The organism is Methylobacterium sp. 13MFTsu3.1M2, assembly GCF_900112625.1.
Classification (GTDB): Bacteria; Pseudomonadota; Alphaproteobacteria; order Rhizobiales; family Beijerinckiaceae; genus Methylobacterium.
This window is the reverse complement of the sequence record NZ_FOMM01000005.1, coordinates 225790-268014: the sequence shown is the minus strand read 5'-3', so window position 1 is coordinate 268014 and position 42225 is coordinate 225790. Positions and strand designations below refer to the sequence as shown.

Annotated in this window: 43 protein-coding genes and 1 pseudogene (1 of these 44 only partly in view); 30 read left to right on the top strand and 14 right to left on the bottom strand. The window is 72.8% G+C overall.

The window, feature by feature from the left end:
- Nucleotides 1–13: 13 nt before the first annotated feature.
- Genes BM314_RS05880 through BM314_RS05865 form a run of 4 tightly spaced genes read right to left on the bottom strand, consistent with a single transcriptional unit; the run spans nt 14 to nt 4330 of the window.
- A complete protein-coding gene (locus tag BM314_RS05880) occupies nt 14–1687 on the bottom strand; it encodes a methyl-accepting chemotaxis protein (protein ID WP_091977363.1) in 1674 nt (557 codons plus the stop codon).
- A gap of 36 nt (nt 1688–1723) precedes the next feature.
- A complete protein-coding gene (locus BM314_RS05875) occupies nt 1724–2296 on the bottom strand; it encodes a chemotaxis protein CheW (RefSeq protein ID WP_091977361.1) in 573 nt (190 codons plus the stop codon).
- The gene (locus BM314_RS05870; protein ID WP_091977359.1) at nt 2296–3828 is read right to left on the bottom strand and encodes a CheR family methyltransferase; all 1533 of its coding nucleotides are present in this window, start codon (nt 3826–3828) and stop codon (nt 2296–2298) included. Before BM314_RS05870 ends, BM314_RS05875 begins: the two co-directional genes overlap by 1 nt.
- Before the next feature lie 7 nt (nt 3829–3835).
- Nucleotides 3836–4330 (bottom strand): chemotaxis protein CheW, encoded by a 495-nt coding sequence (locus BM314_RS05865; RefSeq protein ID WP_091977373.1) that lies wholly within the window; start codon nt 4328–4330, stop codon nt 3836–3838.
- Between the two features lie 206 nt (nt 4331–4536).
- Between BM314_RS05865 and BM314_RS05860 the strand changes: the two genes are divergently transcribed.
- The 7 genes from BM314_RS05860 to BM314_RS05830 all read left to right on the top strand — a co-directional run bounded on the left by BM314_RS05860 (nt 4537) and on the right by BM314_RS05830 (nt 11639).
- Complete coding sequence (locus BM314_RS05860; protein WP_043343441.1) at nt 4537–4779, top strand: hypothetical protein; 243 nt, start codon at nt 4537–4539, stop codon at nt 4777–4779.
- 278 nt (nt 4780–5057) lie between these two features.
- Nucleotides 5058–5879, top strand: a complete 822-nt coding sequence (locus BM314_RS05855; protein WP_020095420.1) for a DeoR/GlpR family DNA-binding transcription regulator — start codon at nt 5058–5060, stop codon at nt 5877–5879.
- Nucleotides 5880–5962: 83 nt separating this feature from the next.
- Complete coding sequence (gene glpD, locus BM314_RS05850; protein WP_091977358.1) at nt 5963–7495, top strand: glycerol-3-phosphate dehydrogenase; 1533 nt, start codon at nt 5963–5965, stop codon at nt 7493–7495.
- Between the two features lie 55 nt (nt 7496–7550).
- Nucleotides 7551–9056 (top strand): glycerol kinase GlpK, encoded by a 1506-nt coding sequence (gene glpK, locus BM314_RS05845; RefSeq protein WP_091684008.1) that lies wholly within the window; start codon nt 7551–7553, stop codon nt 9054–9056.
- Nucleotides 9057–9315: 259 nt separating this feature from the next.
- Complete coding sequence (locus tag BM314_RS05840) at nt 9316–10047, top strand: MIP/aquaporin family protein (RefSeq protein ID WP_020095417.1); 732 nt, start codon at nt 9316–9318, stop codon at nt 10045–10047.
- A 134-nt stretch (nt 10048–10181) separates the two neighbouring features.
- The gene (gene lipA, locus BM314_RS05835) at nt 10182–11165 is read left to right on the top strand and encodes a lipoyl synthase (RefSeq protein ID WP_091977356.1); all 984 of its coding nucleotides are present in this window, start codon (nt 10182–10184) and stop codon (nt 11163–11165) included.
- A gap of 15 nt (nt 11166–11180) precedes the next feature.
- Nucleotides 11181–11639, top strand: coding sequence for a type II toxin-antitoxin system RatA family toxin (locus tag BM314_RS05830; protein WP_020095415.1), 459 nt, complete (start codon nt 11181–11183; stop codon nt 11637–11639).
- Nucleotides 11640–11917: 278 nt separating this feature from the next.
- Here BM314_RS05830 and BM314_RS29920 read toward each other — a convergent pair.
- Nucleotides 11918–12066 (bottom strand): annotated as a pseudogene (locus BM314_RS29920) (FAD-dependent oxidoreductase); the annotation flags it as partial.
- A 77-nt stretch (nt 12067–12143) separates the two neighbouring features.
- Nucleotides 12144–12641 carry a CinA family protein gene (locus BM314_RS05825; protein WP_091977354.1) on the bottom strand — a complete coding sequence of 166 codons (498 nt, stop codon included), beginning with the start codon at nt 12639–12641 and terminating at the stop codon, nt 12144–12146.
- A gap of 103 nt (nt 12642–12744) precedes the next feature.
- On the opposite strand from BM314_RS05825, the gene BM314_RS05820 reads away from it, so the two are divergent.
- A complete protein-coding gene (locus tag BM314_RS05820; protein WP_020095413.1) occupies nt 12745–13143 on the top strand; it encodes an MAPEG family protein in 399 nt (132 codons plus the stop codon).
- Between the two features lie 45 nt (nt 13144–13188).
- Here the strand turns inward: BM314_RS05820 and BM314_RS05815 are convergent, their stop codons facing one another.
- Nucleotides 13189–14520: a bifunctional 2-C-methyl-D-erythritol 4-phosphate cytidylyltransferase/2-C-methyl-D-erythritol 2,4-cyclodiphosphate synthase gene (locus BM314_RS05815; protein WP_056532362.1), complete on the bottom strand. Its 1332-nt coding sequence runs from the start codon at nt 14518–14520 to the stop codon at nt 13189–13191.
- 171 nt (nt 14521–14691) lie between these two features.
- On the opposite strand from BM314_RS05815, the gene dusB reads away from it, so the two are divergent.
- Genes dusB through ntrC form a run of 3 tightly spaced genes read left to right on the top strand, consistent with a single transcriptional unit; the run spans nt 14692 to nt 18380 of the window.
- Nucleotides 14692–15726: a tRNA dihydrouridine synthase DusB gene (gene dusB / locus BM314_RS05810; RefSeq protein ID WP_091977353.1), complete on the top strand. Its 1035-nt coding sequence runs from the start codon at nt 14692–14694 to the stop codon at nt 15724–15726.
- Entirely contained in the window at nt 15723–16865 is a 1143-nt protein-coding gene (locus BM314_RS05805) for a two-component system sensor histidine kinase NtrB (protein ID WP_020095410.1), read from the top strand. Before dusB ends, BM314_RS05805 begins: the two co-directional genes overlap by 4 nt.
- 48 nt (nt 16866–16913) lie before the next feature.
- The gene (ntrC, locus tag BM314_RS05800; RefSeq protein ID WP_012319142.1) at nt 16914–18380 is read left to right on the top strand and encodes a nitrogen regulation protein NR(I); all 1467 of its coding nucleotides are present in this window, start codon (nt 16914–16916) and stop codon (nt 18378–18380) included.
- A gap of 88 nt (nt 18381–18468) precedes the next feature.
- On the opposite strand, the gene BM314_RS05795 is transcribed toward ntrC, so the two are convergent.
- Nucleotides 18469–18738 carry a hypothetical protein gene (locus tag BM314_RS05795; RefSeq protein WP_056532366.1) on the bottom strand — a complete coding sequence of 90 codons (270 nt, stop codon included), beginning with the start codon at nt 18736–18738 and terminating at the stop codon, nt 18469–18471.
- 88 nt (nt 18739–18826) lie between these two features.
- Here BM314_RS05795 and BM314_RS30480 point away from each other — a divergent pair, with 88 nt between their 5' ends.
- The 10 genes from BM314_RS30480 to BM314_RS05750 all read left to right on the top strand — a co-directional run bounded on the left by BM314_RS30480 (nt 18827) and on the right by BM314_RS05750 (nt 28383).
- Nucleotides 18827–19000 (top strand): ribosome modulation factor, encoded by a 174-nt coding sequence (locus BM314_RS30480; RefSeq protein ID WP_020095408.1) that lies wholly within the window; start codon nt 18827–18829, stop codon nt 18998–19000.
- Between the two features lie 107 nt (nt 19001–19107).
- On the top strand, nt 19108–20298 hold the full coding sequence (metC, locus tag BM314_RS05790; RefSeq protein WP_091977351.1) for a cystathionine beta-lyase: 1191 nt from the start codon (nt 19108–19110) through the stop codon (nt 20296–20298).
- A gap of 165 nt (nt 20299–20463) precedes the next feature.
- The gene (locus tag BM314_RS05785; RefSeq protein WP_091977350.1) at nt 20464–22185 is read left to right on the top strand and encodes a glycosyl transferase; all 1722 of its coding nucleotides are present in this window, start codon (nt 20464–20466) and stop codon (nt 22183–22185) included.
- Complete coding sequence (locus tag BM314_RS05780) at nt 22182–22973, top strand: glycosyltransferase (protein WP_091680414.1); 792 nt, start codon at nt 22182–22184, stop codon at nt 22971–22973. The genes BM314_RS05785 and BM314_RS05780 overlap by 4 nt, the downstream gene beginning before the upstream one ends.
- Nucleotides 22967–23299 (top strand): lipid-A-disaccharide synthase N-terminal domain-containing protein, encoded by a 333-nt coding sequence (locus tag BM314_RS05775; RefSeq protein ID WP_020095404.1) that lies wholly within the window; start codon nt 22967–22969, stop codon nt 23297–23299. Before BM314_RS05780 ends, BM314_RS05775 begins: the two co-directional genes overlap by 7 nt.
- Nucleotides 23296–23898, top strand: a complete 603-nt coding sequence (locus BM314_RS05770) for a pyridoxamine 5'-phosphate oxidase family protein (protein ID WP_020095403.1) — start codon at nt 23296–23298, stop codon at nt 23896–23898. The genes BM314_RS05775 and BM314_RS05770 overlap by 4 nt, the downstream gene beginning before the upstream one ends.
- 146 nt (nt 23899–24044) lie before the next feature.
- On the top strand, nt 24045–24941 hold the full coding sequence (gene rarD, locus BM314_RS05765; RefSeq protein ID WP_091977348.1) for an EamA family transporter RarD: 897 nt from the start codon (nt 24045–24047) through the stop codon (nt 24939–24941).
- A 52-nt stretch (nt 24942–24993) separates the two neighbouring features.
- Entirely contained in the window at nt 24994–27384 is a 2391-nt protein-coding gene (locus tag BM314_RS05760; protein WP_091977347.1) for a response regulator, read from the top strand.
- Nucleotides 27381–27662, top strand: a complete 282-nt coding sequence (locus tag BM314_RS05755) for a hypothetical protein (protein ID WP_056532380.1) — start codon at nt 27381–27383, stop codon at nt 27660–27662. The genes BM314_RS05760 and BM314_RS05755 overlap by 4 nt, the downstream gene beginning before the upstream one ends.
- Nucleotides 27663–27768: 106 nt before the next feature.
- The gene (locus tag BM314_RS05750) at nt 27769–28383 is read left to right on the top strand and encodes an NIPSNAP family protein (RefSeq protein WP_091977345.1); all 615 of its coding nucleotides are present in this window, start codon (nt 27769–27771) and stop codon (nt 28381–28383) included.
- A 66-nt stretch (nt 28384–28449) separates the two neighbouring features.
- Here the strand turns inward: BM314_RS05750 and BM314_RS05745 are convergent, their stop codons facing one another.
- Together BM314_RS05745 and BM314_RS05740 are read right to left on the bottom strand one after the other, a co-directional pair.
- The gene (locus BM314_RS05745) at nt 28450–28716 is read right to left on the bottom strand and encodes a GCG_CRPN prefix-to-repeats domain-containing protein (protein WP_100252347.1); all 267 of its coding nucleotides are present in this window, start codon (nt 28714–28716) and stop codon (nt 28450–28452) included.
- A gap of 122 nt (nt 28717–28838) precedes the next feature.
- Nucleotides 28839–29861, bottom strand: a complete 1023-nt coding sequence (locus BM314_RS05740; RefSeq protein WP_091977343.1) for a P1 family peptidase — start codon at nt 29859–29861, stop codon at nt 28839–28841.
- Between BM314_RS05740 and BM314_RS05735 the strand changes: the two genes are divergently transcribed.
- Entirely contained in the window at nt 29814–30839 is a 1026-nt protein-coding gene (locus tag BM314_RS05735) for an NAD(P)-dependent oxidoreductase (RefSeq protein WP_348272729.1), read from the top strand. The genes BM314_RS05740 and BM314_RS05735 overlap by 48 nt on opposite strands.
- Before the next feature lie 97 nt (nt 30840–30936).
- Complete coding sequence (locus BM314_RS05730) at nt 30937–32655, top strand: methyl-accepting chemotaxis protein (protein ID WP_091977342.1); 1719 nt, start codon at nt 30937–30939, stop codon at nt 32653–32655.
- A gap of 4 nt (nt 32656–32659) precedes the next feature.
- Here BM314_RS05730 and BM314_RS05725 read toward each other — a convergent pair whose 3' ends face one another.
- A complete protein-coding gene (locus BM314_RS05725) occupies nt 32660–33517 on the bottom strand; it encodes a S49 family peptidase (protein WP_091977340.1) in 858 nt (285 codons plus the stop codon).
- A gap of 272 nt (nt 33518–33789) precedes the next feature.
- Here BM314_RS05725 and BM314_RS05720 point away from each other — a divergent pair, with 272 nt between their 5' ends.
- The 6 genes from BM314_RS05720 (at nt 33790) to BM314_RS05695 (ending at nt 39235) form a co-directional block, all read left to right on the top strand.
- Nucleotides 33790–34119, top strand: a complete 330-nt coding sequence (locus BM314_RS05720) for a hypothetical protein (RefSeq protein WP_091977339.1) — start codon at nt 33790–33792, stop codon at nt 34117–34119.
- Nucleotides 34120–34332: 213 nt separating this feature from the next.
- Nucleotides 34333–37065 (top strand): DNA gyrase subunit A, encoded by a 2733-nt coding sequence (gyrA, locus tag BM314_RS05715; protein WP_091977337.1) that lies wholly within the window; start codon nt 34333–34335, stop codon nt 37063–37065.
- 49 nt (nt 37066–37114) lie between these two features.
- On the top strand, nt 37115–37618 hold the full coding sequence (gene coaD / locus BM314_RS05710) for a pantetheine-phosphate adenylyltransferase (protein WP_020095391.1): 504 nt from the start codon (nt 37115–37117) through the stop codon (nt 37616–37618).
- Between the two features lie 27 nt (nt 37619–37645).
- Nucleotides 37646–38194 (top strand): peptidylprolyl isomerase, encoded by a 549-nt coding sequence (locus tag BM314_RS05705; RefSeq protein ID WP_020095390.1) that lies wholly within the window; start codon nt 37646–37648, stop codon nt 38192–38194.
- Between the two features lie 7 nt (nt 38195–38201).
- Complete coding sequence (locus BM314_RS05700; RefSeq protein WP_020095389.1) at nt 38202–38699, top strand: hypothetical protein; 498 nt, start codon at nt 38202–38204, stop codon at nt 38697–38699.
- 77 nt (nt 38700–38776) lie between these two features.
- Nucleotides 38777–39235: a peptidylprolyl isomerase gene (locus BM314_RS05695; RefSeq protein ID WP_010686120.1), complete on the top strand. Its 459-nt coding sequence runs from the start codon at nt 38777–38779 to the stop codon at nt 39233–39235.
- Nucleotides 39236–39387: 152 nt separating this feature from the next.
- Here BM314_RS05695 and mobA read toward each other — a convergent pair whose 3' ends face one another.
- The 3 genes from mobA to BM314_RS05680 form a co-directional block, all read right to left on the bottom strand.
- Complete coding sequence (gene mobA, locus BM314_RS05690; protein ID WP_244539851.1) at nt 39388–39936, bottom strand: molybdenum cofactor guanylyltransferase MobA; 549 nt, start codon at nt 39934–39936, stop codon at nt 39388–39390.
- 70 nt (nt 39937–40006) lie between these two features.
- The gene (gene apbC, locus BM314_RS05685; RefSeq protein ID WP_020095387.1) at nt 40007–41155 is read right to left on the bottom strand and encodes an iron-sulfur cluster carrier protein ApbC; all 1149 of its coding nucleotides are present in this window, start codon (nt 41153–41155) and stop codon (nt 40007–40009) included.
- A 155-nt stretch (nt 41156–41310) separates the two neighbouring features.
- The gene (locus BM314_RS05680) at nt 41311–41613 is read right to left on the bottom strand and encodes a hypothetical protein (RefSeq protein ID WP_170868036.1); all 303 of its coding nucleotides are present in this window, start codon (nt 41611–41613) and stop codon (nt 41311–41313) included.
- A 127-nt stretch (nt 41614–41740) separates the two neighbouring features.
- Here BM314_RS05680 and BM314_RS05675 point away from each other — a divergent pair, with 127 nt between their 5' ends.
- Nucleotides 41741–42225, top strand: partial view of a pyridoxamine 5'-phosphate oxidase family protein gene (locus tag BM314_RS05675; protein ID WP_010686116.1) — the 5' portion only. It continues 19 nt past the right edge of the window; the window shows 485 of its 504 coding nt (coding positions 1–485); it begins with the start codon at nt 41741–41743; the stop codon falls past the right edge of the window.

Here is a 42225-nt window from a genome sequence, read left to right as displayed (position 1 = left end):
CGGGGCGCCCGCCTCAGTGCCGGTATCGTTCGGCCAGGGCCATGAGGGCCTGGGCGAGCTCGGTGAGGTTGGCGGAGGCGGCCTCGACCTGCCGCGTGCCGGCCGCGGTCTGCTGGCTGGCCTGGCGGATGTTCTGCAGCGCCCCCATCACCTGCTCGATGCCCAGCTGCTGCTGGTTGGTCGAGGCCACGATCTGCTGGAACGTCTGCACGTTCTCCTCCACCCGCGCGGTGATCTCCTCGATCGTGCGCTGCGTCGTGTCCGAGCGCGTCTTGCCCGCCGCCGCGCGCTTGACCGCCTCCTCGGTCAGCATCACCGACGTGTTGATGCCCCGCTGGATCTCGCCCAGGATCCCCCGCACCTGCCCCGTGGCCGCCTTGGCCTGGTCGGCCAGGAGCTTCATCTCCGAGGCCACCACCGAGAAGCTGCGCCCGCTCTCGCCGGCCGCGGCCGCCTCGATGGCGGCGTTCAGCGCCAGCAGGTGCGTGCGCTCCGAGATGTCGTTGACCGTCTCGATGATGTCGCCGATCGTCTGGGTCTTCTCCGACAGGCTGACGATGTTGCCGGCCACCGCCTCCGCCTGCTCGCGGATCGCGTCCATGGCCTTGGCGGTGTCGGACACCGCGCGCAGGCCCTGGCGCGAGGTCTGCGCGGTCGCCTGGGCGGTGGCGATCACCTCGGTGGCGCGCTTGGAGATCTGCGCCCCCGAATGGGTGATCTCGTCGACCGTGGCGGCGGTCTCCTGCACGGCGGCGAACTGCTGCTCGACCGAGGCGGCCTGCTCCTGCGCCGAGGCGCGGATCTCGGCCGCGGCCGCGTTCAGGTCCGCCGTCGCCGCCCGGTTCGTCCGCGCCAAGTCCGACAGACCCGAGACCATCGTGTTCAGCGTCGTGCTCAGACGGCCGATCTCGTCGCGCCCGCCGGCCGCCAGCTGGCCGGACAGGTCACCCTCGCCGACGCGGCCGACGAAGGCCATGACCGTCTCGAGCGGCCGCACCACCGCGCGGCTGATCAGCCACGTGATCAGGACCGCCAGCAGCACCGCGGCGGCCAGGGTCAGGTAGATCGAGAGGCGCGAGCGCTCGTAGACCTCCTGCGCGGCGCGCTGGCCCAGCGCCATGCCGCCGTCGAGCTGCGAGCGGAGGTTCTTGATCCCCTCGAGGAAGGGTGCCTGCAGCCGCGCGATCTCCGCGTTGCGGGCCTCGACCGCCGCGACGTCCTGCTGGGCGATGGCAGCGAACTGCGCCTCGCCCTGCGCCCTGACCTCGCGGAACGAGCCCTGGACCGCGGTCGCCGCCGCGGCGATGCGGTCCCAGGCCGCGACGCGCTCGGCGGACACGACCTGCGTCCGGTACTGGGTGGCGAGCTGGATCGTCGTGGCGAGCCGGTTCTCGACCTGGGCCGCGGTCTGGCGCCAAGCCGCCAGGGTGTCGCCGGCCTGGGTCGCGCGCCCCTGGGCCTGCATCAGCATCGTGATCACGGCCGTGCGGCGCAGGAGACCGAGGTCGCGCGCGTCGTTCCCGAGATCGTCGAGCTGGCGCAGGATCGTCATGTCCCGCCGGACGATCGCGTCGGTCGTGTCGCGCACCGCGCCGATCTGCTCCAGGGCGTAGAGGCCGAGCGCCACCACCACCACCGTGATGGCGAAGAAGCCGAGGAGGATGCGTTTTCCGATCGAGAGCGACACGGGCGGGGATGGCTCCGGTTGGGGCAGGCGGCCCGGTCAGGGCAGCGCGCGGCGCAGGAGGCGGGGGAGGTCGATGACGACGAAGTCGGGACGGCCGTCGCCCGCCGCCCCGGAGGCCGGGGCATAGACCGAGGCGGCCTCGTTGCCCAAGCGATCGGGATCGGCCGCCTCGGCGCCGGCCGCGCCGGCCGCGCCAGGGGCCCGGGCGATGCCCAGGACCCGGTCCACCGCGAGAGCGAGGGGCTGGGGGTGGACGCCGCGCAGCACGATCATGTGGGCCGCCGCGTCGGCGTCGGACGCGGGATCCGGCCGGCCGAGGGCCCGGGCGAGGCTGAGCACGCCGACGATCCGCCCGGACAGGGCGACGAGACCGTCCAGCGCCGGCACCGCCCCGGGCATCGGCGTGGCGGGGCGCGACGGCAGGACCTGGGCGACGGCCGCCAGCGGCACGCCGTAGCGCTCGCCGCCGCAGGCGCAGACGAGGTGATCGACGCCCGAATCGGTCGCGGCCGCCGCGGCACCGCGCCGGGCGAGGGCGGCGGCGCGCTCGGCGCGCAGGTCCCGCTCCGGCCGCGGACGGCCGCCCTGTGCACTCGGGCCTGCGCCCATCAGGACCTCCTGCTGCCGGCGCCGCCGAGCGCGGCGCGGGCCGCGGCCGCGCTGGCCGCGATCTCGCCCGCGGAGGCGCCGTCGCCCTCGGGCAGCGCCGTGTCCGGCCCGAGGGCTTGACTCAAGGCGACGGCGTTGTCGAGGGCGCGGAGCGCCTCGTGCGGCCGTCGCAGCGCGATCAGCAGCAGGCCGAGGTGGTAGTGGGCCATCACGAAACCGCGGTCGAGGTAGAGCGCGGCCCGCAGCGCCCGCTCGGCCTCGGCGTCGCGTCCGAGGGTGCGGGCCAGGAGGCCCTCGTAGAAGCGCAGGGCGGTGTCGGTCGGATCGCGGTCGAGGGCGCCCCGCAGCGCCCGCCAGGCCGCTCCGGTCTCGCCGGAATCGGCCAGCGCGCGGATCCGGTCGAGGTCGACGGCGTCCTCCTCTTCCGGCCGGTCCTCCCGGCTCTCGGGCGCTGCGGGAGCCGGACCGGTGCCGGGTGCGGCGACCGGGTCCGGGGCGGGAACGGCCGCGGCGTCGGCCTCTGCAGCCCCGGACTGGCCCGGGTCAGGATCCGCCGGGGGCGGCTCCGTCGCCTGTCGCGCCGGAGGGACGGGGTTCGGCGCGGGCGCACCGGACAGGTCGACCGGCGGCGCGACCGGCGGCGCCTCGGCGCGCGGTCGGTAGGCCACGGTCCCGGGCAGGCTGACGGCGTCGAGGAAGCTCGCGAAGGCGGGACTCGGCTCGGCGTGGCCGAGGAGCAGCCAGCCCTCCGGCCGCAACCTTCGGCCGAGCCCGCGCACCACCGCGGCGACCGTCCGGGCATCGAAGTAGATCAGCACGTTCCGGCAAAGGATCAGATCGAAGGGCTCGCCCTGCGGCGGCCCCGGCTCGACGAGGCTCAGCAGGTTGCCGCGCTCGAACCGGACCGGACCGCGGTATTCGGGCCGGAGGGCGTAGCCGCCCTCGCGCCGGATGCCCGGCGCGGGCGGCAGCCGGGTGAAGTAGCGGAGCCGGTCCTCCGGCGGCAAGGTCCGGAGCGCCCAGCGGCCGTACTCGGCGGCGCGGGCCGTGGCGAGCGCCTCGACGCTGATGTCAGTGCCGAGGATCGCCACCCGCCACTCGGGCAGGGCGTCGCCGAGCAGCTCGTGCACCAGGATCGCCAGGGAATAGGCCTCGGCCCCGGTGGAGCAGCCCGCGCTCCAGATCCGGAGGACGCGCTCGGACGCCCGTGCCGCGATCAGCGCCGGCAGGATCGTCGCGCGCAGCGCGCTGAACTGCTCGGCGTAGCGGAAGAAGAACGTCTCGCCGACGGTGATCTCAGCTTCCAGCCGGGCCCATTCCGCCTCGCCTTCCGCGCCGCTCGACAGGAGGGCCGCGTAGGCGGCGCAATCGGCCACGGCGGCGGCGCGGAACCGGCGGTGCAGCCGCTCGATCAGCAGCTCGTCCTTGTCGGTGTAGTAGTGGTGGCCGGTGCGCGCGATGATCCGCGCCTTGAGCGGCGCGTAGGCGGGATCGGCACTCAGGTCGGGACGGGGATTCCCCGGTCGGGCCATCGCGCGGTCAGACGGCGTGCGGCAGCGCGGCGAGACGTTCGGCGGCGGCCCGCGCCAGGGCGTCGACGCGGACCTGTTCCTGCACGGTCAGGAGGCGCTCCGGCGCCAGCGCGTGGACGAGCCGCTCGCCGAGGACCAGCTCGGCGGCGACGCAGCCGTTGAGCGTGTCGGCCGCCTCGGCCGGCCGGACCGCGGAATCCGGGACGGTCGTGAGGTCGGCCACGCGATCGACGAGGTACGCGACGGCCTCGCCCTGCATCAGCGCGAGATGGGCGTAGAGTCCGGGCGTCGCGCCGGCCGGGCGCAGGCCGAGCAGCGCCGCGAGGTCGACGACCGGGACCGGCGTGCCGCCGAGATTGAGGAAGCCGGTGAGCCAGCTGCCGGAGGCGGGCGGCGCGTGCAGGTCCGGCAGCGGCAGAATCTCGGCGACCGCGCCGCGGGGCAGGGCGCAGGCCGCACCGGCGACGTCCAGCAGGAGATAGGCCGAACCGCTGCTGGCCACCGCCACCCGCTCCCCTGTTGCTCGGTCGCGGCCGGGCCGGGACGGGTCGCGACATAGGCCGAGTTAACGCTGCCGGCAATTGTGCGCCGCACCGGCACGATGACGCGGAACCAAGTCTCGTCTGAGCCGCTTATTTTCCGACGCAGCGGCAACGCGCCTGACGAGGCGCGTGCTTTGCCTGCGCCGGTCTACGCCAGGGATTGACGATGAGGAAACTTCTGTTGGCCGCCGCGTCGCTGACGCTCCTCGCGGGCTCCGCCTACGCCCAGGGCAACTCGCCCTACAACGCCTCGGGCGCGCAGGCCGGCGGCCCGCGCGGCGGCCTGGAGCGCGCCGGCGAGGCGGCCGCGATGGAGCAGGGTGCCGCTCCGGCCGCGCGTCCGACGATGCGCAAGCGCATGAAGCACAAGCGCATGAAGCATCATCGCCGGATGCGCCACCACATGTGAGTGGCGAACACCGGGACGCGCCGCAGGCGTCGTCCGGGTGGCTCGGCCTGTCGCACCCGCGGCAGGCCTTTTTTATGCCCGGTCGCAGGCGAAGTGCCGGTCGTGCGGGCCTGAAGCATAGTGCAGTCCGGTCGACGCGTGGCGTCCGACTGTTGCCGGCCGGCGCGGCGCGGTCCAGAGTTGTGCGAAAGCCGCGACGCCCGAACATGTTCGCAAACGAACATCGTCCGGCAATCAGTACAGCGGTGCGACGGCCTCACGAAGGCGAGGGAGTATCGATGTCACGACCGCTCGACCGGAGATCCGACGACAGGATCGAGGCGACCGGTGTCGAGGGGCGGCGCAGCGCGATCGTCGCCTCGGTCCGCCAGCGCGGCTTCGTGACGATCGAGGCCCTGGCGGCGCAGTTCGGCGTCACCGTCCAGACGATCCGGCGCGACCTCAACGAGCTGAGCGCCGAGGGGCGGCTGGAGCGCTACCGCGGCGGCGGCGGCCTGCCCTCCAGCGTCGAGAACATCGATTACGCCGACCGGCGGGTGACCCTGCTGCCGGAGAAGAGCCGGATCGGCCGCCTCGCGGCGAGCCGTATCCCGTCGCACTGCTCGGTCTTCATCAACATCGGCACGACACCGGAGGCCGTCGCGCGCGAGCTGACCCGACACGACGATCTCAGCATCATCACCAACAACCTCAACGTGGCGATCTCGCTCGCCGAGACGACCGAGTTCCGCATCGTCGTGGCGGGCGGCACCGTGCGGAACCGCGACGGCGCGGTGCTGGGTCAGCTCACCTGCGACACGCTCAGCCAGTTCCGGGTCGACGTGGCGGTGATCGGCATCAGCGGCATCGACGGCGACGGGGCGCTCCTCGACTACGATTACGAGGAGGTGCGGGCGACCCAGACCATCCTGGCCCATGCCCGGAAAACCTTCCTGGTGGCCGACCACACCAAGTTCACGCGGCGGCCCATGGTCCAGGTCGGGCGCCTGGAGCAGGTCGACACCTTCTTCACCGACCGGGCGCCACCGGCCGAGATCGTCGCGCTCATGGAGCGTCTGGGCGTCAACCTGGCGGTCGCCGACAGCGCGGACGAACCGTAACGAACATCGATTTTTCGCTTGCGAAAGCCGACCGCCGCGTCAATATAGTGCCGAAACGCCACCAAGGCGGCCCAGGAGGAACCATGGCGGCTGCACCGCGACAGCGCGAGCCGTCCGACGCCTACGATCTCCTGATCATCGGCGGCGGCATCAACGGCACGGGCATCGCCCGGGACGCGGCCGGCCGGGGTCTGTCGGTCCTGCTGGCCGAGCGCGGTGACCTTGCCGGCTTCACCTCCTCGTCGTCGACGAAGCTGATCCACGGCGGCCTGCGCTACCTTGAATACTACGAGTTCCGCCTCGTGCGTGAGGCGCTCGCCGAGCGCGAGCGGCTGCTGCGGCTCGCCCCGCACGTGATCTGGCCCCTGCGCTTCGTCCTGCCTCACGACGAGGGCCTGCGCCCGGCCTGGATGCTGCGGCTCGGCCTGTTCCTCTACGATCACCTCGCGCGGCTGCGCACGCTCCCAGGCTCGCACGGGGTCGACCTGCGCAGCTCCGCCTACGGGGCGCCGCTGCAGCGGCGCCTGACGCGCGGCTTCGTCTATTCCGACTGCTGGGTCGAGGACAGCCGCCTCGTGGTGCTCAACGCCATGGACGCCCGCGAGCGCAGCGCCACGGTGATGACCCGCACCGGCGTCGTCTCGGCCCGGCGCGAGGGTGACGGCTGGGTCGCGACGCTGCGCGACGAGCGCGGCGGCACCGAGCGGACGATCCGCGCGAAGGCCGTCGTCAACGCCGCCGGCCCGTGGGTCAGCGAGACGCTCGGCGGCACGCTCGGCATCAACAGCCGCGCGGCGGTGCGGCTGATCAAGGGCAGCCACATCGTGGTCAAGCGCCTGTTCGCGGGCGATCAGGCCTACATCCTGCAGCAGCCCGACAAGCGCATCATCTTCGCGATCCCCTACGAGCGCGACTTCACGCTGATCGGCACCACCGACGTGCCCTATGACGGCGAGCCCGGCCCGGTCTCGATCTCCGAGAGCGAGACCGACTACCTCTGCGGCTGCATCAACCGCTCCTTCGACACGACGATCACCCCGGCCGACGTGGTCTGGAGCTACTCGGGCGTGCGCCCGCTCTACGACGACGCGGCCGAGAACGCCTCGGCCGTGACCCGCGACTACGTCCTCGACGTGGAGGACCAGGGCGGGGCGGCTGCGGTGCTGTCGGTCTTCGGCGGCAAGATCACGACCTACCGGCGGCTCGCCGAGCACGCGCTGGAGAAACTGAAGCCGTACTTCCCGCACCTCGGGAAGTCCTGGACCGGCGACGCGGTCCTGCCGGGCGGCGCCATGAAGGACGCCGACTTCGACCAGTTCCTCGCCAAGCTGCGGGCCGAGACGCCGTTCCTGCCGGAGGAGACCGCCCGCCGCCTCGCCCGCGCCTACGGCACCCGGGCCCGGGACATCGTCGGTACGGCGCAGTCCCTGGCGGATCTCGGCGAGGCCTTCGACGGCGGCCTCACGGCGGCCGAGGTCGACTACCTGCGGACCGAGGAGTGGGCGGTCACCGCCGACGACATCCTGTGGCGGCGCTCCAAGCTCGGCCTGCGCACCGGCGCGGAGAGCGCCGCGCGCCTCGCCGCCTACCTCGACCGCAGGGCCGAGGCCGCCTGACGCTTTCGAACCCGATCCGGCGACAGACCGGTCGGGCCATCTAGGGGAGGGAACGATGAGCCGTTACGTCGGGGCCATCGACCAGGGCACAACCAGCAGCCGCTTCATCGTGTTCGACCGGGAGGGCAGCGTGATCGCGCTCGCCCAGGCCGAGCACGCGCAGATCTACCCGGCTCCCGGCCACGTCGAGCACGACGCCACGGAGATCTGGACGAAGACCCAGAGCGTGATGCGCGAGGCCCTGGAGAAGGGCGGGCTCCAGCCCTCCGACCTCGCGGCGGTCGGCATCACCAACCAGCGCGAGACCACGCTGATCTGGGACCGGACGACCGGCAAGCCCCTGCACAACGCCCTGGTCTGGCAGGACACCCGCAACGACCGGCTGGTGGGCGAGTTCGCCCGCGACGGCGGCCGCGACCGGTTCCGCGATCTCACCGGCCTGCCGCTGGCGAGCTACTTCTCCGGCCTCAAGCTGCGCTGGCTGCTCGACCACGTCGAGGGCGCCCGGCAGAAGGCCGAGGCCGGGGACGTGCTGTTCGGCAACATCGACACGTGGCTCGTCTGGAACCTGACCGGCGGCACCGAGGGCGGCCTCCACGTCACCGACGTGACCAACGCCAGCCGCACGCAGCTCATGTCGCTGAAGACCCTCGACTGGGACGAGGGCATGCTGTCGACCTTCGGCATCCCGCGGGCGATGCTGCCGAAGATCGTCTCGTCGAGCGAGGTCTACGGCGAGACCAAGGCTCCGTTCGCGGGCGTGCCGATCGCCGGCATCCTGGGCGACCAGCAGGCGGCCCTGTTCGGCCAGACCTGCTTCGCGCCGGGCGAGGCCAAGAACACCTACGGCACCGGCTGCTTCGCGCTGATGAACACCGGCGAGGAGCCGGTCCCGTCGAAGGCCGGCCTCGTCACCACGCTGGCCTACCGCCTCGACGGCCAGAAGCCGGCCTACGCGCTGGAGGGCTCGATCGCCATCACGGGCGCCCTGGTGCAGTGGCTGCGCGACAACCTGCACATGATCAAGGATTCCGCCGAGGTCGAGACGCTCGCCACGACGGTCGAGGACAACGGCGGCGTCTACTTCGTGCCGGCCTTCTCGGGCCTCTACGCGCCGCACTGGAACGAGGGCGCCCGCGGCCTGATCATCGGCCTGACCCGCTACGTCAACCGCGGCCACATCGCCCGCTCGGTGCTGGAGGCGACCGCCTTCCAGACCCGCGAGGTGCTGCAGGCCATGGCCAAGGATTCGGGCATCCCCGTCAAGGAGTTGCGGGCCGACGGCGGCATGGTCGCCAACAACACCCTGATGCAGTTCCAGTCCGACCTGCTCGACGTGCCGGTGGTGCGCCCGAAGGTGGCCGAGACCACGGCGCTCGGCGCCGCCTACGCGGCGGGTCTCGCGGTCGGCTACTGGAAGGGCCTCGACGACCTCAAGCGCAACTGGGGCGTCGACAAGCGCTGGACGCCGAAGATGGATGCCGGCCAGCGCGAGAAGATCGCCGCCGCCTGGAGCCGGGCGGTGCAGCGCTCCTTCGACTGGAAGACCGACGAGGATTGAGACGGGCTCGGGGCGCACACGCCCCGCGCAGTCCCACTCGCGCCCGCATCCGGAGCCGCTGCGCGGCGGCCTCGAAGAAGCGCTCCAGATCGCCGCGGGATCCCCGGAGGCCTTCGAAGAGGCCTCCGGGGCGCTCCGATACCGCAGGAGAGGGCGCCGCCCCGGATCTGCGTAACCATTCGGTGACCGCCACCGGCGTTCACGCGCTCGCCAAAGCTTTGAACTTTCACAAAAAGCAGCGAACGGGGGAGACGAGACGATGACATCACCCTTCCTGGGCGAATTCCTGGGCACGATGACCCTGATCGTGCTCGGCGACGGCGTCGTGGCCGGCGCCCTGCTCAAGCATTCCAAGGGCGAGAATGCCGGCTGGATCGCCATCACGGCGGGCTGGGCCTTCGCGGTCCTCGCGGGCGTCTTCGTGGCCAACGCCACCGGCAGCGCCGACGCCCACATCAACCCGGCCGTCACCGTGGCGGGCGCGGTCAGCTCCGGCGATTTCAGCAAGATCCCCGTCTACATCCCGGCCCAGATGCTCGGCGCCTTCGTGGGCGCCGTGCTGGTCTGGCTCCACTACCTGCCGCACTGGGGCGCGACCCAGGATCCCGGCCTCAAGCTCGCCTGCTTCTGCACCGGCCCGGCGATCCGCGACGCGAAGGCCAACTGGATCTCCGAGATCATCGCGACCTTCTTCCTGATCCTGACGATCTCCGCCCTCGTGACCACCACCCTGGGCTCGGCCGGCGCGATCCCGCGGGCCGTCGCGCCCTACATGGTCGGCATGCTGGTCTGGGGCATCGGCCTGTCGCTCGGCGGCACCACCGGCTACGCCATCAATCCGGCCCGCGACCTCGGGCCGCGCGTCGCCCACGCGGTGCTGCCGATCGCCGGCAAGGGCAGCTCCGACTGGGGCTACGCGCTGATCCCGGTGGCCGCGCCCCTGGTCGGGGCGGTGCTGGCCGGGCTCTTCGTCCGGGCGCTGGGGATCTGACGGAACGGCCGCACCCTCAACCACCGCGGGGCGGCCCGGCGTCGCGGCGGTTTGCGGCGCGCGGCCTTGGGCCTTAAGTCAGGGCGATCCCGACCGCGCCCCTGGGGCGCTTGCCCGCGGTGTGCCCCCGACCCATGGCCGTCGTCCTCGACACCCTGAAGAACGATCCGCGGCCGGTCCGCCTGCGCCACCCGGAGAAGGCGCACCGGCCCGACCAGCCCGTCCAGGCCAAGAAGCCGGACTGGATCCGCGTGAAGGCGCCGGGTTCGAGGGCCTGGTCCGAGACGCAGAAGATCGTGCGCGAGCACGGTCTGGTCACGGTCTGCGAGGAGGCGGGCTGCCCGAATATCGGCGAGTGCTGGGAGAAGCGGCACGCCACCTTCATGATCATGGGCGACACCTGCACGCGGGCCTGCGCCTTCTGCAACGTGCGCACCGGCCTGCCCGACGCCCTCGACCTGGGCGAGCCGGACAAGATCGCCGATTCGGTGGCCAAGCTCGGCCTGCACCACGTGGTCATCACCTCGGTGGACCGGGACGACCTGAGGGACGGCGGCGCCGAGCACTTCGCCCGGACCATCGCGGCCATCCGGCTCGCGAGCCCCGGCACGACCGTCGAGATCCTGACGCCCGACTTCCTGCGCAAGGACGGGGCGCTGGAGGTCGTGGTCGCCGCCAAGCCCGACGTGTTCAATCACAATCTGGAGACGGTGCCGGCCAAGTACCTCACGGTGCGGCCGGGTGCCCGCTACTTCCACTCGGTGCGCCTGCTGCAGCGGGTGAAGGAGCTCGACCCGACGATCTTCACCAAGTCCGGCATCATGGTCGGGCTCGGCGAGGAGCGGAACGAGGTGCTCCAGCTCATGGACGACCTGCGCTCGGCCGACGTCGACTTCCTCACCGTCGGCCAGTACCTGCAGCCGTCGAAGAAGCACCACGAGGTCGTGCGCTTCGTCCCCCCCGACGAGTTCAAGGCCTACGAGACCACCGCCTACGCCAAGGGTTTCCTGCTGGTGTCGGCCACGCCGCTCACGCGCTCGTCGCACCATGCCGGCGAGGATTTCGCGCGTTTGCAGGCGGCGCGTCTGGCCAGACTGTCGCCCGCGCTCTCGGCCTGAGGATATCCGAAGACCATGCCGTCCTTCCGGGTCACCCGCGCGGTGAAGCACACGCCGCAGCAGATGTACGACCTCGTCGCCGACGTGGAGCGCTACCCCGAATTCCTGCCGCTCTGCGAATCCCTGCGGGTGATCCGCCGGCAGGACATGCCCGAGGGCGGGCAGGTACTGATCGCCGAGATGGGCGTCGGCTACAAGGCGATCCGCGAGCGCTTCACCACCCGGGTCACCCTCGATCCGGCGAGTCTCAAGATCGTCGCCGAGTACATCGACGGCCCGTTCCGGCACTTGGAGAACCGCTGGCTGTTCAAGGACGGCCCCGACGGCGGCTGCAACGTCGACTTCTTCATCACCTACGAGTTCAAGAGCCGCACCCTGGGGCTCCTCATGGGCACGATGTTCGACCGCGCCTTCCGCAAGTTCACCGACGCCTTCGAGGGGCGGGCGAACCGGATGTACGGGGCGCGGGCTTAGCCGCCGTCCTCGCGCGCGCCGTGAAGCGACCCAGGTTAATGGGACGCCTCCGAATGTGGCGTTGCCCTGGATTGCTTCGCTGCGCTCGCAAAGACGGTGCGCAGGGATGGCGTCAGGCCTGCAGCGACACGCGCACGTGCTCGGGCCGCACATCCATCCCGATCATCCGCGCCGGCAGGACCTGAAACCGCGGCAGGGCGTCGATGAGGCGCAGGGCGAAAGGCGCCCGGAACGGCACGTCGGCCGCCAGCGACGCGGCGATCACGCGGGACTGAATGGGGGAGGGCGCGGAAGCGCTCGGTGAAGCCCGGCTCGTCCATCGGCTGGAGGGGTGGATGGTGTCGCCGCGGAAGTCGCGCAGGAAGTCCGCGTGCGTCTCCAGAACGGTGACGTCGAGGCTCGCGCGGACGAAGAGCTGGCCGGCCATCGTCCCGGCGGGGCCCCCGCCGACGATGCAGAGGCGGGTCGTCACCGTACCCGTGGGCCGTCCTTCCCGTGCCGCGATCAGTCGCCGAGGGCGTCCTCCAACAGACCGAGCGCGTCGGCCACGGCGGCGCGGCGGATGCCCGCGCGCCCGAGATCGCCGTAGCGCCGCTCCAGGTGGCGCGTCTCGCCATCTCGCCGACTGAGGCCGAAATGCACCAGCCCCACCGGCTTCTCGGCGCTCCCGCCCCCCGGGCCGGCGATGCCGGTGATCGCGACAGCGACGGAGGCCCGCGACGCGGCCAGCGCCCCGGCGGCCATCGCCCGCGCCACGGGCTCGCTGACCGCGCCGTGCCGGCGGATCAGGTCGATGGGCACACCGATCGCCTCGGCTTTCGCGTCGTTCGAGTAGGTGACGAAGCCGCGCTCCAGGACGGCCGACGAGCCCGGCACCGCGGTGAGCAGCCCGGCCACGAGGCCGCCCGTGCAGGATTCGGCGGTGGCGACGGTGCGCCCGTCCGCCCCGTAGGCGGTCACCAGCGCCTCGGCCCGGGCGAGAAGCTCTGCGTCGTCGACCATCGCGAACGGGCTCCCCTCGGGCGTCGCCGCCCTATCTCCTGTTGTGACCCATGGCCGAGCCCGGCTCAAGGACCGGCGGCCGCCGACTGGAGACAGCCCTTCCATGATCTTCCCCGCGACCACGGCCTTCTACGCCGGGCTGCTCGCCCTCGTGTATCTCGGCCTCTCGGGATGGGTGATCGGGGCCCGCGTCTCCGGGAACGTGCTGCTCGGCGACGGCGGCGACGACACGGTCCTCAGGCGCGTGCGCTCGCACGCCAATTTCGCGGAATACGTGCCGCTGGCTCTGATCGTCATCGGCCTGCTGGAGGCGAGCGGCGGCAGCCACGGACTCGTCCGGGCGCTGCTGGTCGCCCTGCTGGTCGCCCGGATCCTGCACCCGATCGGGATGTTCGCGCCCCCGAACTCGCCGCGCCAATTCGCCTGCCGGGGCGGCGGCATCCTGCTGACGATGGCGGTCCTGGGCGTCGCGGCGATCGCGCTGCTGGTGCGGGTGGCCTGACACCGAGCGCGACGCGCCCGGTCCTGGCCGCCCAGCCCTGGCCGCTCAGCCCTGCCGCATCGCCGTCTCGGCCTGCGCGTCGAGGGCGGGGCCGTCCTCCTCGGGCAGCCGGACCGTCGCGGCCGCCTGGGCGGCGAGCCCCTCCGCACGGCCGACGAAGCCGAGCTTCTCGGTGGTCGTCGCCTTGATGGAGACCGCCGAGAGCGGGACGCCCGCGATGGCGGCGATGCGCGCGCGGATCTCCTCGCGGTGCTTGCCGATGCGGGGGGCCTCGGCGAGCACGGTGATGTCGAGGTGGTCGATGCGGCCGCCGCGGGCACGGACGAGGTCGCAGGCATGGGCCAGGAACTGGTCCGAGGAAGCCCCGCGCCAGCGCTCGTCGGAGGGCGGGAAGTGGGTGCCGATATCGCCGTCCGCGATGGCCCCGAGCAGGGCGTCGGTCAGGGCGTGCAGCGCGACGTCGCCGTCCGAGTGGGCGAGCACGCCGCGGTCGGCGGGGATCTTCACCCCGCCCAGCCAGACATGGTCGCCGGTGGTGAAGGCGTGCACGTCGAAGCCGGTGCCGAGGCGGGTCACGTAGGTGGTCATGGCGCGGGCTCCCGGCGCTGGCAATGCGGTGGTCTCGGTCGCGAAGGCGCGGTCCGCCTCGATCAGGTCGGCGGGCTGGGTGATCTTGCGGTTTGCGACGTCGCCCGCGAACACCACCACCGGCAGGCCGGCCCATTCGGCGAGGGCGCCGTCGTCGGTGAAACCGTCGAGGCCCTGCGCGGCGGCGTCCCGGTGGGCACCGAGCAGCGGGCCGAACACGAAGGCCTGGGGTGTCTGGACCGCGCGCAGGTGCTCCCGCGGCGGGGTCTCGTGCACCCGGCCGATGCCGGGCGCGATGTCGACGACGCGCTTGACCGTGTCGGTGACCGGCACGCCCGGAACGGCCGCCCCGTGGTCGCGGCCGGCCGCGATCGCCCGGGCGATCAAAGCGGAATCCACGTAGGGGCGGGCGGCATCGTGGACGAGCACGATCTCGGGCGCGTCGCCGGCGGCCAGGGCCTCGAGACCGGCGCGCACGGAGAGCTGGCGCGTCGCGCCGCCCTCGACCGGCGGCGTGACCTTGGCGCGGATCGCGGGCGCGAGCTCCTCCAGGCAGTCGCGGAAGAACTCCGCCGCGTCGGCGGCGATCACAGGCTGGATCCGCGCGATCGCGTCGTCCGCCGCGAGCGCCGCCAGGGTGCGGGTGAGGACCGCCTGGCCGCCGACGCGGCGGTACTGCTTGGGGGTGCCGCCGCCGATGCGGATGCCGCGTCCGGCCGCCACCACCACCGCGGCGACGCCGGCTCCCGCGCTGGCGGGTCCGGTGGCTGGCGTGCCGGTGGCGGGCATGGGCAACGAGCTCGTGACGTCCTGAGGGGCGGAATGGCGGCCAGCGCGCGGGCCAGGCGTGCCGCCGTGACCCTGCCGCGGAGGGTGCCCGTCGTTTAAGCGGGGGAGGGCCCGAAATCAACGCGCGGTCCCGCTTGCCAGCGGACCGGCTTTGCCTCATTGTTGTGCAGAATGACGACTGACCAATATTTGAGCGCGCTGCGCCGTGCGGGAGCGACCGCGGAGGGGGCAAACGGGACCGATCCCGCCCCGCTCTGCCTGCTCGCGCCGCTCTCGGGCGTCACCGACCTGCACATGCGCCGCATCGCCCGCCGCTGCGGCGCCGACGCGGTCGTCTCCGAGATGGTGGCGGCCCGGGAACTCGCGCGCGGGTCCGGCGAGGCCGCGATGCGCGCCGAGGGCTCCGGGGTCGACCTGCACGTGGTCCAGCTCGCGGGCTGCGAGGCGGGCCCGATGGCGGAGGCCGCCCGGATCGCGGAGGCCGGGGGCGCCGACGTGGTCGACGTGAACATGGGCTGCCCGGCCAAGATCGTGACGGGGATCGCCTCGGGCTCGGCCCTGATGCGCGACCTCGACCACGCCGAGCGCCTGCTCGCCGCGGTCCGGGGCGCGGTGTCGGTCCCGGTGACGGTGAAGATGCGCCTCGGCTGGGACGACGCGAGCCGCAACGCCGCGGATCTCGCCGCCCGGGCCGAGCGGCTGGGCCTGAACGCCGTGACGGTCCACGGGCGCACCCGGCAGCAATTCTACAAGGGCAGCGCCGACTGGTCGGCGATCCGGGCCGTCGTCGCGGCGGTGTCGATCCCGGTGATTGCCAACGGCGACGTGACCGACCTCGCCAGCGCCAGCGCCTGCCTGGACGCCTCCGGCGCCGCGGGCGTCATGATCGGCCGTGCGGCGACCGGCCGCCCCTGGCTGGTCGGCCAAGTCGCCGCGGCGCTCGCGGGCCGGCCGGCCGCGGAGCCGTCCCGGGCCGCGCAGGCCGCCCTGGCCGCGGAACACTACGCGGGGCTGCTGTCGCTCTACGGCCGCGACATGGGCGTGCGCCACGCCCGCAAGCACCTCGCCGCCTACGCCGAGACCGGCGGCGCGCTGGGTCCCGCGGAACGCGCGACCCTCCTCACCACCACCGACCCGGAGATCGCGCTCAACCTGCTGGCCCGGGCCTTCGCGGGCGCGACGAACCCCGTGCAGGAGGCCGCGTGAGCGACGAGCCCCTCCCGCGCGAACCCGGCACCCGGCGCGACACGGCCGCCGAGGCCGTCCTGAACGCGCTGCCGCTGCCGGTCCTGACCATCGGCGCCGACGAGCAGATCCTCCACTGCAACCACGCCGCGGAGGCGTTCTTCGACTACTCGGCGCGGCTGATGCAGCGCCGGCGCCTGCGCGACATCATCCCGTTCGCCTCGCCGATCATCGCGCTCGTGGCCGAGGTCCGACGGCGCCGCGCGAGCGTCAGCGAGTACCGGGTCGAGCTGACCCAGCCGCGCCTCGGCCTGGAGCGCAGCGTCGACGTGTTCGCGACGCCGCTCGGCGACGACGGCGAGGCCGTGGTGATGATGCTCCAGGAGCGCACCATCGCCGACAAGATGAACCGCCAGCTCACCCATCGCGGCGCGGCGCGCTCGATGGTGGCGCTCGGCGCGATGCTGGCCCACGAGATCAAGAACCCGCTCGCCGGCATCCGCGGCGCGGCGCAGCTCCTCGAGAGCACCGGCGCCGAGGAGGACCGGCTGCTCACCCGCCTGATCTGCGACGAGTCGGACCGGATCGTCCGCATCGTCGAGCGCATGGAGCTGTTCGGCGACGAGCGCCCCTCGGATCGCGGCGCCGTCAACGTCCACGGGGTGCTCGACCAGGTGAAGCGCTCGGCGCAGTCGGGCTTCGCGCGGCACATCCGGTTCATCGAGACCTACGACCCGTCGCTGCCGCCGGTGCTCGGCAACCGCGACCAGCTGATCCAGGTGATCCTGAACCTCGTGAAGAACGCCGCCGAGGCGATCGGCCCGGACGCGGTCGAGGGCGAGATCACCCTGTCGACCGCCTTCCGCACCGGCCTGCGCCTTCAGGTTCCGGGCTCCCGCGAGCGGGTCAGCCTGCCGATCGAGGTGGCGGTGCGCGACAACGGCCCGGGCATCTCGGCCGACCTCCTGCCCGATCTGTTCGACCCGTTCGTCACCACCAAGGCGCAGGGCTCCGGCCTGGGTCTTGCTTTGGTGGCCAAGATCGTCGGCGATCACGGCGGGATCGTCGAGTGCGATCCCGCCCCGCGCCGCACGGCGTTCCGCATCCTTCTGCCGATGTCGAGTGCCCGGGACGGGCGCGAATCGGCGGTCGATCCGTGATGTCGATCCCCGAATCCGGCCCCCCGTCGGAGGTCTGAGTAGAGAGTCATGCCGAACGGCCACATCATCGTCGCCGACGACGACGCCGCCATCCGCACCGTGCTGAACCAAGCGCTGTCCCGGGCGGGCTACGAGGTCCGATCGACGGGCAACTGCGCCACCCTCTGGCGCTGGGTCGCGCAGGGGGAGGGCGACCTCGTCATCACCGACGTGGTCATGCCCGACGAGAACGTGTTCGACCTGCTGCCGCGCATCAAGCGGGTGCGGCCGGAGCTGCCGATCATCGTGATGAGCGCGCAGAACACCTTCATGACGGCGATCCGCGCCTCGGAGCGGGGCGCCTACGAGTACCTGCCGAAGCCCTTCGACCTGAAGGAGCTGATCGCCATCGTGGGCCGGGCGCTCTCGCGCCCCCGCGGCGCGGCGCCGGCCGGGGCGCCCCCCGAGAACGAGGACATCCCGCTGGTCGGCCGCTCGCCGGCCATGCAGGAGATCTATCGGGCGCTCGCCCGGCTGATGCCGACCGACCTCACCGTGATGATCACCGGCGAGTCGGGCACCGGCAAGGAGCTGGTCGCCCGCGCGCTGCACGATTACGGCCGCCGCCGCACCGGCCCGTTCGTGCCGGTTAACATGGCGGCGATCCCGCGCGACCTGATCGAGTCCGAGTTGTTCGGCCACGAGAAGGGCGCGTTCACGGGGGCGCTCCAGCGCTCCGCCGGCCGGTTCGAGCAGGCCGAGGGCGGCACGCTGTTCCTCGACGAGATCGGCGACATGCCCATGGAGGCGCAGACCCGGCTGCTGCGCGTGCTCCAGCAGGGCGAGTACACGACGGTGGGCGGGCGCGTCCCGATCCGCACCAACGTCCGGATCATCGCGGCCACCAACAAGGACCTGCGGGTCTCGATCCAGCAGGGCATCTTCCGCGAGGACCTGTTCTTCCGCCTCAACGTCGTGCCGCTGCGGCTGCCGGCCCTGCGCGAGCGCTCCGAGGACGTGCCGGACCTCGTCCGCCACTTCTTCGTGCTGGTCGAGCGCGAGGGCCTGACCCGGAAGACCCTGGACGGCGACGCCATGGAGCGGCTGAAGCGCTACCGCTGGCCCGGCAACGTCCGCGAGCTCGAGAACCTCGTCCGGCGGCTCGCCGCCCTCTACCCGCAGGAGACGATCACCGGCCCGGTGATCGAGGCCGAGCTCGACACGCTGCCGCTGGCGACACCCGCGGCGCCGGCCGCCAACGGCGCCGCCCGCAAGGCCAACGGCGAGTCGGAGACCCTGTCCAGCGCGGTGGAGCGCCACCTCTCGGATTACTTCTCCGGCTATCGCGACACGCTGCCGCCCCCCGGGCTGTATCACCGGATCCTGCGGGAGATCGAAGGCCCGCTGATCGGCGCCGCGCTCGCCGCCACCCGCGGCAACCAGATCCGGGCCGCGGAGCTGCTCGGCGTCAACCGCAACACCCTGCGCAAGAAGGTCCGCGACCTCGACCTGCAGGTCTTCCGGACGGCGCGGTAGGGCGATCCGGCCAAGATCCCTCATCACGAGGCGCCCGACGCGCCTCGCGATGAGGTCCGAAACGGGATAAGCGCGCTCCGGCCCGCTCTCAGCGGCCCGGCAGGATCGGGTCGCCGCGCATCAGCGCGTGCAGCCGCTCCGTGTCGAACCCGTTGGGGATGCTGGGCACGGCCGGCTTCGGCGCCGGTGCGGCCTTCGCCGGAAGCGGGATCGACCCCGTCGCCGACGGCTCGGCCTGGGCGGCACGGACCACCGGCGCCGGCGCCAGATGGGCGAGCCGGTCGGCGCTGACGAGGGCGACGGTCGCCGTCGAGACGAGGACGAGGACGGCGCCGAGGAGGGAACGCAGGATACGCAAGCGACGACCCGGGACGCGACTTGAGACGGCAACAGATTTACGGCGCGGCCGTTAACGAAGCCCCACTCCAAGTCTTCGGGAGGCGATATTGACCAACGTCCAGGCCACCGCGAGCGACAGCCCGTTCATCCAGGGCCGCAACGCGCGCCTCTACGGGAAGCCCGTGAGCGAATGCCCCTATCCGGAGGGCTCCCAGGAGCGCGCCGCGTGGATGGAGGCCTACGAGGAGGCCGCGGTCTCGGATCCGCCCGAGAAGCCGTGACGGCGGAAAACGCGGCGGCCCGGCACTGCGAGCCCGCGCGTCCGGCTTGACCTCGCCGGGCGCGGCGCGCTTCGTGCGGTGCACCGCAACGCGATCTCCGAGCCTCGATGTCCCTGAAGCCCTCGCCCGACGCCACGCAGACCTTCGCGCCCGCGACGCGCCTCGTCCACGCGGGCCGCGACCCGGGCGAGCAGCACGGCTTCGTGAACACGCCGATCTACCGCGGCTCCACGGTCCTCTACCCGACCTACGACGCGATCAAGAACCGGCGCGGGCGCTACAATTACGGCACCTCGGCGACGCCCACCATGGACGCGCTGACGGGGGCCTGGACGGAACTCGCCGGCGCCGCCGGCACCGTCGTGACGCCCTCGGGCCTCGCGGCGCTCACCGTCGCGCTGATGGCCGCGGTGTCGGCGGGCGACCACCTCCTCGTCACCGATTCCGCCTACCGGCCGACCCGCCAGTTCTGCGACGGCGTGCTGGCGCGCTACGGCGTCGACGTGACCTACTACGACCCGGTCATCGGGGCCGGCATCGCGGCGCTGATGCGCCCGAACACCCGGGCCGTGCTGGTCGAGGCGCCCGGATCTCAGAGCTTCGAGATGCAGGACATCCCGGCCATCGCCGAGGTGGCGCACGCCCACGATGCCTGCGTGATCATGGACAACACCTGGGCGACGCCGCTGCTGTTCCCGCCGCACGCGCGCGGCGTCGACATCGCGGTCGAGGCCGGCACCAAGTACCTGAGCGGCGGCTCGGACCTGCTGATCGGCCTGACCTCCGCGAATGCCCGGTACTACCCGGCCGTGCGCCGCACCTTCGACCATTTCGCCATGTGCGCCGGCGCGGAGGACATCTTCCTGGCGCTGCGCGGCCTGCGCACTATGAACCTGCGGCTGCGCGAGCACGGCCGCGCCGGGCTGGAGATGGCCCAGTGGTTCCAGGCGCGGCCCGAGGTACTGCGGGTGCTCCATCCCGGCCTGCCGGAGGATCCGGGCCACGCGATCTGGAAGCGCGACTTCGCGGGCGCCTCCGGTCTGTTCGGGGTGATCCTCAAGCCGGTGCCCGAGGCGGCGGTGGCGGCCATGCTCGACGGGCTGCAGCTCTTCGGGATGGGCTTCTCCTGGGGCGGCTTCGAGAGCCTCGTGATCCCGTTCGACTGTGCCGGCTACCGGACCGCGACCCGGTGGGCCCCCGGCGGACCGGCGCTCCGCTTCCACATCGGCCTCGAGGACACCGCCGACCTCAAGGCCGACCTCGACGCCGGCTTCGCGCGCCTCCGGGCGGCGTCGTAGGGCGGTCCCGTCCCCGACAGGCGGGGACCGGCGAACCTCAGGGCCGGGACGCGCGGCGGGAGCAGCGCCACATCCGCGCATCGTGATGTGCGCGCGCGCCGTCGCGACCGGTGACGGCACCGCCGTATTTGACCTCGCGCCGCGTTCCTGATTGACCGGCCCGGCATGACCACGAGCCTCTCCGCCGGCGGCGCGCCGCGCCTTGCCCCCGTCGACCGGATCGGCCGCGGGCTCGACGCGCTGAGCCTCACCCATGCCAGGGCCGCCGCCGCCCTGCTGGCGCTGTGCCTGCTCCTGTTCCTGCCGGGCCAGATCTCGCTGCAGCCGATGGACCGGGACGAGCCCCGGTTCGCCCAGGCCTCGAAGCAGATGCTGGAGAGCGGCGACCTCGTGGATATCCGCTTCCAGGGCGAGGCGCGGCACAAGAAGCCGGTGGGGATCTACTGGGCGCAGGCCGCCGCCGTGGCGGCCGGCGAGGCGCTGGGCGTGCCCGGCGCCCGCACCCAGATCGCCCTGTACCGCATCCCGTCGCTGATCGGCGCCGTCGCCTCGGTCCTGCTCGCCTACTGGGGGGCGCTCGCCTTCCTGCCCCGGCGGTCGGCGCTGCTCGCCGCTGCCCTCTACGGCGCCTGCCTGATGCTCTCGGCCGAGGCCCACCTCGCCAAGACGGACGCGCTGCTCGCCGCCTGCGCCACCGCGAGCCTCGCCGCGCTCGCCCGTGCGTGGCTGGCGCCGCGGGACGGCAGGCCGGTCTCGCGGCCGACCTTCGCGGCGCTCTGGCTCGGCATGGCGGTCGGGATCCTGGTGAAGGGGCCGATGGTGCCGCTCTTCGTCGCGCTGCCGGCGCTCGGCCTGTCGCTCGTCGCGCGGTCCGGCCGCTGGCTGCTGCCCCTGCGGCCGGGGCCGGGCCTCGCCCTGACGCTCCTGCTGGTGGCGCCCTGGTTCGCGGCGATCGCCTGGAAGAGCGGCGGCGCGTTCTACGCCGAGGCGGTCGGGCACGACATGCTCGGCAAGGTCGGCGGGGTGGCCGAGCGGCACTGGGGACCGCCCGGAGCCTACGCGCTCGTGTTCTTCGCGACCTTCTGGCCCGGGGCGGCCTTCGCTGCCATGAGCCTGCACTTCGCGTGGCGGGCGCGGCGGGAGCCCGCCGTGATCTTCCTGATCGCCGCGGTGCTGCCGGCCTGGCTGATCTTCGAGGCGGTGCCGACCAAGCTGCCCCACTACGTGCTGCCGCTGATGCCCTGGCTCGCGATCCTGACCGTGCTGGCGCTGAACCGGGGTGCGCTGGACCCGCGCCTGCGGGGCGCCCGCCTGACGGCCCTGCTGCTGCCGGCGATCCCGGTCGCCCTGACCCTCGGCCTCTGCCTCGCCGGCTGGCGCCTCGACGCCCACACGATCCCGTGGCCGGCCCTCCCGCTGCTCGCCGCCGCCTGCGCGGTCGCATTCCTGGCCTGGCTCGCCTTCGCGCACGGGTCGGCCGAGCGCGCGCTCGTCCTCGGCGTGCTGGCCTCCGCCCTGCTCGGGCCCGCGGTGCTCGGCGTGGCGCAGCGCTCGCTGCCGGCCCTGAAGGTCTCGCCGCGGCTCGCGGCCCTGCGCGAGCGGATGCCCTGCCCGAACCCGCTCGTGGCGAGCCTCGGCTACCGCGAGCCGAGCCTCGTCTTCCTCGTCGGCACCGGCCTCGCCCTGCCGCCCGACGGGGCCGCCGCCCGATCTTTCCTCGAGGGCGGCGGCTGCCGCCTGCTCTTCGTGGAATCCCGGGACCGCGACGACTTCAACGCGGCCTGGCCGGTCGGTCGGGGTGCGCCCGCGCCCCTTGCGGAGGTCGAGGGCTTCAACCTCAACACCGGCCGCCGGGTCTTCGTGACGGCCTACGCGGTGGCCCCGTGAGCGGATCTCTCCATCTCAGCGTCGTCGTGCCGGTCAAGAACGAGGCCGGCAACATCGCGCCCCTGGTGGCCGAGATCGAGGCCGCCTGCGCGGGCCTCGCCTTCGAGCTGATCTACGTGGATGACGGCTCCACCGACGGCACGCCGGCGGCCCTGGCGGCGGCCCGGGCGGGGCGCCCCTGGCTGCGGGTGCTGCGCCACGCGCGGAGCGGCGGCCAGTCGGCGGCGGTGCGCAGCGGCGTCCTGGCGGCCCGCGGCGGGATCGTCGCGACCCTCGACGGCGACGGCCAGAACGATCCGGCCTTCATCCCCGCGCTGCTCGAGGCCCTTGAGGCGGCGGGACCGGGGGCCGGTCTCGCCCAGGGCCAGCGGCGCGGCCGCAAGGACGGCCGCTTCAAGATGCTCCAGTCCCGGATCGCCAACGGCGTGCGCGGCCGGATCCTCAACGATTCCACCCGCGACACCGGCTGCGGCCTGAAGGTCTTCCGCCGCGCCGTGTATCTCAGGCTGCCGTATTTCGACGCCCTGCACCGGTTCATGCCGGCCCTGGTCGCCCGCGAGGGCTTCTCCGTCGTCCACCGCGACGTGGTCGACCGGCCGCGGCTGACGGGGGTGTCCAATTACGGCCTGTTCGACCGCCTCTGGGTCGGGCTCCTCGACCTCGCCGGCGTCTGGTGGCTGATCCGGCGCAAGCGCGCGGACCCGCGGCCCGAGGAGATCGCCGGCCCGGCCGGCGCGCCGGCGGAGCCGCCGGCCGGCCAACCCGCGGACCAGGACGTCGGATGCTGATCCAGCTCGCCCACGATCTGCCGGCCTATTTCTACGACGTGTTCGTCACCCGGCTCGACTTCTGGCTGGTGTTCGGAATCGTCGCCCAGGTGGTGTTCGGATCGCGCTTCATCCTGCAGTGGATCGCGAGCGAGCGGGCCGGGCGGAGCGTGATGCCGCTGTCGTTCTGGTTCCTGTCGATCCTCGGCGGGATGATGACGCTGGTCTACGGGTTCGTGCGCCGCGAGCCGGTGATCATCATCGGCCAGAGCCTCTCCACCGGCATCTACCTGCGCAACCTCGCGCTGATCTTCCGCGAGCGGCGGAGGAAGCGGGGCGCCGCATGACACGGACGCCGCTGCCCGCCTTCTACGACGACCTCGACGCCACCTTCGCGGAACTCTGGCGGCTGCTGGCGGACGGGGCCGCCCATGGCCGTGGCGGCGTCCACCTGCCGACCCTGGCGACGCTCGGGGCCGATGGCGGGCCGCGGCTGCGCACCGTGGTCCTGCGCGCCGCCGACCCGGGAGAGGGAACGCTCCGGTTCCACTGCGACCGCCGCTCCGACAAGGCCGCCGAGATCCTGGCCGCCCCCGCCTGCGCCCTCGCCGCCTACGACGCGGCCGCGAAGATCCAGATCCGCGTCGAGGGCCGCGCCGCGCTGCACACCGACGACGCTCTGGCCGAGGCGGCCTGGACCGGGTCCCGGGCGATGAGCCGGGTCTGCTACGGGGCCGAGCCCGGCCCCGGCACGTCGCTTCCGGCGGGGGACGCCTACAGCCTGCCGGACGAGACCGCGGCCGCGACGCTCGGCCGGCCGCACTTCGCCGCCGTTCTGGTTCGGGCCGAGCGGCTGGATTTCCTCTATCTCGACCGCCGCGGACACCGCCGGGCCGCCTGGCATCGGCTGGCCGGCGGGTGGTCCGGTGGCTGGATCGCGCCGTAGCCGGAGCGCCGTCCGCGAGCCGGGCCGCCCGGGGTCGGCTCGCCGGTCCAGATGGCAGCCCTGCACCGCCCGGCCTGTCGCGATCGGGCCGTCCGGGCTAAAGCCCGCGGACCCGGCCGCCCATCCGGGTCGACCGGGAGGACTCCGTGGGCCTCGTCTACGCGCTCGCCGCCTATCTGAGCTGGGGCCTCGTGGTCCCGGTGCATTTCCGGATGCTCGGGGCCTACACGCCGTACCACATCCTGTCGGAGCGGATCGTCTGGTCGAGCGTGTTCGCCGGCGCGCTGGCGCTGATCCTGGCGGCCCGCCACCGCCTCAACCTTCCGCTGCCGCTCCGGAAGCGCCACGCGCTGCTGGTGCTCTCGGCGGCGATGATCGGCGTGAACTGGCTGCTCTACCTCTACGCCGTCAGCGGGGGTCACCTGCTCGACGCGAGCCTCGGCTACTACATCAATCCCCTGGTGAGCGTGGCCTTCGGCCGGGTGGTGCTGGGCGAGCGCCTGCGGCCGGCGCAGGCCGTCGCGATCGGCATCGCCGCGACGGGCGTCGCCGTCGCGGTGGTGTGGGCCGGGGAACTGCCTCTGATGTCGCTGTCGCTGGCGGTGAGCTTCGCCCTCTACGGGCTCGCCCGGAAGATCGTCGGCGTCGACGCGCTGGTCGGCTTCCTGGCCGAGACCCTGCTGCTGCTGCCGGCGGCGATCGTCTGGCTCGTCCTGTCGCCCGAGCCGTTCCTGCCGGCCGCGGCGGGGGACCGTGCCCTGCTGATGCTCACGGGGCTGACCACCGCGCTGCCGCTGATCTGGTTCGCCGCGGCGGCGGTGCGCCTGCGGCTCACGACCCTGGGCCTCCTGCAGTACGTGGCGCCGACCTGCCTGCTCGTTCTGAGCGTCCTCGTCTACGGCGAGCGCGTCGAGCCACATCGGGCGCTGATGCTCGCGCTGATCTGGGTGGCGCTCGCGCTCTACACGATCGACGCCCTGCGTTTTCGCCGGCCGCCGGCCCCCGCGGCCGCGCGGTCGGATCCGGACGCGATGCGTGTATAAGGAATACTGGTTCGAGCCGCCGCGGGGCGGGTGACGGGACAGCGTCGGGTCGATGAGCGAGACTGAGAGCGGCCCAGGATCCGTCACGGAGGCCGATTACCGCAACCTCGCCGAGACGCTGCCGCAGCTCGCCTGGATCGCCGAGGCCGACGGCACCATCGTCTGGTACAATCAGCGCTGGTACGACTACACGGGCACCTCCCTCGACGAGATGCGGGGCTGGGGCTGGCGCACGGTCCACCACCCGGACCACGTCGCGTCGGTGACCGAGCGCTACCGCGCCGCGATCACGCTGGGCCGGTCCTGGGAAGACACGTTCCCGCTGCGCGGCCGCGACGGGAGCTACCGCTGGTTCCTGTCGAAGGCGCTGCCCCACCGGGACGAATCCGGGCGGATCCTGCGCTGGTACGGGACCAACACCGACATCACCGTCCGCCGCGCGGTCGAGGAGCGCCTGCGCCATTCCGAGCAGCGCTTCCGGGCGCTGGTGGACGCCTCGGCGGCGGTGATCTGGAACACGGATGCGGCGGGCGAGCTGATGCCGCCGCAGGTCCGGTGGAGCACCTATACCGGCCAGACCGAGGAGGCCTACCAGGGCTGGGGCTGGCTGGACGCCGTCCATCCCGACGACCGGGGCCACGCGGCCGATGCCTGGGCGGCCTGCGTGGAGGCGCGCGCGACCTACGAGGTCGAGTACAGGCTGCGCCGGCACGACGGGGCCTGGCGCGCCATGGAGGTGCGCGGCGTGCCGGTCCTCGCCGAGGACGGCTCCCTGCGGGAATGGGTCGGCACCTGCGTCGACGTCACCGAGCGCAAGGAGGCCGAGGAGGCGGTGGAGCGCGCCCGGCAGGCCGCCGAGGCGGCCAACCGGGCCAAGAGCCAGTTCATCGCCAACATGAGCCACGAGCTGCGCACCCCGCTCTCGGCGGTGATCGGCTACTCCGAGATGCTCGGCGAGGAGCTCGAGGATATCGGCCAGGCCGCCCTCCTGCCGGACCTGCGCAAGATCGAGGCGGCCGCCCGCCACCTGCTGTCGCTGATCAACGACGTCCTCGACATCTCGAAGATCGAGGCCGGCCGCATGACCGCCTCGGCCGAGACCTTCACGGTGGCCGACCTGCTCCGGGACGTCACCGACTCCACCGGATCCCTGGTCGAGAAGAAGGGCAACCGCTTCGTCCTCGACGCCGGCGCGGCGGGCGAGGCCGGCCTGGGCTCCATGCACCAGGACCAGACCAAGATCCGCCAGTGCCTGCTGAACCTGATCGGCAACGCCGCGAAGTTCACCGAGCGGGGGACGATCACCCTGACGGTGCGGCGGCACCGCGAGGCTGGGGCCGACTGGCTGTCCTTCGCGGTCGCCGACACCGGCATCGGCCTGACCGAGGCCCAGATCGACCGCCTGTTCGAGCGCTTCGTCCAGGCCGACGATTCGACCACCCGGCAGTTCGGCGGCACGGGTCTCGGGCTCGCCATCACCCGCGCGTTCTGCCGGACGATGGGCGGCGATATCGGCGTCGCCAGCACCCCGGGCGCGGGCGCGACCTTCACGATCCGCCTGCCCGCGACCCTGCGCCCGGAGGACGCGCCGCCGACCGAGGCCGAGGCGCACACGCCGGTGGAGCCGCACGAGGAGCACGAGACGGTGCTGCTGGTCGACGACGACCCGGCCGCCCGCGAGCTGCTCCAGCGCTTCCTGGAGCGCGAGGGCTTCCACGTCCGCAGCGCCAACGACGGCCGCGCCGGCCTGACGCTCGCCCGGGCCCTGAAGCCGCGGGCGATCCTGCTCGACGTCGAGATGCCGCGCATGGACGGCTGGGCGGTCCTGCACGCGGTCCGCAACGACCCCGACCTCGCCGGGACGCCGGTGATCATGACCTCGGTGGTGGCCGAGCAGGGGCTCGGCCAGGCGCTCGGCGCCACCGACTACTTCGTCAAGCCGATCGACTGGGACCGGCTCAAGGGCCTGATGGAGCGCTACCGGCCCGCGGCGCCGAACGAGGCGCGGGTCCTCGTAGTCGACGACGACGCGGATGCCCGGGAGCGCCTGCGCCGCTCGCTCGGCCGCGAGGGCTGGACCGTCGACGAGGCGGAGAACGGCCGGATCGCCCTGGAGCGGGTCAGCCAGGCGCGGCCGAGCCTGATCCTGCTCGACCTGATGATGCCCGAGATGGACGGGTTCGGCTTCCTGCGGGCCCTCCGGTCGCGGCCCGACGGCGACGTGCCCGTGGTGGTGCTCACCGCCAAGGAGGTCACGGCCGCCGAGAAGGAGAGCCTGAACCGGCAGGCCGACCGGGTGATCGCCAAGGGCTCGATGAGCCTCGCGGAGATCGGCCGGCAACTGCGCGTCCTCTACGCGCGTTCGGCGACCGAGCCGGTGCCGGGGCAGCTCCAGGGCTTGCTGGATCGGCTCGCCGAGAAGGACGCGGGAGAACCACGATGAGCGCGGACGGGATCGATCCGGAGAAGGCGGTGGCCATCCGGCTGCGGGCGCGGCTCGCGGTGGTGGAGCGGGCGGCGTGGTTCGGCTTCGTCCACGCGATGAAGACCCGGCCGGTCGAGACCGAGGCCTACATCGCCGCGGAGCGGGCGCGCTGCACGGACGGGTTCGGCAGCGGCGCCTGGGCCAAGGACCTCACCGACGCCGAGCGGACGATGCTCGCCGAGGAGGTCGACAGCGGGCTGGCGCAGCTGCTGGAGGATGCCCGCGCCGAGCTGTGAGGCTCGGCCGGCGGCGCGGAGCTGGTCCGCGCGTCCCGATGGCAACGAAAGACGATCTCCCGCTTTGACGGCGTGACGTCGACGGGACGACGTCGCCGAGGCGCCCATGCTGTACGAACTCGCGACCCTCTCGTGCCCGCTGCTCGCGGTGGGTCAGGTCTCGGAGGGCGTCGAGGCCTGGCTGGACGATCCCGACGCCAAGGGCGAGCTGGTCGGCTGCTGGCGCACCGAGATCGGGACGCTGGGGCGCCTGATCGTGCTGCGCGGCTTCGCGGCGCCCGAGGACATGACCGCCGAGCGCCGGCGCGCCCTCCTCAGCGCCAACCCGTTCAACGCCGGGCACGTGATCACCGCGCTGGAGATGGACAGCTACGCCCCGTTCCCCTTCCTGCCGCCGATCCGGACGGGCGACCGGGGCGGGGTGTACGAGATCCGGACCTATCGCCAGAAGCCGGGGGGCCTCCCCCCGACCCTCGCGGCCTGGGAGGCCGCGATCGGGCCGGCACGCGCCTACACGCAGCACCTCGTCGTCAACATGTACGCCCTCGACGGCGCGCCGCGCATCACGCACGTCTGGGGTTTCCCGAGCCTGGAGGAGCGGGCCGCGCTGCGAGCCCGCGCCTACGAGGCGGGAATCTGGCCGCCGAAGGGGGGCCCGGACCAGATCGCCGAGGCGACCGCGACGATCGCGCTCCCCCAGGGGCGCTCGCCCCTGCGCTGACCGCCATCCCTCGAGAGCCGCCACCCGCGCCGGCGCCACCCCAGGGGGCGGCGCCAGCGCCGTCACTCAGCGGCGGCAGACGCCCCGCGGGCCGCGATAGAGGCCGGGCGGGCAGCCGCGGGGAGCGCCGGTGACGGCGCGGCGGATCGCACCGCGCGGGCCGCGATTCAGGCGGCAGCCGCCGTAGGCCCCGCGATGGGCGCCGAACCCGCAGCCGCCGCGGACGAGGGTGACCGCGGCGTCGCCGCCGGTCAGCGGTGCCACGGGCATCGCCTGGGCTCCGCCGGCGAACAGGGCGACGGACGCGGCGACGATCAGGCCGGTCATTCTCATGAGATTCTCTCCCGCTAAGCACAGGGCGCGGCCCGGTGCGATCCGGGCCGCGTCGCGGCCTCCGGCCGCGGCCAGTAACCCCGGGCCTGCGGCATCGTTCCGCGCGCGGGCGGGGCCGCCGATCAGGCGCCGAACAGGTCGCGCCAAGCCGGTGGAAGCCCTGTACCGGCCAGGGGCAATGACGGCGCGTGCCCGGGCAGGCTCGTCGCCGAGAACACGCCGCGGGCCACCGCCCGGGCCAGGACGCGCGCGGCGACGTCGCCGAGGCGGGCGAGGTCGACCACCGGTTCGGCGAGGGGCACGGCGCCGGTCGCCGCGGCGAAGACTAGGTCGCCGTCGAGGGGCGTGTGCGCCGGCACGAGCGCGCGGGCGAGTCCGTCCTGCGCGGCCACCGCGAGGCGCCGGCACTGCGCCTTGGTCAGCGCCGCGTCGGTCGCCACCACGGCCAGCGTCGTGGCGGCGCCCGGCAGCGCCCGGGCCGGGAAGGCGAGGGCCTCCGGCGGCACCCGGACCGGCGCGCCGAGACCACCGAACTCGTCGCCCTCTTCGAAGGGCGCCGCCCAGAAATGCGGCCCGGCTCCGATCGTCGCGTTGCCGAAGGCGTTCACGGCCGCGAGCGCCCCGACGCGGAAGCCCGTTCCCGGCACCTGCGCCGAGGCGGATCCGATCCCGCCCTTCAGTCGCCCGGTGCGCGCGCCTGTCCCGGCCCCGACCGAGCCCAGGGCGAAATCCTCCGCCGCGGCCGCGGCGGCCTGAAAGCCCAGCTCGCGATAGGGCGGATAGCGGCCCCAGGCCTTGTCCCCGCCGTTGGGGAGATCGAACAGGACCGCCCCGGGGACGATCGGCACCCGCATGGCACCGACCGGGAAGCCGCGCCCGGCCTCGGCGAGCCACGCCGCCACGCCCGCCCCCGCGTCGAGGCCGAAGGCCGAGCCCCCGGAGAGCACGAAGGCGTCGACCCGCTCCACGGTGCGCTCGGGGTCGAGCAGGTCGGTCTCGCGGGTGCCCGGCCCGCCGCCGCGCACGTCGACCGCGGCGATGGCCGGCTCATCGAACACGATCGCGGTGACGCCGCTGGCGAGCCGCAGGTCGGTGGCGTGGCCGACCCGCAGGCCGGGAATGTCGGTGATGCGATTCTGCAGCATGGATCGAGCTTGCCACGCCGTGCGAGCGCCGCAAATCCGGCCGGGGCCGTTGACCGCCAGCCGGGATTTCCCAGTTGGCAGACGGCACAGCGCGTCGAGGAGCACGGCATGGACGTCGGATTCATCGGAATGGGGCGGATGGGTCGCGCCATGGCGGCCAATCTCGCCCGGGCCGGCCACGCGGTCCGCGCCTGGAACCGCTCGCCGGAGGCCGCGCGCGGCATCGACGGCGTCACCCCGGTAGCGAGCGCCGCCGAGGCTTTCGCCGGGGACGCCGTGATCACCATGCTGGCCGACGACGCGGCCCTCGAGGCCGTGATCGTGGCCGGCGGCCTCCTCGACCGGCCGGAGCGCCCCGGCCTGCATATCGGGATGAGCACGGTCTCGGTGGCCCTGGCGAAGCAGCTCGCCGCCGTCCACGCGCGGGCCGGCGTCCCCTACGTCTCGGCCCCGGTCTTCGGGCGGCCGGACGTGGCGGAGGCCGGGAAGCTCAACATCGTTGCGGCGGGAGAGGGAGCCCTCATCGACCGCGCCGGCCCACTCCTCGACGCGATGGGCGCCAGGACCTGGCGCTTCGGCGACGACCCGACGCGGGCGAACGCCGTCAAGCTCGCCGGCAACTTCATGCTGATCTCGGCGATCGAGGCCATGGCCGAGGCCTGCGCCCTGACGGAGGGCCACGGCGTCCCGGGCGCCGAGTTCCTCGACCTGATGACCAACACGCTGTTCGCCTCGCCGGTCTACAAGGGCTACGGCGCCTCGATCGCACAGAACCGCTACGAGCCGCCGGGCTTCATCCTCAGGCTCGGGGCCAAGGACGTGCGGCTCGCCCTGCAGGCGGCCGAGGGCGCCGGGGTGCCGATGCCCTTCGCCAGCGTGCTGCGGGACGGTCTCATCGAGGCGATCAGCCACGGCGACGGCGAGAAGGATCTGGCGGCGCTCGCCCGCGTCTCCGCCCGGCGCGCAGGGCAGGGTTGAAATCTGCGGCAATGGCTCGCCTTTCTGGCGAACCTTAACCCGTCATTTCAACCTCACGACAGAGTGTCCGGCCGGCTATAGGCACGGATACCAATAGATGCGCACACATTCCTATTCGCTGCGCAGGATGACTCTGTCGACGAAAGTCATCCTGCTGGCGATGCTCGCCGTGACACTCACCGCCGGCGCCATCTGGATTACGGTCTCGCGACAAACTTGGTCGCAGATGGAGGCGCGCCAGCGCACCAACGGCGAGCGCAACCTGAGAACTCTGGCGCTCGTCCTGGCGGCGCGGGTCGAGGGCGCGGCGGCGGATCTCGACGGCGCGCGCGTCGCCCGGGTGTCGACGCCGAGCCTGTCGGGCTTCGCCGATGCCCGCGTCGTGGACGACGCCGTCGCCTACTCGGGCGGCCTGGCGACGGTGTTCAGCTACGAGCCCGCCTCCGACAGCTTCGTACGGCGCCAGACCACCGTGCGCCGGGCGGACGGGACCCGCGCGGTCGGCACGGCGCTCGCCGCCGACAGCCCGGCCCAGGCCGCGATCCGCGCCGGGCAAACCTACGAGGGGCCGGCGACCCTGTTCGGGCGGCGCTACCACACGGTGTACCAGCCGACGGTCGACGCCGCCGGCAAGGTGAACGGCATCCTGTTCGTCGGCCTGCCGATCGAGATGTACTTCGACGCCCACGCCCAGACGATGACGAGCCTCAGCGTCGCCGCCCTGATCATCGCGGTGCTGGCCTGTGCCCTCGTCGGGCTGGCGGCGGCGCGGCTGTTCCGGCCCTTCTCGGCGATCGCGGCGCGGATCGAGGCCCTCGCGGCCGGCGACCTGGACTCGGCGATCCCCCACGCGGCGCGCGGCGACGAGATCGGCACGGTGGCGCGCGCCCTCGAGGTGCTGCGCGTCTCCGGCCTGCGGACCCGGGAACTCGAGAGCCTGCAGAGCGCGAGCGCAGCTGACGAGACGCGGCGGCGGGCCGCCCTCGACCGCGCCATCGAGGCGTTCCGCGGCCAGATCGTCCGCCTGAAGGACGCGCTGACCGCCAGCACCGGCGCGATGCGCGCCCGGGCCGGCGAGATGGCGGCCAGCTCCGCCGAGGCGGAGGCCGCCGTCGCCGAGACCGAGCGCGGCTCGCACGAGACCTCCGCCAGCGTCCAGACCGTCGCGAGCGCCGCCGAGGAGCTCTCCGCCTCCATCGCGGAGATCGAGACCCAGCTCGACCAGGCCGAGGCCCTGGTGGCCACGGCCGCCGCGGAGTCGGACGCCATGAACGCCGAGATCGGCGAGCTCGCCGAGGCCGCAGGGCGCATCGGCGCGGTGGTCGGGCTGATCCGCCAGATCGCCGAGCAGACCAACCTGCTGGCGCTCAACGCCACGATCGAGTCCGCCCGGGCCGGCGCCGCCGGCAAGGGCTTCGCCGTGGTGGCCGCGGAGGTGAAGGCGCTGGCGTCGCAGACCGCGCGGGCGACCGAGGAGATCGGCAGCCAGATCGCCGGCGTGCAGGCCTCGACGACGGCGGCCGTGGCGGCCATCGGCCGGATGGGCGAGCGGATGCGGGCGGTCAGCGCCACCACGGGTGGGATCGCGTCGGCGGTCTCGGCCCAGGGCGCGGCCACCGCCGAGATCTCCCGCAACGTCGCCGACACGGCCGGCGCCACCGAGGCCATCGCGGGCGGCCTGACCACGGTCGCCGGCGCCGCGCGGCGCTCGGCCCGCATGGCCGCCACGGTCACCGAGGCGGCTCAGACCGTCGACGCGGTCGCGGCCGACCTCGAGGGCGAGATCGAGCGCTTCCTCGGTCAGGTCGCGGCCTGAGCCCTCAGAGCCCGTAGCGGGCGAAGGCCGCGCGCTCCGCGAACGCGGCCATCGCCCCCTCGGCCAGGTCGATCCCGCCCGGCGCGCCGCCCCGGCGCAGGATGCGGGAGAGCAGGCCGCCGCGCGCCTCGGCGACGAGGCGCAGGTCGACCTTCTCGCCGAAGCGCGCGCGCATCGCGGTGCGCACGTCGCCCAGGGCGTCGACGAGGCCGAGGGGCAGCGCCTGCCGCCCGGTCCAGACCGCGCCGGTGAACAGGTTCTCGGACGTCGACAGGCCCGGGCGCCGGGCCGTGACGAGGCCGGTGAACAGGTCTTGCACGTCGGCCTGGATGCGCTTCAGGCGCTCCACGTCGGCGGGATCCTCCGGGCGGAACGGGTCGAGCATCGACTTCGCCTCGCCCTGCGTGTGCACCCGGCGCTCGACACCGAGCTTCTCCAGGAGGCCGTGGAAGCCGAACCCGGCCGAGACCACGCCGATCGAGCCGACGATCGAGGTCGGATCGGCGACGATCTCGTCGGCCGCGCAGGCGATCATGTAGCCGCCGGAGGCCGCGACATCCTCCACGAAGGCGATCACCGGCACGCCCTTCTCCTCGGCCAGCGCCCGGATGCGGCGGTGGATCAGGTGCGACTGCGCCGGCGAGCCGCCGGGCGAGTTGATCACCAGCGCCACCGCCTTCACCCCCGGCATCCCGAAGGCGCGCTCCAGGCTGCCCGCGACGCCCCCGATCGAGAGCCCCGGCCGGAGCGGCGAGACCGCCCCGATCGTGCCCGACAGTCGGACCACCGCGACCCGCGGGCGTCGGTCCCGGAAGCGGCGCGGGAGGAGGGCGCGGAATGTGTCGGGGAACGCGAACGCCATGGGAGTCTTACGCGGCTCGTCGGGAAGCCGGGCGGGAGACGGCCCGGAAGCGCCTGCTCCGGAAACTGGGCGCTTTCCGGCCCCGCGCAAGGGCGGTGCGCGAGGGTGGTGCGCGAGGGTGGTGCGCGAGGGTGGTGCGCGAGGGCGGCGCGTCTGCGCAGTCGGAACGGATCGAACCGTTTGCCGACCTTGGCCGTTTCAGGCGACGGCGCGAGCCTCGTGCCGGCCCGGATCCGCTGGACTCGGACGGGCGCTCACACGGGAGAGAAACGATGCGACCCTGGCCGATCCTGGTCCTCCTCGCCGCGCTGCTCGGCGGGCTGGCGAGTGCGCCCGCGCGCGCGGCGCCCCTGCCGGTCCCCGCGAGCGCCGAGGCCGCCGCGCCCGCCCCCGCGGTGCAGCAGGCCCACTGGCGCCACCGCCGCCACTGGCACCGCCGCCACCACTGGCGGCGCCACTGGCACCACCGCCGCCACCACTGGCACCGTCGCCATCACTGGCACCGGCACCACCATTTCCGCCGGCACTGGCACCGCCACCACGTCTGGCATGGCCGCCCGTACGGCCGCCCGTACGGCCACCGGCACGTCACGTTCTACTGAGCGCAGCCCTGCGCGTCCCGGCCCGATCCGGCCGGGACGCATCCCTGCCGGGACGCGCGCCGGCAGCCGCGCTGCGACCTTGCGGGCGGCCTCGGAAAACCTTATTTAACCGTCTGATATCACTGCTCTTCCGAGAGGCCGTTCCGGCGCATCGCGCGCCACCCGGGAACGGCCGTGAGCACCGCCCGTCCGGGCTTCAGAACGGATACCGACTTGGCCGAGAACGATCCGACTGGCGCCGCCCCGCCCGCCAGCGACATCCGCCCCGTCTCCATCACCGACGAGATGCGCCGCTCCTACCTCGATTACGCGATGAGCGTGATCGTGAGCCGGGCGCTTCCCGACGCCCGCGACGGTCTCAAGCCGGTGCACCGGCGCATCCTCTACTCCGCCTTCGAATCCGGGCACCTGCCCGAGCGGAAATACGTCAAGTCGGCCCGCATCGTCGGCGACGTGATCGGTCTGTACCACCCGCACGGCGACCAATCGATCTACGACGCCCTCGTGCGGATGGCGCAGGACTTCTCCATGCGCCTCATGCTCATCGACGGGCAGGGCAATTTCGGCTCGGTGGACGGCGATCCGCCGGCCGCCATGCGCTACACCGAATCGCGGCTGGCCAAGCCCGCGACCGCGCTGCTCACCGATATCGACAAGAACACCGTCGATTTCGGACCGAACTACGACGAGTCGCGCGAGGAGCCGACCGTCCTGCCGGCCCGCTTCCCGAACCTGCTGGTCAACGGCGCGGGCGGCATCGCGGTCGGCATGGCGACCAACATCCCGCCGCACAATCTCGGCGAGCTGATCGACGCCTGCGTGGCGCTGATCGACGATCCGGGCCTGACCATCGAGCAGCTCACCGAGATCGTGCCCGGCCCGGACTTCCCGACCGGCGGCATGATCCTCGGCCGCGCCGGCACCCGGCAGGCCTACGCGACGGGCCGCGGCTCGGTGATCATGCGCGCCAAGTCGCATGTCGAGGAGCTGCGCAAGGAGCGCGAGGCGCTGATCTTCACCGAGATTCCCTATCAGGTGAACAAGGCGACGCTCGTCGAGAAGATCGCCGAACTGGTGAAGGAGAAGCGGGTCGAGGGCATCTCCGACCTGCGCGACGAATCCGACCGGACGGGCATGCGCATCGTCGTCGAGATCAAGCGCGACGCCATGGCCGACGTGGTGCTGAACCAGCTCTACCGGTTCACGCCGCTGCAGAGCTCCTTCGGCTGCAACATGGTGGCGCTGAACGGCGGCCGCCCCGAGCTGATGAACCTGAAGGACCTGCTCCAGGCCTTCGTGGATTTCCGCGAGGAGGTCGTCTCCCGCCGGACCAAGTTCCTGCTCGGCAAGGCCCGCGAGCGCGCCCACGTCTTGTGCGGCCTCGCGATCGCGGTCGCCAACATCGACGAGGTGATCCGCCTGATCCGGACCTCGCCGGACCCGAACACGGCCCGCGAGGCCCTGATGGCCCGCGACTGGCCGGCCCACGACATCGCGCCGCTGATCGCGCTGGTGGACGACCCGCGCCACCGCGTCGCCGAGGACGGGACCTACCGCCTGTCCGAGACCCAGGCCCGCGCCATCCTCGACCTGCGCCTGCAGCGCCTGACGGCTCTGGGCCGCGACGAGGTCGGCGACGAGCTGAAGACGCTGGCGGACGAGATCGCCGACTACCTCGACATCCTGCGCTCGCGCGCCCGCATCCAGGGCATCGTCAAGGGCGAGCTCGCCGAGGTCCGCGAGCAGTTCGCCACCCCGCGCCGGACCGAGATCGTCGACTTCGACGGCAGCGTCGAGGACGAGGACCTGATCGCCCGCGAGGACATGGTGGTGACCGTGTCGCACGCCGGCTACGTGAAGCGCGTGCCGCTCTCGACCTACCGAGCCCAGCGCCGCGGCGGCAAGGGCCGCTCCGGCATGGCGACCCGCGACGAGGATTTCGTCACTCGCCTGTTCGTGGCCAACACCCACACGCCGGTGCTGTTCTTCTCCAGCCAGGGCCAGGCCTACAAGGAGAAGGTCTGGCGGCTGCCGATGGCCGCCCCGAACGCCCGCGGCAAGGCGCTGGTGAACATCCTGCAATTGCAGGACACCTCCGAGCGCATCACCACGATCATGCCGCTGCCCGAGGACGAGGCGTCGTGGGAGACGCTCGACGTCATGTTCGCGACCGCGCGCGGCAACGTCCGGCGCAACAAGCTCTCGGACTTCACCACGGTGAACCGCAACGGCAAGATCGCCATGAAGCTCGACCCGGGCGACCACATCGTCCACGTCGAGATCTGCCGGCCGGACCAGAACGTGCTGCTGACCACCGCTCTGGGTCAGTGCATCCGCTTCCCCGTCGAGGACGTGCGCGTCTTCAAGGGCCGCGACTCGACCGGCGTGCGCGGCATCCTGCTGACCAAGGACGACCGGGTCATCTCGATGACCATCCTGAACGCCTTCGACGCCAGCGCCGAGGAGCGGGCCGGCTACCTGAAGATGCGCCGCGCCGTGACCGGCGAGGCCGAGGAGAACGGCGACGCGGAGCCCGAGGACGGCGCCGAGGCGGCGGCGATCTCGCTCGACCGCTACAACGAGATGGGCGCGGCCGAGCAGTACGTGCTGACCCTGTCGGAGCGGGGCTTCGGCAAGCGTTCCTCGTCGTTCGAGTACCGGACCTCGGGACGCGGCGGGAAGGGCATCACGGCGATGCGGGTCAATGCCCGCAACGGCAGCCTCGTGGCGTCCTTCCCGGTCGAGGCCTCGGACCAGATCATGCTGGTCACCGACGGCGGCCAGCTGATCCGCGTGCCGGTGGACGACATCCGCATCGTCGGCCGCGCCTCGCAGGGCGTGACGGTGTTCAACACCGCCAAGGACGAGAAAGTCGTCTCGGTGGAGCACATCGAGGGCGAGGACGAGGGCGCCGAGGCCGGTCCCGAGGGCGGCGAGGAGGCCTGAGGCGCCGCCCGGTTCCGTCCGGCGCGAAAATGCTCTAGGTCGGGTCGCGATGACCCGCACTGCCCTCTACGCCGGCTCGTTCGATCCGGTCACGAACGGCCATCTCGACGTGGTCCGCCAGGCCTGCCGGCTGGTGGACCGCCTCGTGATCGCCATCGGCGTCCACCCCGGCAAGGCCCCGCTGTTCTCCGCCGAGGAGCGGGCGGCGCTGCTGAGCGAGACCTGCGGGCCGGTGGCCCAGGCCGAGGGTGCGGCGCTGGAGATCGTCACCTTCAACGATCTCGCCGTCTCGGCCGCCCGGCGCTGCGGCGCCGCGATCTTCATCCGCGGCCTGCGCGACGGCACGGATCTCGACTACGAGATGCAGCTCGCCGGCATGAACGGCGCCATGGCGCCCGAGGTGCAGACCGTGTTCCTGCCCGCCTCGACGCAGGCCCGCCCGATCACCGCGACGCTGGTGCGCCAGATCGCCGGCATGGGGGGCGACGTCTCGCCCTTCGTGCCCGCGGCGGTCGCCGCGCGGCTCCGGCAGCGCTTCGCCGCCCATTCCTGACACCGGCCCGACCCTGGAAGGACTTCGATGAACCGACGCCACGCCCTCCTCGCGCTCGCCCTGACGCTCGGCACCGCTCAGGCGGCCCGGGCCGCCGACGCCAACACGGTCTATCTCCAGACCAAGGACGGGCGGATCACCATCGAGCTGCGGCCCGACATCGCGCCCAAGCACGTCAAGCAGATCAAGACCCTTGTCTCGCAGGGCTTCTACAACGGCCTCAAGTTCCACCGCGTCATCGACGGGTTCATGGCCCAGACCGGCGACCCGAAGGGCAACGGCACCGGCGGCTCCAGCCTGCCGAACATCCCGGCCGAGTTCACGCAGTCGGCCCAGTTCCGCCGCGGCACCGTGGGCATGGCCCGCTCGCAGGATCCGAACTCGGCGAACTCGCAGTTCTTCATCTGCCTCGGCGACGCGCCGTTCCTGAACGGCCAGTACACGATCGTCGGCAACGTCACGGACGGGCTCGACGTCCTCGACAAGATCAAGAAGGCCGCCCCGGGCGCGCCGGGCGGGGCCGTCCAGGATCCCGACAAGATCGTCAGCATGACGCTCGCCGAGAAGGCCAAGTAGCGGCCGCATGCCGGGCCGGCGCGCCGCCTCGATCCTCCTGCTGAGCTTGATCCCGGCGGCCGCCGCGGCCTATGACGGCGCGCCGTTCTACGGCTACGCCGAGGAGCCGGGGGGCGGCTACCCGCTGAGCCTGCCCCAGACCCTGCGCGCCACGGTCCCGGTCCCGGTCGCCCGGATGGCGACCAAGCCCGCCGACACCCTGGCCGAGCTCTACCCGGCGCTCGCCGCCTGCTGGCAGGCACCGGGCGGCCTCGGCCGCCCGAGCGGCGGGTCCGACGACATCGAGATCACCCTGCGGCTCGCGCTGCGGCGCGACGGCAGCCTGATCGGGCCGCCCCGCGTCACCTACGCGGCGGGGGTCGCGGGCGATCGGCGGAATACCCTGGTGCGCGGGACCCTCGACGCCCTCGCGCGCTGCACCCCGGTCCACATCACGCCGGGTCTGGGCCGGGCGATCGCGGGGCGGCCGGTGGCGCTCCGCTTCGTCTACCGCCCGCCGGCCTGAGCGCCGGCGAGACCGACACGGACGCTGGCCGGATCCGGCACGCGCCGATACAGTTCCCCCAACCGGAAGGAAAGACTATGGCCGACAACGAGACCATCGTGCTGGAGACCACCAAGGGCCGCGTCGTGATCGCGCTGCGCCCCGACCTCGCCCCGGGCCACGTCGAGCGCATCAAGACGCTCGCCGCCCAGGGCTTCTACGACGGCGTGCCGTTCCACCGGGTGATCGACGGGTTCATGGCCCAGACCGGCGACCCGACCGGCACCGGCTCGGGCGGCTCCGACCTGCCGGACCTGAAGGCCGAGTTCAACGCCGAGCCGCACGTGCGCGGCACCTGCTCGATGGCGCGGACGAACTTCCCGCACTCGGCGAACTCGCAGTTCTTCATCTGCTTCGACGACGCCCGCTTCCTCGACAAGCAGTACACGGTGTGGGGCAAGGTCGTGGAAGGCATGGACGTGGTCGACACGATCAACAAGGGCGAGCCGCCGCGCTCGCCGGACAAGATCGTGAAGGCGACCGTCGCGGCGGCCTGAGCTCGGATCAAGCCTCACAGCCGAAGCCATCTCTCGATGGCTTCGGCTGTACCGTCTTTGCGAGCGCAGCGAAGCAATCCAGTAGTGCCGCGTCTTCACGCGTCGCGCTGCCCTGGGTCACTTCGCTTCGCTCGTGATGACGGCGGACCGCATCACCCGCGGTCCAGGGCTTCCGCCGCCGCCAGATCCGCCGGCGAATTGATGTTGAGGAACGGGTCCACCGGCTCGACCGGCCAGGTCGCGACCGCGGCCCCATGGCGCGCGATGAAGGCGCCGACGCGCCGCTCGCCGCGTTCGAGATAGTCCCGAAGCGCGTCGCTCAGAGCCGTCGGCCAGAGCGCGATCGTGTAGTGCTGCCGCTCCCCTGAGGCCGCGAGCGCGATGCCGGTCTCCGGTCCGGCCGCGCCGAGGCGCGCTACCAGATCCTCCGGCAGGAACGGCGCGTCGCCCGACACGCTCACCACCCGCGCGATACCCCGCGCGCCGGCGTGCTCCAGCCCGGCGAGGATGCCGGCGAGCGGGCCCGGCTGATCCGGCACGGGGTCCTGCAGGACCGGACCGGGAAAGCCGGAGAACCGCGCCGGGTCGCCGTTGGCGCTGAGCGCCAGTCCCGCCCCGCATTGCGGCCCGAGCCGCTCGACCACCCGCTCCAGCAGGGTCCGCCCCCCGAGCCGCAGCAGCGGCTTGTCGCCCCCGCCCATCCGCCGCGCCCGCCCGCCGGCGAGGATCAGGCCCAGGACCGGCGGCGGAAGAGGCGGGGAGGGCACAGGATCACTCGAAGACGATCTTCGGCGCCGTCCGCCCGGCCGGAGCGCCGGACAGGTTCGCCCAGAGCTGGGCGGCGATGTCCCGGTAGACCTTGGCGTGCGGCCCCTCCGGATCGGTCGCCACCACCGGCCGACCGGCATCCGAGGTCTCGCGGATGGTCATGTTCAGCGGCACCTCGCCGAGGAACGGCACGCCGAGCCGCTGCGCCTCGTTCCGCGCGCCGCCGTGCCCGAAGATGTGCGAGGCGTGGCCGCAATTCGGGCAGACGAAGGTCGCCATGTTCTCGATCACGCCGAGGATCGGCACCGCGACCTTCTTGAACATGGTCACGCCGCGCCGCGCGTCGATCAGCGCGAGGTCCTGCGGGGTGGAGACGATCACGGCGCCGGACAGCGGCGTCGCCTGCGCCATGGTGAGCTGCGCGTCGCCGGTGCCGGGCGGCATGTCGACGAGCAGCACGTCGAGCTCGCCCCAGAGCACGTCGCGCAGCATCTGGGTGATGGCCGACTGCACCATCGGGCCGCGCCAGATCATCGCCGTCTCGGGCTCGATCAGGAAGCCGATCGACATGACCTTGAGGCCGTAGCCGACCATCGGCTCCATGGCCTTGTTGTCGACGACGTTGGGCTTGCCCGAGAGCCCGAACAGCTTCGGCACGGAGGGGCCGTAGATGTCGGCGTCGAGGAGGCCGACCTTCAGTCCCTGGGCCTGGAGCGCCAGGGCGAGGTTGCAGGCGGTGGTCGACTTGCCGACGCCGCCCTTGCCGGAGGCGACCGCCACGATGTGGCGCACGCCCGCGATCTGCGGGCCCTGGTTCGGCGGCGCGCCGGGCCGCGGCGGCGCGACCGGCGGCGGCGTCACGGGCCGGGGAGCGGCGCCGCTCTGGGCCGGGTGGCTCTGGTTCCGCTCGGAGGTGAGGCTCGCGAACACGCCCGAGACGCCCGGCATCTTCAGGACGCGCCCCTCGGCCTGGCGCCGCACCGGCTCGAACCGCTCGGCCTCGCTGGGATCGACGAGGATCGAGAACATCACGCGGCTGTTCGGATCGACCACGACCTGGGACAGCCGTCCCGAGCCGGGCAGGGTGGTGCCGGCGGCATCGACGGTGACGTCGGCGAGCGCCTTCAGCACGTCGTCGCGGGTGATCGCCAAAATCGTTCTCCACCGGGGCAAGCAGGTATGCCAGTGCATGTAACCGAGCGGGCCCAGAACACCAGACCCCGGGCCCGAGATCGGCGCGCGCCGGTGGCCCGCGTCCCCGCGGCCATCCCGCGCCGGAGCGGGGCGCCGCCTGGACCGTGCCGGCGTCAGTGCGGCCGGGCGATGAGGTTGCACGCCTCCATCGGGCCGCGCACCACGGTCCCGTCGCCGCGCCGGTAGACCCCGTGCCGCAGGCGACGGCAGCCGAGGGGGCCGCGCAGGCGCTTCACGCGCTCGATGTGGACGCTGCCGTAGCGGCGGTTCGAGAAATCGTGGCCGCCGATGCGCACGCCCGGGCCGAAGCGCACCTCGGCGCCGGCCGGCCGAGCGCCGAGACAGAGGACGCCGAGACAGAGCGCGCCCAGCGCCAGCGCCGCGGCCGTACGCCCCAATCTCCGAACACCTCGCATACGAACCTCCTCACCGCACGGGCAAGCTGAACCAACGGGAGACTGATCCGTTGTCGGGGCAGCCTTCGGCCGGGGCACCCTCCGGAGACCCCGCCGGGACCGAAACGACGCGTAGGAGACCACTTTCATGCATCAGGGCAACCACCGCGACCACGAGGGCGCGAAGAAGCTGTTCGAGCTCATCAAGGACGTGAAGATCGCCATGATGACCACCGTCGACTCCGACGGCACGCTCAACAGCCGCCCGATGTGGAACAACGACGCCGACGAGAACGGCGACCTGTGGTTCTTCACCAAGCTGCACTCGCCCAAGACGGCCGAGATCAGCAAGGACAACCAGATCAACCTCGCCTATTCCGACCCGTCGAGCCAGAACTACGTCTCGGTAGCCGGCAAGGCGGAGATCGTCCGCGACCAGTCGATCATCGACGCGAAGTGGAATGAGAGCCTGAAGACCTGGTTCCCGAACGGGAAGAACGACCCGGAGGTCGCTCTGATCCGCGTCCACCCGGAGAAGGGCGAGTACTGGGACAGCCCGAACAGCACGATGCTGCACCTCTACGGCTACGTGAAGGCCTCGCTCACCGGCGAGAGCCCGAAGACCGAGACCAA

Bases quoted from the DNA above. Each gene is read 5' to 3' on its own strand.
- glpD (WP_091977358.1), top strand. From the start codon at position 5,963: ATGGCGGCTGCACCGCGACAGCGCGAGCCGTCCGACGCCTACGATCTC.
- BM314_RS05870 (WP_091977359.1), bottom strand. From the start codon at position 3,828: ATGGCCCGACCGGGGAATCCCCGTCCCGACCTGAGTGCCGATCCCGCC.
- BM314_RS05825 (WP_091977354.1), bottom strand. From the start codon at position 12,641: ATGGTCGACGACGCAGAGCTTCTCGCCCGGGCCGAGGCGCTGGTGACC.
- coaD (WP_020095391.1), top strand. From the start codon at position 37,115: ATGACCCGCACTGCCCTCTACGCCGGCTCGTTCGATCCGGTCACGAAC.
- dusB (WP_091977353.1), top strand. From the start codon at position 14,692: ATGACGACTGACCAATATTTGAGCGCGCTGCGCCGTGCGGGAGCGACC.
- BM314_RS05830 (WP_020095415.1), top strand. From the start codon at position 11,181: ATGCCGTCCTTCCGGGTCACCCGCGCGGTGAAGCACACGCCGCAGCAG.
- BM314_RS05770 (WP_020095403.1), top strand. From the start codon at position 23,296: ATGACACGGACGCCGCTGCCCGCCTTCTACGACGACCTCGACGCCACC.
- BM314_RS05775 (WP_020095404.1), top strand. From the start codon at position 22,967: ATGCTGATCCAGCTCGCCCACGATCTGCCGGCCTATTTCTACGACGTG.
- BM314_RS05695 (WP_010686120.1), top strand. From the start codon at position 38,777: ATGGCCGACAACGAGACCATCGTGCTGGAGACCACCAAGGGCCGCGTC.
- BM314_RS05820 (WP_020095413.1), top strand. From the start codon at position 12,745: ATGATCTTCCCCGCGACCACGGCCTTCTACGCCGGGCTGCTCGCCCTC.
- BM314_RS05725 (WP_091977340.1), bottom strand. From the start codon at position 33,517: ATGGCGTTCGCGTTCCCCGACACATTCCGCGCCCTCCTCCCGCGCCGC.
- BM314_RS05875 (WP_091977361.1), bottom strand. From the start codon at position 2,296: ATGGGCGCAGGCCCGAGTGCACAGGGCGGCCGTCCGCGGCCGGAGCGG.
- glpK (WP_091684008.1), top strand. From the start codon at position 7,551: ATGAGCCGTTACGTCGGGGCCATCGACCAGGGCACAACCAGCAGCCGC.
- ntrC (WP_012319142.1), top strand. From the start codon at position 16,914: ATGCCGAACGGCCACATCATCGTCGCCGACGACGACGCCGCCATCCGC.
- BM314_RS05750 (WP_091977345.1), top strand. From the start codon at position 27,769: ATGCTGTACGAACTCGCGACCCTCTCGTGCCCGCTGCTCGCGGTGGGT.
- BM314_RS05760 (WP_091977347.1), top strand. From the start codon at position 24,994: ATGAGCGAGACTGAGAGCGGCCCAGGATCCGTCACGGAGGCCGATTAC.
- BM314_RS05840 (WP_020095417.1), top strand. From the start codon at position 9,316: ATGACATCACCCTTCCTGGGCGAATTCCTGGGCACGATGACCCTGATC.
- BM314_RS05705 (WP_020095390.1), top strand. From the start codon at position 37,646: ATGAACCGACGCCACGCCCTCCTCGCGCTCGCCCTGACGCTCGGCACC.
- BM314_RS05700 (WP_020095389.1), top strand. From the start codon at position 38,202: ATGCCGGGCCGGCGCGCCGCCTCGATCCTCCTGCTGAGCTTGATCCCG.
- BM314_RS05740 (WP_091977343.1), bottom strand. From the start codon at position 29,861: ATGCTGCAGAATCGCATCACCGACATTCCCGGCCTGCGGGTCGGCCAC.
- lipA (WP_091977356.1), top strand. From the start codon at position 10,182: ATGGCCGTCGTCCTCGACACCCTGAAGAACGATCCGCGGCCGGTCCGC.
- BM314_RS05720 (WP_091977339.1), top strand. From the start codon at position 33,790: ATGCGACCCTGGCCGATCCTGGTCCTCCTCGCCGCGCTGCTCGGCGGG.
- metC (WP_091977351.1), top strand. From the start codon at position 19,108: ATGTCCCTGAAGCCCTCGCCCGACGCCACGCAGACCTTCGCGCCCGCG.
- BM314_RS05755 (WP_056532380.1), top strand. From the start codon at position 27,381: ATGAGCGCGGACGGGATCGATCCGGAGAAGGCGGTGGCCATCCGGCTG.
- BM314_RS05785 (WP_091977350.1), top strand. From the start codon at position 20,464: ATGACCACGAGCCTCTCCGCCGGCGGCGCGCCGCGCCTTGCCCCCGTC.
- BM314_RS05855 (WP_020095420.1), top strand. From the start codon at position 5,058: ATGTCACGACCGCTCGACCGGAGATCCGACGACAGGATCGAGGCGACC.
- BM314_RS05730 (WP_091977342.1), top strand. From the start codon at position 30,937: ATGCGCACACATTCCTATTCGCTGCGCAGGATGACTCTGTCGACGAAA.
- mobA (WP_244539851.1), bottom strand. From the start codon at position 39,936: ATGGGCGGGGGCGACAAGCCGCTGCTGCGGCTCGGGGGGCGGACCCTG.
- BM314_RS05815 (WP_056532362.1), bottom strand. From the start codon at position 14,520: ATGCCCGCCACCGGCACGCCAGCCACCGGACCCGCCAGCGCGGGAGCC.
- BM314_RS05860 (WP_043343441.1), top strand. From the start codon at position 4,537: ATGAGGAAACTTCTGTTGGCCGCCGCGTCGCTGACGCTCCTCGCGGGC.
- BM314_RS05680 (WP_170868036.1), bottom strand. From the start codon at position 41,613: ATGCGAGGTGTTCGGAGATTGGGGCGTACGGCCGCGGCGCTGGCGCTG.
- BM314_RS05745 (WP_100252347.1), bottom strand. From the start codon at position 28,716: ATGAGAATGACCGGCCTGATCGTCGCCGCGTCCGTCGCCCTGTTCGCC.